We start from the raw sequence: 54,910 nt of genomic DNA, 5'->3' as shown, positions 1-54,910 counted from the left end.
GAGCTGCGCGCCGAGAGTCACGCCAGCATTCGCGAGGCGCAACAGTTGATGACAGGGATCCGCGCGCGTCACCAGGATGCGCGACCGGCGGAGAAGAAGCCCGTCAGTGACGCGTTCCGCGCGCGCTTCAAGTAGGTGAATTCCAGTGACGCCCCCTCGCGGGGCGTCATTGTCATTCCGGCGAAGAGGATTCGTCCATCTCGTCGTAGGCCCATCAAGCCCGCTCGGGCGGAACAAGCGTGTCCCTGTTCCACCCGAATTCTTGTCAGCCGCCAGCGGGTGAACGGCCCGGCAGGACCGGGCCGCCCGCCGCAGCCTTGGTGGCTCCACCCCCATGTCCGGCGTCAGGGTGTGCCGATGGCCTGAAGGTCGCGCAGCGCGGCCTAGGCCCGCGTGGCGTTCGCCTCCACGGCCTGCGGGCTGCCGTTCGTGTCGAGGGTCCGGGCGAGGTCGGCCAGGGCCGCTTGCGCCTCGCGGACCCCGCCCGGGTTGAGTTGACGCAGCAGCGTCGCCTCGTCCAGTTCCGCCTGCGCCTGCCGGGCGGCCGTCCGGGCCGCGCCCAGGCTGCCGGCGTTGCCCTGCTGAGCGCGGGCGTACTCCAGCGGCACGACCTCCAGCGCGCCGGAGACTTGGCGCACATGGGCCACGCTGGGAGCGACCAGGCTCGCCAGGGTCGGCTGGGGCGCGCGAGGAAGCCCAGCACGCCCTCCCACGCCCCCTTCCCCACGCCGACCGTGATTGCCGTCGGCGTTGCCAGCGCCAGTGCATCCGGGCACGCGATCACGATGGCTGACACCGCTGCCGTCAACGCGAACACCACACCTTCACCGCCCAGGGATCTTCGTCACGTCGGGTGCTCCGATTCACGCTTCACCGCGCCTCGCCGACTCACCTGGAGTGGCTCACCGACCCGTGAGCCGTTCACGCCCCATCGGCCTTCTCCCCGTAAACAGGGTCGCCGAGCAACTGCCCGGCGATCGCCCGTGCCCGGGAGAAGGCCTCGCGGTCCCGCCCCACCCCGGCCAGCAGGGCGGCCCCCTCCAGAACGAGGTGCAGTTCGGCCGCGAGCCGGTCAGGCTCCGGCCGTCCCGCCCGACGGGCCAGGACCGCGAGGTACTCCCGCACGCGCCGCTGGTGGTCCTCCAGCACTTGCCCCGCCGGGTGGTCGGGATCAGCCTGTTCCAGAACGAGGCGGGTCAGCACGCACCCCCGGAAGCCAGGGCGCGCCCACCCGCCCGCGAGCGCGTCGACCACGACCAGCAGTTGCCGGGCGGGGTGAGGCTCCAGACGCGCGACGTTGTCCTGAAACCCGTGCAGCCAGGCCTGGGACTCCCAGCGCATCACCGCGAGGAGGAGGTCGTCCTTGCTGCGGTAGTGCCGGTAGAGGGTGGCCTTGGTGCTTCCGGCCTCCCGCACGATGTCGTCGATGGAGACCCGATGAATGCTGCGGCCGGAGAACAGGGTGTGGGCGGCGTGCAGCAGGCGCTCTTGGGCAGGGGAAGTCATGGGGTCTGCGCCCTCACTGGTCTGGCGTGCCGATCGCCTGGAGTTCCCGCAACGCCGCCTGAGCGCGCGTCACGTCCTCCTGCACGGCGTCGGTGCCGCGGCGGGCGTCGAGGGCACCGGTGAGGGCCACCAACGCCGCCCGCGCCTCACGGAACCCACCCGGGTTCAGTTGGCGCAGCAGCGTCGCCTCGTCCAGTTCCGCCTGCGCCTGCCGGGCGGCCGTCCGGGCCGCGCCCAGGCTGCTGGTGTTGCCCTGCTGGGCGCGGGCGTACTCCAGCGGGACGATCTCCAACGCGCCGGAGGCCTGGCGCACATGGGCCACGCTGGGAGCGACCAGGCTCGTCAGGGTCGGCCGGGGCGCGGTGGCCCGCCCCGCGAGGAAGCCCAGCGCGAGGCCGAGCAGGGCCGCGACGGTCACGAGCAGGGGGGACAGGTTGCGTTGACGGCGGTACAGCATGATTCTCCTTGTGGGCTCACTGCTCGACGATGAGCGCGACCTGGCCCTCCAGGCGCAGGTTCTCGCCCAACTGGCGCAGTAGCAGCGCCGGGTCGTGCAGGTGCGCGTAGTCGCGCAGCCGGGAGGCGGTCAGGGCGGCGACGTGCGGGGCGACGGCCCGTCCCGCCAGCAGGGTCCGCAACCGGTCCAGCGCCTCGTGCGGGGGGCCGGTGAGGACCTGCGCGTCCTCGAAGCGCAGCAGCCGCACCCCGCGCCCGTCGAGGACGAGGGCCGCGTGCTGCTCGGCCCGGCGCAGCAGGCCGCGCCGCACGCGGGAGGCGACGAACAGGGTGTGGTGGGTCCCGCCGAACACCAGCCGGGCCTGGTCCCCCAGCACCTGCCGGGCCTGCTGCTGCACCTCGTCCGCGTCGAGCGGGCGGGTGCGCGCGCTCAGCGGGTGGGCGCCGGTCGCCACCGCCCGCAGCCGCCCTTCGCGGGCGCTGTACTCCGTCTCGACGCGCAGCGAGGCGGGGTCCGCCCCCAGCCGCACCGCCTCGTCGCCCACCTCGCGCTCGAGCAGGTCCGCGACCGTGGGGTCCTGCCGGGTGACGCTGCGCTCCCGCTCCACCCGGATGACGGCGAGCGCCGCCCCGATGGACGAGATCACGTCGCTGTGCGGGATGGGCACGAACGGCACCCTCAGCCGCCGGGCGACGACCGGGCCGAGCACGCTCGCCGCGCCGCCCCCGCCGTACAGCGGTGTGCCGCGCAGCCCGTACTCGCGCACCAGGCCCTGCACGGTCCGGGTGAGCTTCTCCGCGCTGGCCTCCAGCACCGCCTGCGCCGCCGCTTCCATGCTCGCCCCCAGGTGTTGCCCGAGCACACCCAGGGCGAGCCGGGCACTTTCCGGGTGCGCGTGCGCGTACCCCCCCTCGGGAATCGCGCCCAGCGCGTTCGCGGCGCAGGTCGGGGTGATGGCAAACCGCTGACCGTCCGGCGTGCGCAGGACCGCGTAATCGGCAGGGTCACCGGCGCTGGGGGCGATCAGCTCCAGCCCCGCGCCAGTCAGGGCGTCCGGTGCAGCAAAGCTGGAGTACGCGAGGCCCGCGATGTGCGCGCTTCTCGGGCCGACATCCTCGATGCGCCGCCCGCGCAGCCGTACCAGGCTGCCGCCCGCCACGCCCGCGATGCGGATGTCCGCGGCGCGCAGGCCGGTGGGCACGTCCATCACGGTCATGTACTTCAGGGCGGGTTGGCCGTCCTTGATCACGCCGATGTTCGTGCTGGTGCCGCCCACCTCGAAGAACACGCCGTCCATCACCCCGTGCGCGAGGATCGCCCCGCCGAGGCTGGCGGCCGGGCCGCTCACGACCGTGTGTAGCGGCGTCTCCTCGAAGGCGCGCAGGTCGGCCGCGCCGCCGTCCCCGCGGACGATCAGCAGCGGCGTGTCCGGCAGGAGTTCACCCACCGCGTCCCGCACGTGCCTGGCGGTGCGGAGCATGGTGGGCAGGATGCTCGCGTTCACCGCGGCGGACAGGGTGCGCATCTCCAGCCCGTACGCCCCGGAGAGGTCGCTCCCCAGGCTGACCGGGAAGCCCCCCTCCCGCGCGAGGTCCCCCACCCGCCGCTCGAAGTGCGCGTCGTCCACCCCGAACGCCTGCGACACGGCCACGGCGCCCACCCCCTCCGCGCGCCAGCGGTCCAGCACCGCCCGCACCCGGGCGTCGAAGTCCGGCCCGTCGGTGGCGACGAAGGCGTGCCGCGCCCGCAGGCCCGCCGGGGGCCGGGTGACCGACTGCACCCGCCGCTCGTCGCGGGCCTCCCCGAGCGCGAGGATGCCGACGAGCGCCGTGTCCCCCTCCAGCAGGGCGTTCGTGGCCTGGGTCGTGGAGTGGGCGACGAGGGCCGGGGCCGCGCCCGGCGGAAGATCACGCAGCAGGGCGCGCAGGGCGTCCAGCACCCCGGCCGCCACCCCCAGCGCGTGCCAGTGGGTGGTGGGCACGTGGGACACGGCCAGGAGGTGCCCGTCACGGCCGAGGGCGACACCCTTGGTGAAGGTGCCGCCCACGTCGATGCCGATCCGGACCGGCAGGGGGTGATCCGTCACACCGATGCCCCGCGCCGGGAGTGGCGCTGCCCACGCGCGCGGAACAGGACGAAGCCCACCACGTACACCAGGACCATCAGCCCCTGCGCCGCGAGCGTCTCGACGGTGGGGTGCAGGCCGGTGAGGGCCGCGACGTTGGGGTCGAGCGTCGGCACCCGCCCGTACAGGTTGGTGACGGGCAGCCAGCCCGCCTCCTGGAAGGCGCGCACGCCGTTGCCCACGAACGCGACCGCGAAGAGGGCGGTGACGGTGACCAGGGCCGGGAAGAGGCGCTGCGTGGGCACCCGGCGCCCCAGGCGGAAGATGACGGCGAACACGGCCACCAGCGCCAGCGCCGCGAGCGCGATCCCCAGGTACATGTACCCCAGGACCGGCCCGCTGGCGACCGCGAGCGCCTGGTAGAACAACACCGTCTCGAACCCCTCACGGTAGATGGTCGTGAAGGTCACGAGCGCGACGGCCCCCAGGCTGCCGCTCTGCACGGCCTGGGAAACCCGGGCCCGCATGAACTCGGCGCTACGCTTGCGGTCGCCCTGCTGGAGCATCCAGAACGACAGATAGAAGAGGATGACGACGGCGATGACGCTGGTGATCGCGCTGATCAGCTCGCGCGAGATGGGCGCGATGGAGAGCAGGTAGGTGGCGGCAAACCACGTGACGGCGGTGGCGACGAGGGCCGCCCCCGCCCCCCACCACACGCCGCCGCGCAGGCGGTCGTGGCGGGTGCTGGCGAGGTACGCGAGGATCGCCGCCATCAGCAGCGCGGCCTCCAGCCCCTCGCGGAAGAGGATGGTGAAGCCCCCGGTCGCGGCGAGCGTGGGCGCCAGGACGCCCGTGCCGTTCACGATGCTCTCGGCCTTCCGCAGGCTGTCGTCGATATCCCCCGCGACGGCGCGCAGCTCGCTCAGGCTCGCGCCGCTCTTCATGCCGTTGCGCAGATCCGCGAAGCGGTACTCCATCTCCAGGATGAGGTCGGGGTTCAGGACACGCAGCGGCGGCTCGGCGTACTCGAAGTGGTCGAGGTACGCCGCGCGGGCCGTCCGGAAGGCGTCCTCGCGCTGGCCCGCCGCATACTCGCGCAGGCTCCGCGCCACGAGGTCGTGCGCGGTGCGGAGTTCCGCGGTCACGTCCACCTGGCCCGGCGCGGCGAACGCGACGCCCAGCAGGGCCAGCAGCAGGATCAGGAACCGTCTCATGAGTTACTCCCCCAGCAGGGCACGGGCCTTGTTCAGGTCCGCGAGGGCGGCGTCCACGGCCGCGCTGAACTTTTGCGGACTGGGCTTGCTCTTCAGCAGGGCGCGCAGGTCCTCGCGCAGGGTCTTTTCGAGCTTGGTCTCCAGCGCTTGGTCCTTCTTCGCCAGCGGGCTTTCCAGGTACTCGAAGTTCTCCAGGTACGCGTTGATGAGGGCTTCCTCGGCGTCGTCACCCATCCCGCCCGCGTAGCGGCTCTTGGCCGCCGCGAGCAGCCGGTCGATGTTGGTGAAGTAGGTGGCGTTCCCGCTCGCCGCGGCCCGCCGCACCCCGCTGACCTCAGCGAGTTCCTCCTTCGCCTGGTCGACGGCCTGCTCCAGGGCCTTCACGTCGCCCTTCCGGGCAATGACGGCCGCGGCGGCCTTGAGCGCGGCGGCGGTCTCCTCGCGCTGGTGCTGGGGGAAGCGCGCCGCATTCCGGTCGAACCAACCCCGCGCCCGAGCCACGTAGAACATCGCGTCCTGGTATTCCGCAAGGTTCGTGACCTTGCCACCCTGGACGCCCTCCTCGTACTCGTGCTCGGCGTTCTCCAGGATTCCGGCGATGACCTGCGCCGCGAACTTCGGATCGGTCCGGGTGGAACCCAGGGTGGCGAGCGCCGCGTCGACGTCGGCGTAGAAGGTGTTCATGACCCGCTGGTACTCGGCGGAGGGCTTCTTCGCTGCGAGGGTCTGGTTGATGCGGGCGTAGTCCGCCAGGAACTTCTGCTGCAAGCCGGGGGTCAGGTCACCGCGGATCGCCGCGTACAGCTCGTTGGCCGGGTGCTTGGCGTGCTTGGTCGCCATCGCCAGGTCACCGTTGCGGTAGTTCAGCAGGCTGGCGTCGTAGTGGCCCCGCATCTGCTCCAGGGTCACGGCGAACTTGACGGGGTCTTTCGGAGCGGCAAGAGCTGCGCTCGTGAGGGCGAGGCCCAGGAGCGCGAGGGAGGCGCGGCGAATCATGGCCCGCACTCTATGAAACAGTCTTCCTTAAAGTCAACCAATCCAGTCGGATTTTCAGGGTATAACCGAAGCGGTCTGGGATTTCCGAGGTGGCGGCCCGCAGGAAGGTCGAGGCCCTGAGGAGTGCCGTTCGCCTCGCCTGTCGAGGTGGTGGCTGGTGCAGCTCCACCTCCAAGCGCTGGTTCAATGAACGGGGACGTCGAGAGCCGCCCTCGTCACCCCTGAGCGTTTGTGTTCGCGCCACTGCTGGTGTGACCCTTGGGGAGCGGTAGGCCGGAGAAGGGACCTAGCGTGGCGCTCGTGCAGAGCAACAAATTAATAGAAGTAAAGAGATTTCTCCCCCGCCCCACTCAAGCCCCCGTCAGGGCAAACCAGACACAGAGCCAGACAAAAGGGAAGTCGACCTACGCCTCTGCCCACGCGACCAGGGGAGGGGAGAACGCAGACCCGATCAACCGCGCGAGCTTGAGCAAGAGTGGAAGCGGGGGCAGGAAGGGGAGAGGTCGCTTCCTCCTTTGGGGTGCTCATGTTCAGTTCGTGAGGGTGCCTTCCCGCTCGGCAAGGACGCGCAGGGCGTGGGCGACGGCGGCCAGGAGGGTCCCGGTGGTGGCGCCCCCGTCCAGGCCGAGGTAAGCCGCCGCGTGCAGAGCGTGGTAAGCGACCTGCACGGGTTCGTCACGCTGCGCGGAAAGGTTGACGTACCAGTGGTGCCCAGCGGCCTGGACGTCCGTGTCCGGAAACCCGGCGAGCACAGCCAGCATCCCAGCGTGGCGCTCGGCCTGTACTGCAAAGGCGAGGATCATCTCCCGCGTGGGCCGGTCGCGTCCAAGGACGGGAGCGAATTCCAGGGTGGCAACGATCTGGAGGGTGAGCGCGATGCAAGTCTCGAAGGTTTGCTGGTTATGGGCATGCGGGGGAGGGGAAAGGGGTAAGACGGTCATGCTACACCTGGGCCTTTTCAGCCACCTGCTGCGCGTATTTCAGGGCGCGCTGGTGGGCCTGAGGATGACTGTAGCCTGTTCCTTCCCGTGTCGGCGGGTGGTCGCGCAGAGCCGCCTTGCGCAACTCGCTGGGGCTGATGCTGGCGAGGTTGGCGGCCTTGCAGAGGCGCCACATCTTCAGGCGGATGTCATCCGGGCTGGTGTAGGAGAAGACCCGCTCGGCCTGCTCCGGGGCATGCAGGGGACCCCCAGCTTGTTTGAGCAGTGGCTGGAGGGCCTGCATCGCTTCCGGAGAGAGGGAGGACACCGTTCGGGCCCGCAGCAACTCGCCGCGGCTGAAGTCCAGGGCACTCCAGCGCAAGGCGAGGAGTTCCTTGAGCTGGAAGGCGTGCCGGTACATCAGGGTGAGGGCGGCGAAAAGTTCGCGGTCCTGCTCACGGGCCTCGGCGAGGAGCCGCTGGATGTCAGAGGGTGTGGGGAGTGGGGCGTCCTTGTGCTCGGCGCTGGGGGCGGGGTAGCCGCGGGCGGGGTTCTCGGTCAGGACGCCCTCATCGATGAGGCGGTCGTAGAGGGCGATGAGGGTGCTCAGACGGGTGATGACGGTGTTGGGACGGACTGGACCGGCGCGACGGCGGGCCTGGAGGAGGGGAGTGCGCAGCCAGGTGTGGAAGTGTGCAGGGGGATGTAACAAGTCGATGCCGTCGTGTCGGGCGTGCTCGAAGATGGGGAGGAGGTTGCTGCGGGCCTGGTCGCGGGGGCGTTGGAGGGCGTCACCGATCAACCCCAAGATGGGTTCGAGGTCGTGGCGGCGGAAGGCCTGGGTGAGCTTGAGGGCGCGCTCGTCGTCGGGGTGCATGCTCCAACCTCCTGATTCTTTACTGTACTGTAAATGAGACAGGGAGAGACAGTACTCCGCACTCGTATGAATGTGCCTTACCTGAGCTCTAGGGCGCAAGCAGACACAGCCTGGACAACAACTCCTTGAGGCCTTGTCGGCCTCAAGGAGTTGTTGAATGGTGCACCAGGAGGGTTTTCAGCCCAAATTCGCCATGTCCACCGCCACGCGCCCACTCCTGACCACGATCAGGGCGTAAGGCTTTTGACGGCTCCCCGACCAGCCACGGTGGCCCGGCAGACTTGTCCATTGTTCCACCGCCTGCTCGGGCGCCGTCGGGAAGACGGCGTGGACGCTCGCGCACAGGCTCAGCATGTAGCTGTCATACTCCGCGAGGACAGCCTCGGTCATGATCGGCAGAGCAATTCGTTCACAGGTGAAATCGACCCGCGCCCGGTAAAAGATATTGGGACGAAGGGGTCTCAGGCTGAATTTCAGCCCTCCGTCATGCAAACGGTGTTCGTCTGGTAAACCTGCCTGGTAGAGGCCAGCATGGTCTATCATGCCGAACCTTCCACCATAACGGCTGCTCAACTCGCATGTCAGGACACGCTGTAACGCGGTACTGACCCACATACGGGGGTCAGCCACAACAGTGTTCATCCCGGCATCAAGTACCTGAGTAAGGACCGGTTCACCACCCAGCAATTCACATAACGCGTAATCGTGCTCGATAAGCATCTGCCTGGCGAATCTGCCAACGTCATCAGATGCTGCCGCAGGTAAATTATGTTTGTCGAGCAGCTCATCCAGAGCGTGCTGCGCGCGCTCCATATAGGTCCGGCCGTACCGCCTGAGGGGTAAGCAGGGCTCGTCACCCCTCAAGACTTCCGAACGGGCCTGACGGTGGTCCTGGTAACCAAGCAGAATAGCGGCCGCGTTGAGTGCGGTCACGCGCTTCACTTTCAGATCCGCCTGGATGGCCTGTCGACCATAGCGCTGTATAGCTCCCGCCAGGGCGCCCGTCATCTCGAGCATCAGCATGTCGATCTCTCCTTACACATGAAGTGAGCGTGGTGCGCCGGTATTCGTTCCACGCCCTGTGTGGCGAGACGACAGAACTCTCCTGATGCCGCTGGTGTTTGCCCCCTGTTTGGCCCCGGCGCGGGCGGTGGATGGTGGTTCCACCGGGAGGGTAGCACAGGCTTGGGCCGGGACTCGTTTTGCTACCTGCTCACTGGGTGACCGTTACATGGGTGGATGCAGAGCCAATGCTTCAGTTCATTTACAGTGTTGTAAAAACGCCTGACCTAGACCGCCGCCCTCCAGCCCTGTCCTCCGTCGCCACACTGCTCGCCCAGGAGGCCACGCCTCTCCACGTCATCAAGGCCGCCATGCCTTCCCGTGAGTTCAACCCACCGGCCCACGCCGCAGTGGACCCTCCCCGGGACGACCCGGGGCTCTCCCGGCCATGCCACCACCTGTTCCACTCGCCGTGCTGTACCAGGGCACCCCCTGGCAGGCCGTCACCCTCGTCGAACGTCCCCGCGACCCGGCCGACGCCTGGCAGCGCCTCTCCTCAAACCACGGAGAGCAGATCGTGCTCGCTGCCCAGCCACGACCGCCCGGCGAAGGCGACCACCTCACCCTCCACGGCCAAGTTCTGCGCTACCGGCAGGGCCTCCTCCAGCAGGTCGGTGCTCCTGGTTTGCTCGGGCTCACCCTGCACACCGAAGTTGCGGTCCGCGCCCCACCCGCTGCCTGGCCACAGGTCCAGGAGGCGCTCCGGACCTACCCCGGCGCCCAGGCGTTTCCCCACGGTGGGCAGGTGTTGCTGGTGCGCTGCTTCTCGCTGACCCTCGGCCCCGACCTGCACCTGGTCCTGACGGCCCTGCGCACCCGCCAGGAACGCCAGCTCGCCCGCCTGCTGGGCGGCCTGCAACTGCTGGACGTCCAGGGCGACCCAGGTCAGATCGAAAGCCAGCTCGACCTTGCGTCCCCCTGAGGGAGGTGGGCCGTGAACCAGACCCTCTTCGACCACCTCGAAACGGTCCGCCGTGGCGCCAAGACCACCGTCCGGCAGAAGCGCACCCCCAGCACCTACCAGCGGACCATCCTCGAAGACGTCGCCCAGGGTGTCCGCGCCGTCACCGTGGAGGCCGGGCCGGGCAGCGGCAAGACCGCCCTGCTGGAGATGATCGCCGCCCTGATCCTGGAACTGGGGTTGCTCCCGGCAGGGGAGAAGGCCGCCTTCCTCGCCTTCAACAAGGACATCGTGGGGACCCTCAAGAAGGTCATCCCACCCGAGTTCGACGTGCGCACCGTCAGCAGCCTGGGGCACCTGATCTGTACCCAGAACCTCAGCGGCCTGAAGTTCGAGCCGCGCAAGTACGACGACCTCATTCGCGAGATCGTCTGCGAAGCCCGGGTCGCCTCGCCCGCCGCCCGGCGAGAGCTCACCGAGCGGCTGGGCGCCTGCGTCGAACTGCATGTCGGGCACGCCCTGGGGTTGGAGCCCCAGCTGCAGGATTGGGCCGAGGCGATGGACGCCGTGGACGCCCCGATCCTCGGCGCGGAGACGGCGCTGCACACCCTGACCCTGAAGGTGCTGCGGCGAGGCCTGAAGCTGTTGCAGGACGGGCAGGTCTTGAGCTTTCTCGACCAGGTGCTCGCGCCAGGAGTGTTCGGCTGGCGCCTGAGCACGCCGTACCGCTTCCTGCTGGTCGACGAGCTTCAGGACCTCTCCCGTGCACAACTGGCCCTCCTGCAGGCGGCCACCGACGAGCACACCCGGGTGGTCGGCGTCGGGGACCCGTCGCAGAGCATCTACGGCTTCAACGGCGCCGATCAGGACAGCATGCGCCACTTCACCGAACTGTTCGGGGCCATGCGGCGGCCGCTGTCGATCACCTACCGCTGCCCCTGGCGGCACGTTGCACTCGCCCAACCCTTCGGCCAAGCCCTCGAAGCCGCCCCGGGCGCACCGGGGGGCACCCTCGATGATCTCAGCGGCGAGGAGTTCCTTGCGCTGGCGAGGCCCGGCGACCTGGTGCTCTGTCGCACGAACGCGCCGCTCGCCGACTGGTGTTACCGGCTGGTGGCCGCGGGCATCCCCGCCATCGTCCGGGGACGAGACCTCGCCCGCAGCCTGGTCGCCTTCGCCCGTGACGCGGCCACCTTCGACGGCGTGGAGCCCCAGCGCGACCAGGTTCAGGACCGCCTCCCGCTCACCGACATCACGGGGCGGCTCAATGGGTATGCCACCTTCCTCGCCGAGCAACTCACCCGGGAGGCCGAGCGCGAGGGCCGTGATCCGGGGTTGCGCCTGGCCGGACTGGCCGACCGGCTCTCGGCGATCACGCGGGTGCTCGATGCCGGGGGCGCCCAGACGCTGGGGCAACTCGTCGCCGACATCCGACTGCTGTTTCAAGGCGACCCGGAGCGCAGCGTCGTCCTGAGCACGGTCCACCGTGCCAAGGGACAGGAGGCCGAACGCGTGTTCATCCTGGAGCCCGCTCTGCTGCCTCACCCCAAGGCCAGGACGCCGCAGGCGCTCCAGGCCGAGCGGTGTCTCCAGTTCGTCGCCTTCACCCGCAGCAGGCGGGACCTGTTCTTCGTGGACGCCGAGCACAGCCCCATCCCGGCGGGAGTGCGGGCACGGGAGGGCGGGTGAGACCTGCGGGCAGGGAACACCCTCCTGGCCTGCCTCCGCTCGGCGCTCGTCAGGCTCCCGGCCGATCCGACTCGGCCTCGGCAGGAAGCAGAGTCGCCAGGAACGGAGGTCCCGCGCCACCACTTCCTGGGCTGGGACGGTCCTCTGCGCCGCGTGGACTACACCCGTACCTGCGTGATCCTGGCCGGAATCACTGCCGGAGCGCTCCCGGTGACGTCCCCGCCAGCCACCTGAGCACCTCCCGGATCGGCCTAACCCTCACCGCTGACGCGGTGGGGCGGGCGGCGGAGGTTTCCAACCATGACCCAGGGCAACACCGCTCCGCTGCTCCCCTTCGACGAACCCCGGCGCACCCTGCAAGACGTCCACGATGACCTCAAGCGGGAAATGGCCCGCCTCCACGGGCAGCACCCCGACCTGTACGAGGAAGCGGTCGGGCTCTTTAAGCAGAACCAGGACGCCAAAGAACACGTCCCGGCGGCCGAGCGGCTCCTCGCCGACGTGCAGGCCCTCTCCCACCCAGTCAACCTGCCCTTCGTCCCCGTCGCCAGTGCCGAGCAAGGGGCCGTGGACGAGGCGCTTGACCATCAGGAGATGACGCCTGAACCGGTCACCACCGACGACACGCTGGGCCTGGAGGACGGGGAGGAAAGCGAGGAGGGTGAAACTGAACTGGGCGAGACTGCCGAGGACGTGGACCCGGCAGCAGACGACGCTGGCGCAGAGGGACTGGACCCTGCTTCCAACGTCCCGGAGACCAGCCTACCCGTGACCTGGCCGGAAGGGACGCTGGGCGCCGGGCTGATCAGCCAGCTCGCGAGCACCCTCGGGGCAGGGGAGACCCTCAGCCTGATCCTTGCCCGTGTGGGGGATGCACTCCTCGTGACCGTCCAGCCCACCCCGATCAAGGACGAGCCGCACAGCACGGCAGTACCCTTGCAAGTCAAGGGAGCCCCGAGCGCACTCGACACCCAGCTTGGCGTGAAGCTCGAGGAGTACCGGCAGGGCCGCAGCGTCGCCCGGGAGACGGCGCACTACGCCGCGACTGTCCGGGCGGCTGCGGAGGCGCACCGCCAGGCGACCCAGAATACAGCCAAACTGAGGGCCGCCTCAAGTAAGCCCGCCACGCCAGCCAGCCAGGGAGGGCACCTCACCGTCGAGGTCTCACCCAGGGACACCACGCTCGTCCTCACCGACGGGGGAGGGAAGCCCCATCCCTTCCAGGCCGGGAAGAAGACGGCCCTGCCTGCCGGGGAGTACGCCCTCAGCCTCGACGCCCAGGGCTACGAGGCCCAGACCCAGAAGCTGAGCGTGAAGCCCGGCAAGGAAACCAAGACGGCCTTCGTCCTCAAAAAGGCCAGCGCTCCGGGCTTGTTCTGAACCGCTCCTCCACCCCCAGTCCACGGCCTGGGGGCCTGCCCTGCCAGGAGCCCTGAATGAACGCACCTGCCGCTGACCGCCTCACCACCTCCCTCCTACAACTCCGTCCCGCCTTCCGCCATCGCCTGAACGAGGACGGGCAGATCCTGGGTACCCTGCCCGCCGACCAGACCCTTCCGCTCTCTGATGTTGTCGGGATGGATGAGACCCACCGGGGCCTGCTCGTCACCACCCTCCACGGCCGCTTCCTGTTCACCAAGCAAACGCTTCACACCAACAGCGCACCGACGAGCGATCCCGCAGCGACGGCCGCCGACACCCACGAGGCCCTCGCGGTGCTGCTGATTCAGCACGGTGCCCCTCAGCAGAGCGCAATTCCCCTCGCCCACGAGGTTCTAGGCAGCGTCACCCGCCTGACCCACGCCTGCAACCACGCCGGTATCCGGGACCGTGCCGCGCTGGCCCTTGACCTCCTCGCGTTCTTCCAACCACGCCCTTGACCCTCCCCGGCTCCCGCCGGGGTGGGCTCCTCGAAAGGAAGGTTGCCCCATGACCCAGAGCAATGAAGTGACCGTGACCGAAGTCCAGCGCAAGATTGTCTACGAGGGTCGCGACCTCGCCGACGTCAACCCTGCGGCCAGCGTCGAGGACGTCGTGAAGATCCACGCCCTCACCACCCCCGAACTCGCCACGGCGGTCGTCGAAGGCCCCGAACTTCAGGAGGGGCGGCGTGTCTACACCGTCAAGAAGCGCCTCGGCACCAAAGGCTAAGACATGGTCCCCCGAGCAGGTGGCGGGCTGGGTGAGGGGGCAACCCCTCCTGCCCGCCCACATCGGCCGCTTCGACCCTGGGAAGGACGCCTCCAGCCACCAGCGGCTGTGCCAGATCTTCCTGAGACTCCGGCACGACTCGACCCCGCTCCCCCTCTCGCCTCCGGAGGTGCCCCTGCTGCCCTGAGCCCGCTCAGCCTGTCGCGGTTGACGTTGAGCGGCCTGCCCTTATCAGATGTCCCTGCTACCCGGGTGAACGCTGGTGCCCTGTCCCGGCTAGAGGGCGCTCTGCCCCTGCTGGCGACCCTGATCGAACTCGGGCTGCTCCCCGCTGTGCCGCCCAAGCGGCGGGAGACCATCCACGCTTACCTCCGGCGGGTGAACGGCACCCCCGGTGCCCTGGAGTGCGGCTGGCGGAACCTGCACCTCACCTGGTACGAGGAGACCGGGGAGGGCGGGCAGGCGGAGGAAGCCCGCGGCGTGCACGAACTCGTCCTGACCCTCGTGCACGCCCCGCAGTGCGCCGCATTCTCGTGTACCGGGGCCCGGCGAGCCCTGCACCAACTGCACCCGTACCTGCTCGGCAGCATCCTCGCCCATCTCAGCTTGTTCACCCGCAGCACCTGGAGCGTGTACACTGCCATCGACGCCCTGGAGGACGCGGAGATGTTCGAGCACGAGGGCAGCGCCAAGGGCTTCTGGCAGGACGTCCACGCTGAACTGCGCAAGGCATTGGGCCGTTCCCCCACCCGGGCGGAAGTGGTGACGGAGGCGCGGGGCCGCTGCGCGCCACCGGGGGATCTGCTGCGGCTGATCGGGATGACCGAGGCCCTGCCCGCCGTGAGCACGAAGTACCGTCTCTCACCCGGGGAGATGCGGGAAGTTGCCGGGAAACACACGGGGCTGTGGGCGGAGCGGGTAACAAGCATCGCCGGGGCCCTGATCGCCCTGCGGGAGATCGACCGGACAGTGTACGAATTGCTCAGCGACGAGGACCTCGCGGCGACCTGTGCGCGCGGGGAGTTTCGGCGTCACCCCACCGTGATCCTCTCCGGGCAGGGTGGGCGGACCGCCAGCGGGTACCTGAATGCTGTACAGGAACGGCTAGAGGAAACCTGGCAGTTCGCGGCCCAGACCGAGGGCTTCATGGACAACCTCCTGATCCGCATCCACACGCCCGAGGATGCCGAGCGCGCGGTGCAACTCGTGCGGCTGTACCGGGACGCGGAACGGCACCTGGAGACGGTCACGAACCTGATCATCGACACCGACGACTGACGGGACGGGGGAGGCCCTCCGTCCCGTTTTCGCTTTCGACCCTCCCCCGCAGGGGCGGGGACAAGGGGCCGTATGCAACTGGAATTGAACGCCCTGCCCGAGGTACACGCCCGGGTCGCCCTGATCGTGTACACCGACCATCGGCAGGAACAGGGCGTCGTCATGCAGCACGCCCTGGGAGAACGGGACGGAGCGTTGTACATGGCCGAGGGCGTCAACGTCACGAGGGACACCATCGAGATGTTGCTGAAACTCAACGCCCTGCAGACCCTGACCCTCGTGCCTGAGCACGTCGTCGCCCTGGGGGTCGGCTCCCTCGCCTGGGTCGTCGAGCGTCAGGAACGAAAATTGCTCTTCCAAGGCGCGACGGACAAGGCGGTGGCCGCCCTGGACGGGCAGGTGTTCCCCCAGCCACGTCTTCTCTTCGTGACCCGGGGCGCGCAGATGTTCGCCTACGCCCTGCGGGGCACGGAGCGACCCACCGGGAACACCCCGCTCTACCGCGCGCCGTACTTCAACATCTTCAGCAACCACGCCGTGTGCAACGGCAGCATGCAGTGCCCGGGGGCCATCACCCCGGAGAACGCCGACGCCTGGACGCAAGCCTTCTTCTACTCGAACTTCGTCAAGCCCGCTGACAGCCAGAAGCGTTGGGCGACAGGAGGGACTTACCGCGAGTTGTGGGACGCCGTGCGGGAAGCGGACGAGTTCAAGGACGAGTGGCTGGTCCCGGCAGGCCTGACCCTCGAACAGGCCGTGGGAGGGCGATGATGCCTCACAAGCTCCCCTCCAGCTTCCTGGGCCGGGAACGCCTGAAGATCGCCGTCGTCGGCGTGGGCGGTACGGGCAGCGAAGTGTTGACCGGGCTCACTCACCTGCACCTGGCGCTCCGGGCGTTGGACCACGCTGGCCTGCATATCACCGCCTTCGACCCGGACGAGGTGAGCCACGCCAACCTGGTCCGCCAGCGCTACCACCACAGCGACCTGGGACGCAACAAGGCGGAGGTGCTCGTCACGCGCGTGAACCTGGCGTGCAACCTCGATTGGGTCGCTGTCCCCCTCAAGTTCAGCGGCCATCGTGCCCGGGCGCCCTGGGACCTGGTCATCAGTTGCGTCGACTCCCGGGCGGCCCGCAGGAGTCTGCACCTCGCCGCGTACGGGAAGGGGATGTACACCTGGCGGTACTGGCTGGACTGCGGGAACGACCTCACGACCGGTCAGGTCGTCCTCGGGACGCCCCGGGAAGCGGGCAAGCGCCTCAAGCATCATTTGCCCTGTGCGACGGAGCTTCACCCCGAACTGATGGACACCGCTGTGCCCGAGGACGATGCGCCGAGTTGCAGCGCCATCGAGGCCTTGAGCCGTCAGGACCTCTTCGTGGGGCGGATGGTGGCGACGCACGCCCTGGACTTGCTGTGGCAACTCTTCCGGCACGGGGAACTCACGCACCATGCTCGGTACTTCGAGTTGCGCGGCGCGGCGCTGAGCAGCCGGGGGTGTTAAGAGGCAGCGATTTACAGGAGATGACGAGGCGGCTGCCGTACGCCGCTCGTCCCGAAGGCGCTGTTCCAGATGCTCCTGATCGTGTATGCTCAAAACACAGGTGTGACCCCTCGCAGGCGCCCCGGCGCTCACGGTCCACGACGAGCTGCGCTCCAACTCAGCCCTGAACGCGCGTCCCCGGGACGGCAAGCGAGGACCCGACCAACCCAGATGACGCGCGGACAGGACTGTTATGGACGATCGCGCTCTTCGGCATCAAGCCCTCAATCTGCACACTGCGTTCTCGCACCTGAACCTTGAGCTCGTGCCCAGCGTCGCGCAATGCGAGCAACTGATGGCCGCCGCCTTGGGCGCCGCGCACGGCCTCCACGACCTCCCGCACCTCATCGCGACCCGCGCCGGCAACTGGGCCTGGGACCTCGGGCGCGCTGCACACCGCGTCGAGGTTCGCCTGCAGACCCTGAAACGCCCGGATGGGGCACGAGGCTTTGACGTCTCTCGACCGCAGCTGACGAGCGCGCTCGCCAGCGCGTGGACACTCACGCATAACCAGATACGGGATGTCCTGGCCGATATGGTGCCTTCCGGGCAGCGGGCTGCCTTTCGCAACGCGCTTGGACAAGTAACTGGCGCGATCACGGTCCGCCTGCACCCCGATTATCTCAAAATCCAGCGGTACCAAGGAAAAGACGTGTTCTATGAGGACCTGACGCCTATCACCCATGACCACATCGAGGGGATCAAGCGGCGTATCTCAAAACTGGAAGTGAACTCACCAGACACGACGGGTGTTGCAGGAACACTGAGCCGCATCCAATACCAGGGGTACGGCATTCACACGAGTGTCTTCCTGGACGACCCTGTACGCTTGGATCCCAAAGCGCAGCATGGCTCCTGGAGCACGCTCATGATTGTTGGAGAAGAAGATGACCCTCGGCACAGCTACACCCGCGCGCTGATACGCGCCCATATCCAGCAGGGCTTACGGGTCGCCTTGCACGGGTTTGAACGCTGGATTGCCGGTTCCACACCGGGCGTTCCGGCCATCAGCCCGTACCTGCTCAGGTATGACGACGAGGGCTTCGATATGGAGCCTGGCACCCTGCAACGGTTGTTGCGAGACCGACCCGACGTGCTGTACTGGATCCAGCCTTCGACCCAGGGGCACGACCTGCCGCAGGTGGAGGCGCTTGTGCGGGCGGGCATCCGGGTCGTTCTGGATACCCGTGAATGGGAACCTGGCGCTTACCTTGGATACGCCGGATGGGCCGCTGATGTCACTATTCAGCGTTGAACACGGTCCGGTGAGGGCAGCCTGACATTGAGGCTGCCACAGAAGCGACGTTGAAATTTCCTTCTTTGTTCTCAGCAGGCGCCTGTTGCTGCTTTGACCACCCTCGACCCTGACCGAGGGTTCCAGGTGTCTGCCCTCACGCCGGGCGGCGTGGGGGGCGGGCATGGGCCAGCTCAAGCACACCCAGGATGTCCCGCACCATTACGCCCAGCGTGTCCGGACGTGTTACGGCCCCCACGCAACCTACGTCAGCATCACCCTGCGTCGCCGCACCGCCAGCCTGCGGGTCACCGACGAAGCTGGTGAACCCATCGAGCCGCGTGACGACGCTTCTTACGAGGACCTGTTGGGCCTGCTCGACGACGCCCTGGCTTGGGGGGGTCCGGGGCACTTCACCCTGATGGGCCGTCCAGCGCCCGCCCCCCTGTCCCCACCCGAGGTCAGCCACCCCTTGCTGCCGTGGTAGTCACAGCAGGTCACGGGCGGGGACCTTCCCGTGGTGTCGCCAGAGCACCTGCACCTGGAAGAGCAGCGGCGTGAGGATCACCCGCCCAGGCGCGAAGAGGAGTGGGGCGTTTAGCGTCGGGCGAGGCCGGACCAGCAACGTGAGCGGGCCGAGCACCCGTGCCCAGCGGTGCCGCCAGCGCAGCCGCACTTCCCGCCTGAACACCCGCAGCCGCGTCGGGCCCTCCACGTCCGAGAGCCACAGGATCACGTGCGGGACCGGCTTCCGAAGCATCACCCGCTGCCGGTCCAGCCAGAGCATGACCAGCACCAGCGGCCACAGGAAGACGGAGGCCAGCACCAGCAGGAGGAGGCGCTTGTTCTCCCGCCAGTCGACGCGCGCTCGGTGGAAACTCGCCGCCAGGGTCGCGGCGACCAGCGTACCCATCAGCAGGTACCACGGCGACCCGTCCATGCCGCCAGCGTGACGCCGGGGAAAGATGGACAACCAGGTTCCGCCTCACAATCTTAGCGTTCAACTTGACCTGCGGGCAAGATCAGCGAGGAGGTGGCGATCTCGACTCATGACGGGCATGGGGGGCGCCCACGCGCCCGCTTCACCTCCGCACCGAGCCAGCGCTTCGGCAACACGGCGGAGCCGCCGGGCAAAATCCTGGGGGAGAACCTGATCTTCGCTCTCCGCGGCACGTTCATGGAGCGGTTCGGCGTGAACCTGCGAAATGACTCGGCGCACGGCCTGGTGGGTGTTGGCCTGGCGCGTGGACAGGCTGCCCCTCCAGCCGTCCATGCTGCGAACGCAGGTGGAGTCCCAGTCCAGCGGTCAGGAGGGGGCTCCCGAGCCGGAAGCCCAGCTTTGACCCCCCAAGCTCTGGGGCTGGGCCACGCCACCTCCGAACGCGAGCCTCGCGGGTGGACCACCTTCAACGGAGTGCGCCTGAGAAATTGGGTCGCCCCGATCGCCACAGACAGCTGGGCTTCTCTTCCTCCATGCCCATCGTCAGGGTTGATCCCCACCTCCCCGAACGGCCGGGGACGGCCCGAAGAGCGGGGCAGAGCGTCAGGCGATCACGAGGTCGCCCCGCACGGCCCCACGCAGGTTGCGCGCCGTGACCTCGTATCTCAGGACGCTCGGCTCGCCCCAGGCGCGTTCCAGCGGCAGGTTCCCGGCCGTCCAGCTCCCCTGAGGGGGCAAGGTGCCCAGCATGACCTGCGCCGAGCCGGAGGGTCCGGGGCGAAGCTCCCGCGGGGACTGGCCGGGCAACACGCGGGCCAGCACCCCGAAGTTGAAGCGCAGGTTCCCGACCGGCACGAGTTGCAGGTGCCCCTCCACGAGCGCGCCCACCCCCTCGTTGCGCACCGCGAGGGTCACGCGGGGTCGCGCGGCGGACTGCTTCAGCCCCTCGACCTCCCGGGCATGCCCGTCCAGCAGCCGCACCAGGGCGGCGAAGGCCTCGTACCACGCCAGCCCCGGTCCGGTGGGCGCCCCCTGCCCGAGGGCCTGCCACGGCGACGGCCAGACGTGAGGCGTGGCGGCCCAGACCCCCCGCATCAGAAACGCCTCGGCCGGAACCTGCACGCCCCACCCCGCGAGCCGCGACCGGAACACCTTCACCTGCGCCGGGTCCAGCACGGCGGGCACCGCGGGCTGCGGGCCGGACAGGCCCAGCACCGTGTCGGGCACGTCCCCGGACGGAAGCGGGCGCGCCGCCAGGGCCCGCAGCTGGGCGACGGCCTCCTCCAGGCGGGGCGGCAGGGCGGCGCGCCCGTCCTGAATGGCCCGGTTCACCTGTGGGTCCACGACCGCGCGGTCGTCCCAGCCCCCGTCCGAAAACGTCCAGCCGACCAGTGGGGCGGGCTGGGGAGGACCGAACAGCACCTGGAGACCCTCGCGGCCCGCCAGGGTGTTGCGCGAGCCGCGGCGCCACCAGACCTGGCCCTCCACGAGGGCCTGCCCGAGCGAACGGGCCGGGACGTGCACCACGCCCGGCGCCGTGCGCAGCTCGAACACGCCCACGAAGGTGCCGTCCGCCCGCGGCCACTGCCAGTACTGCACCTGCAGGGGCGGATCGAAGCGGCCCTCCAGCCAGGTCTGCACGTCGGCGTCATCCAGCGGCCGCGCGGCGCCGACGACGTGCCGACCCTCGGGCCGGTCCTTGACCCCCCGCACCAGGTACCGCGTCCGGCGCGGCGCCGGGCTGTTGGCCAGGCACATCAGGTCCTTGAGCAGTTCGGCCTGGGCGTGGGCCCGGACCTCCTTGGGCAGGCCGGGCTGCTCGATGCCCGGGCCAAGCGCCGCCTTGTAATCCAGCCAGTCGGATTCCCCGTAGCCTAACAACGATTGAAAGTCCTGGAAGTGCATCTGCCGCCCACCAGTATGCCGCGCTCAGGCGATCAGGTCGTCCAGCGCGAACCGGGCCCGCTCACGACAGCGGCCCACGTCATCTTGCAGCAGGGACCGCACCGGCTCGGGGACGGGGTAGCCCGGAACGACTAGGGCGGCCAGCGAGGTGGTCCTGAACACGGCGTCCATCGCCAGGGCGGCGCTGCGCCGTTCCATCTCCACCGTGTCGTCCTGCGGGCCGGCGATGAAGGTGTCGCCCAGAAACGTTCCCCCGGTCGTCTGCTGCACCGGCCGGGTGCCGTGCCTGGCGGCGCAGGGCAGGCCGTCCCGCCCGTCATCCTCGTCGGGCGTCGGCTCGATCTGCGGCTCGGTCAGACCCGGGGCGGTGAGGCCGCCCTTCACGCGCTGCTTGATGGACGCTTTTCCCCTGCTCCAGGGTGCTGTGTTCCTCCCATGCCTGAGTTCATGGCTCGTCATCCCGCATGTCCAGCAGGCCGTCAACCAGCTCGACCATGGGGGCGGCCAGGGCCAGGCCACGGACACCCAGCGGCCACGTACCAACAGTTCCAGAGGAAGTCCGCCGCCTCAAGCCGGGCGCCCGGGCGTGAGCCAGCGCTGGCCGAGTTCGTTCAGGGCGGCGATCAGCTCCTCGAAATGTTGGGGTTTGAGGACGTACCCGTCGGCCCCCGCCGATCTCGCCCTCGTCCGGTCCCGCGCCTCGTCCGAGGTGGTGAACACCACCACGGGCACGTGCTGGAGTGTGGCGTCCCCCTTGACGGCCGCCAGCACCTCGTGCCCGCTGACGCGCGGCATGTTCAGGTCCAGCAGCACCAGGTCCGGCAGCACGCCCGCGCCCCGCAGCAGGTCCAGCGCCTCCTGCCCGTCGCGGGCCACGCTCAGGTCGCACTGCACCTCACTCGCCTCCAGCGCGAGGCGCGCCAGCTCCAGGTCCGCCGTGTTGTCTTCCACCAGCAGCAGATGCTTGGACACGCCGCTCCTTTCACGACACCGGGAACGTTGAGGCACGTCGGTGGAGAGCTGAAGAAGGAAGCCGCTTCAGGAAGCGCGAAGCTCCTCCCCGCGTTCCCGCTTCCCGAGCCCCTCACGTCACAAGGAATTCCATGATGTCCAGTGCCACGAAGAGCGCCGCATACAGCAGGGCCGTGACCACTGTGCACCGGCGAAGCCAGGGTCCCCGCGTCTTCACCCGAACCAACAGGTGGACGGCCGACACGCCGACCAGGGTGCCCGCGGCGAGCATCCCTTCCAACTGCTCCCCGGCCTGAGGCCCATGAAGGTCCCACAGCCGTGAGGGAGCCGTCCCCGCGACCAGCGTTACGGAGAGTGCCCAATAGGTCAGCAGGATGGCGTCCATGACCCAGACCCAAACCAGCAGTCCTTGAACCAGCACACCATCCAGGGTCTCCGAGAGGTTCAACATGCCGAGTTGCTCCTTGAGGGGGAAGCGAGCTTCCATTCCTGCCCCTCGGCCGCTCCCGGGATCCGCCGAGCCTCCCCCACCGATGGGATGCGGCGGGGGCGGAGAGCAGGGCGCCTGAACTGGCTTGACCTTGCCCTGCCGGGTGACGTGGGGGACACTGCGCATCCCGGTTTGCAACACCGGCCCCCACCGAACGGGGTGGGGACTGGTCGCCGGAGGAACCCCGACCAGGGGTGAGTCAGGAGGGCTCCGTGACCCGGACCTGGTCGCGGCGCGAGAACGTCAGGTAGGCGACCACCGCCAGGATCGAGCACAGGAAGATGGCGTTGAGGGCCGTGCTGCCCAGCCCCAGCCCGCCCACGTCCCGGCCCTGCGAGAGGTAGTCCCCGATGGACGCGCCCAGCGGCCGGGTCACGATGTAGGCGAGCCAGAAGGCCAGGATGCCGTTCAGCCCGCCGTACACGTGGGCGAGCGCCACGGCGGCGATCACGCCCGCAAAGATCAGGGCCGAGGGCAGGTAGCCGAGCTGCAACTGTTCGGCCATCAGGTCGCCCGCCGCCGTGCCCAGCGCGAAGGTGAAGAGGATCGCCAGCCAGTAGTACGCCTCCCGTCTCGGGGTGAAGATGCTGTGGATCGAGAGGGTGCCCTCACGGCGGTACCACAGGGCGAAGGTCGCAATCAGGGCCACGCTGAAGACCCCGGTGCTGGTCCACAGGCTGACCCCGAAGTTGTCCGTGAGGTTGTCGGTGATCAGGGTGCCCACCACGCTGATCAGCACGATGGCGAGCCAGTAGACACCGGGGACATAGCGTTTCGTGCGGAACTGGGCGACTAGGGCCAGCGCCAGCAGGACGCTCATCAGCAGGGTCGTGCCGGTGAGGCCCAGGTGCAGGTTGCGGTTCAGATAGTCCGCCGCGGTCTCGCCGACCGTCGTCGCCATCACCTTGACGATCCAGAAAAACGCCGTGACCTCGGGAACTTTGCTCCACAGGGTCCGGCCCGGGCTGAGGGGTGCGGTGGTCAGGGTCGAGTCCATGTCTGCCTCATGGGGTCGGTGGGTGGGCGGGATCGTGTTCACGTACGGAAGGGGAAGGGGCGCCGGAGGGCGTGGTCCTCCGGGCGCCCCCAGGGATTCAGAAGGTGAGGTTGGCCTTGTTGTCGTTCCACAGCTTGCGGCCGATGACCTCGATCTTCCGGGAGAAGTCGCCACTGTCCTTGAAGGGCCGGTTGGCGATGATGTCCTTGGCCGTGGTCGCGGACACGCCCTTGAGGCACTGGAGGTCTGCCTGGCTCGCTTTATTCAGGTTGACCTTGGCCTTAAGCACCTTGGCGCAGGAAGAACCCGTCATGGTCATGGCCGTCCCCCTGGCGGCCTGAGCGGTGGGTGCGGCGGCGTGGCCGGTCGCCTGGCTCTGGGCGCCAGCGAGACCCATCGAGGCGAGGGCAGCCAGCAGGGCGAAGCTCGTGGAACGGTTCATAGGGACCTCCGGGAGCGGTTCGGGTTTGTTCCTCGTGGGAACCGCTGGGGGGCACCTTAGGTCCGGGAAGTAAAGGGCTGGTATAGAGCGCCGGGCAGGGCGACCGAGGAGAGTCGGTCCCCGAAGCCTCGCCGGGGTGGCTGAGCTGGACGAACGGAAGGGGGCGGCGTATACGCCGTCTTTACCCGTGGGGCTCACCCTCCGGGCAGGTGGCCGCTCCTGGGAAGCAGGACCTGCGGCCGCCCAGGAGGACCCCATGAGACACGTCTTCATCCCCGCCGCCCTGATCCTGGCCGCCGTGGGGGCTGGGCAGGTCACCCTGCAGGCTCAGGGAATGGGAGGCGAAGGCGCCAACGTCATGCTCATCGACGGCACCGGACGTCCTGGAGCTGTGGACGTCTACGTGGACGGCGCGCTGGTGGAGCGTCAGATGCTCGCCGGGGACCGGCCAGGTCAGCTGCACCTGACGCCCGGCACGCATCAGGTCACGGTCAAGTCGAGCGACGCGGGAACCGTGCTGGCCTCGACCGCCGTCGACGTGCAGGCTGGCCGCCCCTACGCGCTGAGCTTCCAGAACGACTGGCGGGTGATAGACTACACGCTCAACGTGTCCAGTGGTGACCGCGCGGTCTGGCGGGCGATGAACACCAACTGAATGCGCCCGGACCGTCCACCTCGCCCGTCGCCACACCGGTCACGGGCATTTTCTCGGAAGAGCGGTCCTGGTTGGGTCTCACCTCGGGCGGAGGGAGGCCCGGACTGCTCCTGAACCCACCCGCGCGCCAGGCGGGCCGGGGGACGGCTCGCCGGCACAGCAGAACCCCCGCACGACGCCCCGGCTATACCCGGGCTTTACCCCGGGGCGCCAAGCTCCGGAACATGAAACCCGGTCAGCCCATCAATGTCGCCGCCGGTGTGCTGGGAACCCTCACGCTGCTTTCGGGGGCACGGGCCGCCGGGTGGACCGTCTCGCTCTCGGCGACGGACCCCGCCCTTGTCTGCGGTGCCCGGGTCACGCCGGACCTGCGCCTGGGCACGCCCCCGGCGGGGACGAGGAGCCTGGCGGTCATCTTCTGGGACGAGCGCCCGGGTGGCTTGAGCGGTCGCTGGAGCGTCTTCGACCTCCCGCTCGGCACGGCCCGGCTGGCCCCCGGGGCAGCGGCCCGGCCAGCACCGGGCGGCGGCCGGGTGGCCCGCAATGAGGCGGGGCAACTCGGCTACACCGCCCCGTGCGGCAAGGGCAAGCACGACCTGTACGTCGACCTGTACGCTCTCAACGTCCCCAGCCTGAACCTCCCCGCCGGGACCCCGCTGCAACAGGTCCACGCGGCGATCAAGAAGCACAAGCTGTTGGAGGCCAAGGCGCACGTCACGCGGGTGAACCCGTGAGGCTGACCCGCGCCGCCCTGTTCTTGGCCCTGGCGGCAGGGTCCGCACGGGCCACCGACATCTACGCCCATACCCACGCAGGCATGTTCAGCCCGGCAGTCCGGGGGGTTCCGGCCCGCGTCTACGTCCCCAACGGCAAGGACCACACCGTCAGCGAGATCGACCCCGCCACCTTCCGGGTGATGGGCACCTTCCCGGTCGACCGGGAGCCGCAGCATGTCGTGCCGTCGCACGACCTGAAGACGCTGTGGGTCGCCAGCGACGAGGGACGGCAGTCGCTGACGCCCATCAACCCCCGCACGGGTCTGCCGGGCAAACCCGTTCCGGTCGCCGACCCCTACAACCTGTACTTCACCCCCGACGGGCGCTACGCCCTGGTGGTGGCCGAGAACGAGGCGCGGCTGATCTTCCTGACGGCGGACAGCATGCGGCCCGCCTTCGAGATCGCGGTGCCCTGCCGGGGCGTGAACCACATGGACTTCAGCCCCGACGGGGAGCATCTGCTGGCCGCCTGCGAGTTCAGCGGGGACCTGGTCAAGGTGGACCTGCTGGCCCGCCGGGTGACCGGGGTGATGCACGCGGGCGGGATGCCGCAGGACGTGCGGATCGCCCCCGACGGCTCGGTGTACTACGTGGCGGACATGATGGCGAACGGGGTGCGGGTGATCGACGGCTCGGGCGACACCCCGCGCAAGGTGGGCTTCATCCCCACCGGCAAGGGGACCCACGGTTTGTACCCCAGCCGGGACGGCACGCGCCTGTTCATCTCCAACCGGGGGGAGGGCACCGTGTCCGTGCTGGACTTCGCCAGCCGCCACCTCATCGCCCGCTGGACCATCCCGGGGGGCGGCAGCCCCGACATGGGCAGCGTCTCGGCGGACGGCAAGCAACTGTGGCTCTCGGGGCGCTACAGCGACGTGGTGTACGTGTTCGACACCCGCACGGGGAAGGTCCTCCGGCAAATCCGGGTGGGGCGCGGCCCACATGGACTGACCTACTTCCCTCAGCCCGGGCGGTACTCGCTGGGCCACACGGGGAACTACCGCTGAACGGCGTGCACCTGCACCCACTGCCGGTTCCACCGGGGGGCACGGGGAGAGCTGAAGGATGACCTGAACCCTGCCGCCGCGGTATACCGGTCCTTTACCTTTGCCGGCTACCGTTCCCGGCATGACCTGTCCACTGCCGGCCACCCTCCCCCCTTCCTGCTCGGCGGTCCAGGCGTGAGTGCGCTGCTGAGCGCCGTGTTCCTGGGGGTGGTCGAGGGGCTGACTGAATTCCTGCCCATCTCCTCGACCGGCCACCTGATCGTCGCCGAGCGGCTCATCGGCTACCGCGACGCGGGGGAAACCTTTACCATCGTGATTCAGCTCGGGGCCATCCTGGCGGTGGTGTGGTTCTACCTGCGCGAGTTGCTGGACAAAGTCTCGATGCTGCTCCGGGGCAGTCCCCGCGCCCGCCGGTTCTGGCTCAACCTGGTGATCGCCTCGCTGCCCGCCGCGCTGGTGGGCCTGCTCTTCGAAAAGGCCATCAAGGCCGCGCTGTTCTCGCCCACCACTGTGGCGCTCAGCCTGATCGCGGGCGGCGTCATCCTGTGGGTGGTCGAGACGCGCCGTGCCCGGCCAGCCGAGGCGCCCGCGGCGGTGGACCCGCCGGTGACCCCGGAGCCCGACCTCTACGGCGTCACGCCCCGGCAGGCGCTGACCATCGGCCTGGCCCAGGCCGTGGCGGTCATCCCCGGCGTGTCGCGGAGTGGCGCGAGCATCGTGGGCGGGCTGCTGAGCGGCCTGGACCGGGTGACGGCGACCGCCTTCTCGTTCTTCATAGGCATCCCGGTGCTGGGCGCGGCGGGCCTGTACAGCCTGTACAAGGCCCGGCACTCGCTGGGGCAGATCGAGGGCGGCGCGCCGGCCCTGCTCGTCGGCACCGCCGTGTCGTTCGTGACGGCGCTGCTGGCGGTCTCTTGGCTGCTGCGGTACGTGTCCCGCCACGACTTCCGGGGCTTCGCCGTGTACCGCGTCGTCTTCGGGGCCGTCATCCTGGTCCTGGTGGTCGCGGGAGCGCTGCGGTAGGCACTGTGGGCGAGCTGGAGTGTCCTCGCGGCGCTGGCACGCCGTGTTCGGGAGATGGGCCACCTGTCCTGGCGGTTCAGCGCCCGGTGGAGGAGACCGCCACCGCCCGTGAAGAGTCCTGGGCCGGGTGCCTCCGCTTCAGGGCCAGGTGAAGGGTCACGCGCTGGCCTTCTGGGTTCGTGCAGCCACCCTTCCGCAGGGGTTCCACGTGCTGTCGCTCGGAACCTCGCCCAGGCGCCTCGAACCAGGCTGGCGCCGAGAGCCTCCTCGAGACCTGACCTCGGGTCAGACGGGTTCAAGCGGGAAAGGGAAAGCGTCCACGGCCATGACCCACGGTCCTGCTGATCCCTGGCAGCTCAACCGCCGACGGCCACGTGGGCAGGCTGTTCGGTCGCCGTGGTGCTCCCCGGCCAGGGCGACCGGGCCCTCAGCCAGGCCGCGTGTTCGGCGATCAGCAGTCCCCGCTCGTTGGCCCGCGGGTGGGGGTGAACACCACGGCGGCCCGTGAAGCCCAGGCTGTACAGGGCCGCCAGGATCTCCGGGCGGTGCGCGATGGGCACCCCTGCCCCTGCCCAGTGGTCTGCCGTGGCCCTCAGGCACGCGGCGACCAGCCGGGGGGCCGCGAGGGGGTCGAGCAGCCGCCGGAGCTGCGCCGGCAGGTCGGGCGGCACCTCCAGGTAGCCCAGCGCGCCGAGGCGGCGCAGGGTGCCCACCTTCATCTGGGCGCGGCCCAGGCTGAAGGTCTCGACGGGTCGGCCCGCCAGCCACCCGGCCAGCCGCCGGAGGGCCGCTGCCGGGCGCTCCGGCAGCGAGACGGTCAGGCGCAGCAGCCCGTGCTGGAGGTGATCGTACCCGTCGAGGCGCACCTGCTCGTCAGCCAGGACGGCGGCAATCAGGGCGGCATCGACGCCGTACCGGGCCGCCGCGTTCCGGATGGCCCGCTTGTCTGTCGGGGTGAACCGGACGTGACGCAGTCTGGCGGCGTGCGTACGGGGCCGTGCGGGTGGCTGTCCGCCTGGAAGGTCTCTCCGGGTGAGAAGTGACTCGGGCGTCAGGGTGACCATGCGGCCATGATCTGCCGGAGACGTAAAAGGGCCGTATAGGCCCCTGCGGTCGGGCAGGGGTCCGCCGGTGAAGCTGGCGAGACCACCCGGCAGCGGGGGCACGGCCGCCACCAGAGGCGGAACCGTCGCGCGCCACGCTCCTCGGGCGGCGGTCACCGGCGTTCCCACCGGGTCACCTCCTCATCCTGGAACCGCCACGCCCCGGAACACCCCGCACCCTTCTTGATCCGCGCGCCAGCGTTATACGCGGACTTTACCGTCTTATACGGCCTTTTTACCGGCCGCTCCTACGCTCCGGGCACGCAGAAGGAATCTGCGGACAAGGAGAACACCATGAATACGAACGCCAGACGGTTCCTGCTCACCCTCAGCGCCCTGACGGCCGTGGGCCTCTCCCTGGCTGGGCACGCCTTCGCCCAGGCGGAAGCTCCGGGGGCACCCTCCGCACCGCCGATTCAGGCGCAGGTCAACCCGTCCGCCCGGGACACCGATGCCCACGACCGGGCGATGTTCGGCAGCATTCAGCTTCACACCAGCCTGCCGGACTTCGAGGTGCCCGCCGCGCAGGAGCAGGCCCTGTACCGCTCGCTCGCGCGGATCACGCCCGCCCAGGCCGAGCAGGCAGCCCAGGCGGCCGTCCTCGGCCCGGCCACCAGCGTGACCCTCGGGGACCAGGACGGCAGCCTGGTGTACGCCGTGGTCATCGGGCAGACCGAGGTGACGGTGGACGCCGGGAACGGTCAAATCCTCCAGCAGGAGATCGCCGGGCTGGAACAGGGTGAGAGCGGCGGCAGTTGAGCCCGCCCGTACTGAGCGTTCCCAGCCCCGTCCCGGACTTCCCCAGCGCTCGCCGGGCACCCTGAAAAGGTGCCCGGCGTCTTCTCGCCGTCCGGTATACCGCGTCTTTACCTTCCTCGGGCACGCTGGGCGACATGAGCACCCTGCTGTCCCATCGCCACCGAATTCGTCCGGTGGCCCTGCTGCGCCTGTTTCTCGGCATCCTGCTGCCCCTGCTGGTCGTGGGGCTCGTGGCCGAGGACCTCCTCGAAGGGCAGAGCTTCGCCTGGGAGACCCCCTTCCTGCTGGCCCTGCACAGCCACGCCACCCCGCTGCTCAATCAGGTGGCGCTCTTCTTCACCACTGTCGGCGGCGTGACCGTGATCGCCCCCGTCAGCGCCGTGATCCTGGTCGTGCTGTGGCTCAGGGGGCACCGGCTGGCCGCCTTCTGGGGGCTGGGCGTGGCGGGCGCAGCGGGCCTGAACGTGGCGATGAAGCTGCTGATGCACCGCACCCGCCCGGAGTTGTGGCCCCGCCTGGTGCAGGAACACGACGCCAGCTTTCCCAGCGGGCACAGCATGTACAGCGCCGCCTTCGTCACGGCGCTGATCCTGCTCGCCTGGCGCACGCCCTACCGCTGGCCCGCGCTGGGGCTTGGGGTGGCCTTCAGCGGGCTGGTGGGCTTCTCGCGGCTGTACCTGGGCGTGCATTATCCCACCGACGTGCTGTGCGGCTGGCTGACCGGCGCCGCCTGGGTGCTGGGCGTGTACGGTGTGCTGCGGCCTTTCGCGCCGGGGCACGGGAAGGAGAGCGCGGCATGAGACTCCTGATCGTCGAGGACGACCCCCATATCGCCGAACTGCTGCAAGACGGCCTGACCGAGGAGGGCTACGAGTGCGACCGGGCCGCGAGCGCCGCCGAGGGCGGGGAGCTCGCCCGGCTGTTTCCCTACGGCCTGCTGATCCTGGACGTGATGCTGCCCGAGGGCATCGACGCGGGGTACCGGCTGGGACGCTCGCTGCGGGAGGGCGGCCTGAACACCCCCATCCTGTACCTCACCGCCCGGGGTACGGTGGAGGACCGGGTCGAGGGGCTGGAGGCGGGCGGGGACGACTACCTGGTCAAGCCGTTCGCCTTCAAGGAACTGCGGGCGCGGGTGCGGGCCCTGCTGCGGCGGGCGAGCGGGAACGCGCAGAACACGGTGACCCTGCCGGGGGGCTGGGTGATGGATCTGGGGGGCCGGGAACTCTACGCTACGGGCGTCCGTGCCGAGCTGACCCGCCGGGAGTTCGCGCTACTGGAACTGCTCGTCCTGAACCCGGGCCGGGCCTTTTCCCGCGACGAGATCATCGAGCGCCTGTGGGGGGGTGAAGGGGGGGCCGTGGAGCCCAAGGTGATCGACGTGTACGTCAGCACCATCCGCCGCAAGACCACCGACGTCCTGATCGACACCATCCGGGGCACCGGGTACCGGCTGGGCCGGGGTGAGGCGATGTGACCGGGGGGGGCGGCCGGCGGATGGGCTGGAGACCCCGGGACTGGAGCCTGCGGGTCAAGCTCACGCTGGGCTACGCGCTGGTCTTCGCGGTGACCATCCTGCTCGGGGCCGTGCTGGTGTACGCCCTGGCCCGGGACAGCCTAACGGGGTCGCTCGACACCACCTTGCGGGAGACCGCCAGCGTGGCGCAGGGCAGCATCGAGGACCAGAACGGGCGCTGGACCTTCTCCTCGGAGCTGAGACCGACCGGCGACCTGGCCATCGAACTGCTCTCGCCCACGGGGAGGACGCTGGCCCGCGCGGGCCAGGAGGAGCATGACCAGGCCATTCCCCTGCGCGTGGGCTTCGTGTCGACGGCAGAACACCGGGTGCTGACCCTACCCGTCGAGGGCGGGCTGTTCCTGCGGGTCTCGCGGCCCAGCAACACCCTGGTGGAGCTGCTGGAAACCCTGGCCCGCATCCTCAGCGCCGGCAGCGTGCTGATGGTCATGGTGGCCTGCGGGGCCGGGTACGTCCTGGCCGACCGGGCCCTGCGCCCGGTGGACGCGGTGGCCCGCACCGCCGAGGGCATCGCCCGGCGCGGCACCTACCAGGAGCGGGTGCCCGCCGCGCCCGGCCAGGACGAGATGGCCCGGCTGACTTCCACCGTGAACGCGATGCTCGACCAGCTCGAGGGCACCATCGAGCGCGAGAAGAGCTTCGCCCGCATCGCCGCCCACGAGCTGCGCACGCCGCTGACCGTGCTCAAGGGCCGCCTCGACCTCACCCTGGAGCGCCCGCGTGAGGCCGCCGACTACCAGCGTGCCCTGAGCGGGATGCAGGGCCGGGTGGACGCGCTGGTCACCCTCTCGGAGAGCCTGCTCGCCCTGGCCCGCACCGACGCCCCGGTGCGTCTGGAACGGGTGGAACTGGCGGGCAGCGCCGCGGCGGTGGTGGACGCGCTCGACGAGGTGGCGCGCCGGGCGGGGAGGCAGGTGCAGCTCGACCTCAACGAGAGCTGGGTGCAGGCCGAGGCGGAGGGGGTGGGACGCGCCCTCGCCAACCTGATCGAGAACGCGCTCAAGTACGGCACGGGTGGCGTCCTGGTGCGGGTCCGGGAACGTGAGGTCACGGTACGCAGCGTGGGTCCCGGGCCGGATCAGGCCCAGTGGACCCGGCTGCTGGAACCTTTCGAGCGCGGCGCTGGTACCCAGGGGACCGCCGGAAGCGGGTTGGGCCTGCCGCTGGTGGCGGCCCTCGCCCGGCGCTGGAACGCCGACCTTCTGCCCCGCTGGGAGGAAGGCGCCTTCGAGGTCAGCCTGCGTTTTCCTGCCTGACCCGCCCTCAACCCCGCCGCCCTCGACGCCCCATCCCAGGAGACCCCATGCTCAGGTATTCCCCTTGCCCCGCAGAGGCCCGGCCTTCAGAACACTCCACGTCCGGTCGAGGAAGGGCCCACCTCCTGACCCCACCGGGAAGCGTCCGGGCACGCGGCGTGGTTCCGCTCGCCGGGCCGGTCCTGCGGGTGGCCCGCCACTTGCTGTGGCTCTCCCCGGTCCTGCTGGGGACCGTGGTGGCCCAGCCCAGAACCCTGCCGCCCTTCTCACACGTGTTCGTGCTGGTGCTGGAGAACACCAGTGCCGGTGGAGTGCTGGGCAACCCCAACCTGCCGACGCTGAACGCGCTCGCGCGGGAGTACGGTCTTGCCACGAACTACACCGGGGTCGCCCACCCCAGCCTGCCCAACTACGTGGCCCTGCTGTTCGGCAGCACCTTCGGCAGCCGCAGCGACGACTCCGGCCAGCGTTTCCCCGGAGACAACCTCGCCCTGCAACTGGAGCGCGCGGGGAAGACCTGGAAGGGTTACTTCCAGGGACTGCCCGGCCCTGGCTGGGACGGTCCCTCCACCGGCGTGTACGCCAAGAAACACAACCCCCTGATGCTCGCGGCGGACATCGCCCGCGACCCAGTCCGCGCCCGCAAGGTGGTCCCCCTGGGGGAGCTGGACGCCGACCTGCGCGCCGGGACCGTTCCCACCTTCGCGCTGATCGTGCCGGACCTGTGTCACGACCTGCACGGGGCGCTGACCTGCTGGCGTGGTTCGCGGCTGGAGCGGGCAGGGGACGCCTTCGTGCGCGAGTGGGCCGGGAAGATCATGGCCTCGGGTGCCTGGAAGGACCACGCCGCCCTGGTGATCACCTTCGACGAGGGTGGCGGCGGGGACCGGGCGGGGGGCGGGGGCACCGTGGCGACCATCGTGGTGACGAGCGACGGCCCGCGCGGGGTGCGGTCGAACCGGCCCTACAACCACTCCAGCCTGCTGCGGACCCTGGAGGACGCCTGGGGGCTGCCCCCGCTGCGCGAGGCCGCGCGGGCGACGCCCATGACGGACCTGTTCACGCGCTGAGGTTCCTATACCGCGTTTATACCGGACGGGCCTACGGTCGGGGCATGAACAAGAACAAAGGTCTGGTGCGGCCCGCAACGACGTTCGCCCTTCTCGCCCTGGTCTCCGGCGCCCTCGCGCAGACGCAGGTGGCGCCCGAGACTCACCCGGTCGGCGACATCCCCGACTCACAGGCCTTCGTGCGTTACACGAACGCGCCGGGAGGCTACAGCCTGGAAATCCCGGAAGGCTGGGCCCGCCGCGAGCAGGGCGGCACGGTGAGCTTCACCTCCAAGTACGGCACCGTCGAGCTGACGGCCCGCAGGGCGGCAGGGACCCCGGGGGTCGCGGCGGTCCGGGCGGGTGACCTCGCCGCGCTGGCCCGGACGGACCCCAGCCTGAAGGTCACCCTGGTCAAGGCGGCGCCGTTGCCCGCCGGGAACGCCGTCCTGGCGCGCTTCATCTCCACCTCCGCCCCGAACGCGGTGACGGGACGGCGCGCGGTGCTGGACAACGACCTGTACGTGCTCACCAGAAACGGGCGCGAGGTCGTGCTGCGGATGAGTGCCCCCAGGGGGGCGGACAACGTGGACGCCTGGAACCGGGTCGCGCGTTCGTTCGTGTGGCGGTGAGGGCCATGTCCATCCTGGAGGCCGTGGACCTGTACCGCTTCTACCACGTGGCGGACGAGGAGGTGCGCGCCCTGCGCGGGGTCAGCCTGGACGTGGCGCCGGGAGAACTCGTCGTCCTGCTGGGCGCCTCCGGCAGCGGCAAGAGCACCCTGCTCTCTTGCCTGGCGGGCCTGGACGACCCGGACGGCGGCGCGGTGACGGTGGCGGGCGAGCGGCTGACCCGGCGGCCCGAGGCCCAGCGGGCGGGGGTGCGGGCCCGGCACCTGGGCGTGATGTTGCAGGGCGGGAACCTGCTCGCGCACCTGAACGTGCTCGACAACGTGACCCTGACCGGGCGGCTGCTCGGTCAGCCGGGCGGGGCCCGCGCGCTGGACCTGCTGGGGCAGCTCGGGTTGGACCACCGGCGGCACGCCTTCCCGGCGCAGCTCTCCGGAGGGGAAATCGCGCGCGCCTCGCTCGCGGCGGCGCTGGCCCACCGCCCCGCCGCGCTGCTGGCCGACGAGCCGACCGCCGAGGTGGACGCGCGGACCGAGGAGCGGGTCATCGGGGTGATCGAGGCGTTCGTGCGGGGGGAGGGGCGCGGCGGACGTTGCGCCGTGATCGCCACCCACAGCTCCCGGCTGGCCGCCCGGGCGACGCGCGTGTTGCGGCTGAAAGACGGGAGGTGGCAGGATGCCTGAACCCAGGATGGTGGACGTCTCACCGGGACGGCTGACCCCCGGGCCCGTTTCCTCAGGCGCGGCATCGCCCCGGCAGGTGGACGCGGCGACCACCCCGCTGGCCGAGGCGCGCGGGGTGGGCCGGACCTTCACCGTAGGCGGGCAGGAGGTCACCGCCCTGCGGGAGACGACGCTCCAGGTGCGCCCCGGCGACCGGATCGCGCTGCTGGGCCCCTCCGGCAGCGGCAAGAGCACCCTGCTGCACCTGCTCGGCGGGCTCGACACGCCGACCACGGGGACGGTGAGCTGGCCCGCGCTGGGTGAGGCGAACACGCTCCGGCCCGGCAAGGTCGCCTTCGTCTTCCAGGCCCAGAGCCTGATGCCGCCCCTGACCGCGCTGGAGAACGTGGCGCTCCCGCTGCTGCTGACGGGGGCCACGCCGAAAGCGGCCACCGGGGAAGCCCGGCGGGCCCTGGATACCCTGGAACTGCTGCCGCTCGCCGAACAGCTTCCCGAGGAACTCTCCGGCGGGCAGGCGCAGCGGGTGGCGGTCGCGCGGGCGCTCGTCACCCGGCCCCGGCTGATCCTGGCCGACGAGCCGACCGGGCAGCTCGATTCCGTCACCGCCGGGCACCTGATGGACGTGCTGCTCTCGGCCCTCGAACCCAGCTCGGCTCTGGTGATGGCGACCCACGACGAGGCCGTCGCCCGGCGCCTCGACACCCTCTGGCGCATGGAGGGCGGCGGGCTCCTGAGCCGGGCCACCAAGGAGGGACCCTCATGACCAGCCTGTGGTTGCGCGGTTTGATGGCACGCCGTCCCCTGCGTCTGTGGGGCAGCGCGCTGGGAGTCGGTCTGACCGTCGCCTTCCTGACCTTCCTGCTGTCGTTCATCGCGGCGGGCACGGCCAACATGACCCGCCGGGCCATCGGGTCGGTCCCGGTGGACTGGCAGGTGCTGCTGGGGCAGAACACCAGCCGCGCCCAGGCCGAGGCCGCCATCCGCGCCGCCACTCCGGTCCGGACCCTCGCGGCGGTCGGGTACGCGGACGTGCCCGGCTTCACGGCCAACACGGGCGGCACCGTCCAGACCACCGGGGCGGGCAAGGTGCTGGGGCTGCCGCCGGGCTACCGCGCCGCCTTCCCCGCCGAGCTGCGTCCCCTGATCGGGTCGCCGGACGGCGTGGTGCTGTCGCAGCAGACGGCGGCGAACCTGCACGCCGCCGTGGGGGACACGGTGAACATCGGACGCTACGGGGCCGCCCCGGTGGGGCTGCGGGTCGCCGGGGTCGTCGACCTTCCGCAGGCCGACTCGCTGTTCCAGGCGGTCGGGGCGCCGAAGGGCCTCGCCCCCCAGGCGCCGCCGGACAACGTGGTGCTGCTTCCCCGCGCCCAGTGGGACGCCCTGTTCGCCCCGCAGAAGCTGGCGCGGCCCGACACGGTACGCGAGCAGCTCCACGTGCGGCTGGGCACCCCGCTCCCCAGCAACCCGGGCCGGGCCTTCGCGCTGGCCGGGACGCTCGCCAACAACGTCGAGGCGCGGCTCTCGGGCGGGGCCGTGGTCGGCAACAACCTGGCGGCCAAGCTCGACGGGGCGCGGGAGGACGCCCTCTACGCCCAGGCGCTGTTCCTGTTCCTGGGGCTGCCGGGGGCCCTGCTCGCCGGGGCGCTGACCCTGAGCGTCGCGGGGGCGAGCGCCGGGCAGCGCCGGACCGAGGCGGCCCTGCTGCGCGTCCGGGGAGCGGGTGACCGCACCATCCTGCGGCTGGGAGCGGCGGAGGCGGGGCTGGTGGCGGGCGTCGGCACCGTGCTGGGCCTCCTGGCCTACGTGCTGCTCTCGCCCCTGGTCACGCCGGGCACGGCCGTGGGCGTCCCCCTGCTTGCGCTGCCGGTCCTGGCGGGGCTGCTCCTCTCGCTGCTGGCCGTCCTGCTGCCCACCCTGGGCGCGATCCGGTCGTCCACGGTCGCCGCCCAGCGGCAGGTCGTGGGCCGGGCCGGGACGCCGCTGTGGCAGCGCCTCTCCCTCGACCTGCTGCTGCTCGTCCTGGCCGGGGTGATGTTCTGGCGCAGCGCCGCCGGGGGCTACCAGCTCGTGCTCGCGCCGGAAGGCGTCCCCCAGGCGAGCATCCAGATCGAGGCCTTCGTCGCGCCGCTGGCCCTGTGGCTGGGCGGCACCCTGCTGGCGATGCGGCTGCTGGGCCTGCTGCTGCGGCGGGGCGCGCTGACCCGGCTGCTGCGGCCCCTGGCCGGGACCCTGGCGGGGACCGTCGCGGCCGCGCTGGGGCGGCAACGGCCCCTCCTGACGCGCGGGGCGGCGCTCGTCGCCCTCGCCACCGCCTTCGCGGTCTCCACCTCGATCTTCAACGCGACCTACAACGACCAGGCGCGGGTGGACGCCGTGCTCACCAACGGGGCGGACGTGACCGTCACGGGCACCGCGAACGGCCCCGCCGGGCCACGGCTGGCCACCCTGGGGGCCCTGCCGGGCGTGGTGGGCACCCAGCCGCTGATCCACCGCTTCGCCTACGTGGGCGCGGACCTCCAGGACATCTACGGCATCGACGCCGCGCACTTCACCCAGGTCAGCCGCCTGTCGAACACCTATTTCAAGGGGACGACGGCGCAGGGGGCGCTGGCGAAGCTCCGGGCCCGCCCGGACGCCCTGTTCGTCTCGCAGGAGACGGTCAACGACTACCAGCTCTCGCTCGGCGACCGGCTGAACCTGCGGCTGCTGAACGCCCGCACCCACGGGTACGGGATCGTCCCCTTCACCTTCGTCGGCGTGGTGCGCGAGTTCCCCACCGCCCCCAAGGACTCCTTCCTGGTCGCCAACGCGAGCTACCTCGCCAAGGCGACCGGCAACCCGGTGGCCGAGGTGGCGCTCCTCAAGGTGAGCGGGTCCCCGCAGGCGGTCGTGGACGCCGCCCGGCGGGCGACCCGCGATCTCCCCGGCGTGACGGTCACCGACCTCGCCACGGTGCGCAGCCGGATCGCGTCGGGCCTCACGGCGGTGAACCTCGCGGGCCTGTCGCGCATCGAGCTGGCCTTCGCGGCCCTGCTGCTCGCCGGGGCGACCGGGCTGGTGCTGGCCCTGGGGCTGGCCGAGCGCCGCCGCACCTTCACCGTGCTGGGAGCCCTGGGCGCGACGCAGAAGCAACTCGGCGCCTTCCTGTCGGGTGAGGCGCTGGTCGTCGTGGGCCTCGGCGGGGTGCTCGGGGGCGTGATCGGCCTGGGGGTCGCGCAGACCCTCATCAAGCTGCTCCAGGGCGTCTTCGACCCGCCGCCCGAGGTGATGGTGCTGCCCTGGCCCTACCTGGTGGGCCTGCTGGCCGCCGCCGCCCTCAGCACCCTGGCCGCCCTGCGGCTGGCGCAGGCCGCCTCCAACCGGCGGGTGACCGAGGTGCTGCGGGCGGGCTGAGGGGCGGCTTCCCGGGGGGAGTGGCCTGAGCCGCTCCCCCTCTCGGTATACGCGTTCTTTACCTCGGCTCTCTAGGGTGGGGGCATGGTCGACCTTCCCCAGCTCCTGCTCAGCGTCTCCTACCTGGGCATCTTCGCCATCGTCTTCGCCGAGAGCGGGCTGCTGATCGGCTTTTTCCTGCCGGGCGACAGCCTGCTGATCACGGCGGGCATCCTCGCCCAGCAGGGCAGCCTGCACCTGGCGGGCGTGATGCTCGCGGTGGCCCTGGGCGCGGTCATCGGGGACAGCACCGGGTACTTCATCGGGCGCCGCTTCGGCCCGGCGGTGTTCAGCCGCCCGGACAGCCGCCTGTTTCGCCCCGAGTACGTGGAGCGCACCCAGGCGTTCTTCGAGCGCTACGGGGCCCTCTCGCTGATCCTGGCCCGCTTCGTGCCGGTGGTGCGCACGGTGGCGCCGACGCTCGCCGGGGTCGGCAAGATGCCCTACGCCCGGTTCCTGACCTACAACGTCGTGGGCGGGCTGCTGTGGGCGATCAGCGTGCCCCTGCTCGGCTTCTGGCTGGGCGGCCTGATCCCGCACCTCGACCGCTACATCCTGCTGGTGGTGGGCGTGGCCGTCGTCCTGAGCCTGATCCCGGTGGGGCTGGAGCTGCGCAAGCTGCGCGCGGGGCGGCGGTGAGCCCAAGTGGGGACGGTGTTGTGCGGGGTTCGGCGGCGGGAGACGCTCCCCGACGCTGACGCGACGCCCTCCCCGCATCGGGAGCGTGGTGGCCGGTGGGTAGGCCGAGGGAAGGGGGCGCCCCCGGCGTCGGGACCCCGCGCGGAGCAGGTGATCTCGTCGGGCCGAACCGAGCAGGGCTTCCCGCGTCACGGGTCCTGGACGGCGTTCTCGATCCGTGGCCGCCCGGGCCCGAACGCTGCGCGAGCCCAGGTCGAGGAGGTGCCGTCCCAGGGGGCGAACATCGGCATTCGCCGTCCTCCTCACCCCGTTGAGAGACCTTTCCCCCGAGTCACGCGGGGAGGCTGGCGGAGTCCCTCCTCCCCGCGCCACAGGTCTTCACAGGGCGAGCAGGAGGACACGAAAAGAGCTGTGTAAGAGTCCTCCTCCTACGTTGGGCGTGAAGAGTTCCCTGCCTTTCGACAGACACGGAACCCGAAAGGACACCGCAGATGCCCATGACCCGCACATCACGCCTCCCGGGGACCGTCCTCCTGGCCCTGGCGCTCGCCGCCTGCGGGCAGCAACCTGCCAGCGAGGCCGCGACGCCCGTTCCCGATCCGGCCCCCGTGACGACGGCCACGCCCATCGCCGTACCGACGGCGCGGGCGCCCTACGCCCTGATGGTCAGCGCGGACAAGTCGGACAGCGTCCAGGGCCTTGAGCGCGAGTTCGGGGGCAGGGTGGTCGCGTTCAGCGCGCAGGCAGGCTACGCCCTGCTCGCCGTCGATTCCGCGCAACTCCCCGTTGTCACTCAGGGTGCCGGGGGGAAGGCGCGGTCGCGGCGCGTCGTCGAACCCAACCAGGCCGCCTTCGATGGTGGGGGCGTGACCGCCATGCAGGGGCGGCGCACCCTGTGGGCGGGGGGCGAGTTCCGGGCCTGGACGGGTGGGCGGCGCACCCTGTGGGCCGGGGGCAGCTACGCGCCGGTGCCCGAGAACAGCGTGACCTGGGGACAGGTCCGGCTCCAGCAGGCGCAGCGGCTCGCCCCGCATCTCGGCGCGGGCGTCAAGGTCGCGGTCATCGACACGGGCCTCGACCTCACCCATCCCGCCTTCGAGGGGGCGCTCGCGCCGCAGGGCGAGTGGTGGGACTTCTACGGCAACGACGCGCTGCCGCAGGACGAGGGGGCCCTCGGCATCGGCGGGTACGGGCACGGCACGAGCGTGGCGGGCATCGTGCTGCAGGTGGCGCCGAACGCGACCATCCTGCCGTTGCGCGTCCTCGGCCCGGACGGCTCCGGCGACATCCTCGGCGTGGCCAAGGCCATCGACTGGGCCGTCAAGCACGGCGCGCGCGTGATCAACCTCAGCCTGGGCAGCGACGAGCGCTCTCAGATCGTGCAGGACGCCATCGAGCGAGCGACCAGGAGCGGCGTGTTCGTGGTCGCGTCCGCCGGGAACGAGAACACGGATCCCATCACCTATCCCGCGCGCGACGCGGCCGGCAAGGGCAACGAGCGCGAGCTCAGCGTCGGCAGCGTCGACGCGCGCGACGTCAAGTCCAGCTTCTCGAACTACGGCAGCGCCCTGGAGGTGGTCGCGCCCGGCGAGGACGTGTTCGGCCCCGCGCCGCGCGACGCGAACGGCGTGCCGCAGCTCGCGGCGTGGAGCGGCACGTCGATGGCGGCCCCCATGGCGGCGGGCGGGCTCGCGCTGGCCCTCGGGGAGTCGGACAAGAAGGTGCGTGGGGATCTCGCGCAAAAGATGAGTGCGCGCGCCCACAACGTGTACGGCCTGCCCGGCAACCGCGCGTACAGGACCAAACTCGGCGTGCAGGGTCGGCTCGACCTCGAGGCTTTTTTGCGCGACGTGTTGGGGCTGGGCGACGAGAATGACGACCATAACGAGTGAGACGAGGGCCCTGGCGGTCGGGACGGCAGGCGGGTGAGATGGACGGCGGTGTGCGCGGGGACCGGCGGGCGACGCGGCTTGAATTGAGCGGCGCAGCGGGAGGTGACGCCCAGACGGTCGTGGACGCGCTCGTCGGGGCCGCCGAACAGTTGGTCGGCGCGGACGCGCCTCGCGCGGCCGAAGTGGCGCGCGAGGCACGGTCGGCCGCGCGAGGCGCGGTGTACCCGGCGGGAGAGGTGCGCGCCCTGCTCGTCCTGGGTGCCGCGCTGGCGGAACGCGGGATGCGCGATGAAGCCCGTGACGCGTTCGGGCGCGCCCGGAACGTCGCCAGGCGGGCAGGCGACCTGCCGGGCGTCATGGAGGCGCTGGGCGCGGACGGCAAGCTGATGCTGGATTATGGGGACATCGCCGCCGCCGAGGCGCAGTTTCTCGAAGCGCTCGGCCTCGCCCGCGCGCACGGGCACCTGGCCGTGCAGGCGCGGATGCTCAACCGGCTGTCGGGCGCGCGGCACACCCGCGGCGCGTATGCCGAGGCCCTCGCGGCCCTCGAGGAGGCGCTGGCCGCGCACCGCGCGCTGGGGGACCACGCCGGAGAGTCGAGCTGCCTGTGCAACATCGGGAACCTGTACGTCAGCCTGGGCCGCTACCCGGAGGCGCTGGGGGCCCTCACCGAGGCGCACGCCCTGCTGCGCGGCCGGGGGGACGACGCCCGGACCCTCAACCGCACGGTCCTCAACCTGGGCACGCTCTACCTCGACATGGGCGATGTGGACAGGGCGGTCGAGCACTTCGGGCAGGCCCTCGCCCTGGCGAGGAGCGGCGGCGACACGCTCGTCGAGGTCGTGGCCCTGCTCAACATCGGCGCGGCGCGGCAGGAGGCGGGCCAGGACGACGAGGCGCGCGCCCAGCTGCTGGGCGCGCGGGAACGCGCGCGCGCCATCGGGTACGCGCCCGGGGAGGTGTCCGCCCTCGACGGGCTGGGTCGCCTGCACGAGCGCGCGGGAGAGCTCGGGGAGGCCGTCGCGTCTCACGCGCGGGCCCTGGAGCTGGCCCGCCGGGGCGAGGACGTGGAGGGGCAACTCGACGCCCTGCACCACCTCGGCCGCCTCGCCGCGCGCCGGGACGAGCTGCCGCTGGCCCTCGCGCGCCTGGGCGAGGCGCTGAGGCTGGCCCGCGAGGTGAAGCGCAAGAAGAGCGAGTGCGAGGTGCTGCTCGCGCTCGCGGACGTCCTCGAACGTCAGGGCGACGCGGCGCAGGCCCTCGCCCTCTACCGGGAGCACCACCGCGTCGAGCGTGAACTCTTCACGGAGGAGGGCGACCGCAAGACGCGCGAGCTGACCGCCCGCTTCGACATCGAGCGCGCCCGCCAGGAGGCGGAGGCGCAGCGCGAGCGCACCGAGATCGAGCGGCGCGCCCGCGAGGGGGCCGAGCGCACCGTGCTCGAACGCACCGCCGCCCTCGAGCGCGCGCAGCTCGAGGTGGCCGCGCGGCTGGCGACCGCCGCCGAGTACCGCGACGACGCGACCGGCGAACACACTTGGCGCGTGGGGCACGGCACCGCGCGCCTGGCCGCGCACCTCGGGCTGCCCGCCGCGCAGGTGGAACTGGCGCGGGTCGCCGCGCGCCTGCACGACGTCGGCAAGATCGGGATCCCGGACGCGATCTTGCTCAAGGCGGGGCCGCTCACGCCGGGGGAGTACGACGAGATGCGCGCGCACGCCGCGCTGGGCGCGCGCCTGCTCGCGAGCGGCGAGTCGGCGCTGCTGCAGATGGCCGAGGACATCGCGTGGTCGCACCACGAGCGCTGGGACGGGCGCGGGTACCCGCGCGGCCTCGCGGGCGAGGCCATTCCGCTGATGGGGCGCATCGTGGCGGTCGCGGACGTGTTCGATGCCCTCACGCACGCGCGGCCCTACAAGGCGGCGTGGACCCGGGAGCAGGCGCTCGCGGAACTCCACCGCGGCCGCGACACACAGTTCGACCCCCGGGTGGTGGACGCCGCCCTGTGCGTGTTCGGGGCGGCGACGTACGAGGAGGACATGCGGCGTGAGCTGCGCGCGCAGCGGGAGGCGGGCGCACAGTTCCACCTCCCGGCGCTCCAAGGCCCGGGGCAGGACGTGGCGGCGCTGCGCGCGCACTACGAGCACCTGCTGGCGGAACAGACGCGCGACCTCGAGCGGGCGCGGCGGGAGGCCGAATCGACGGCGCGGCGCCTCGAACTCGCCGCCCGCACGGACGTGCTCACGAACCTTCCCAACCGCCGGGCCTTTGAGGAGGACCTGGAGCGCGCGCTCCGGGAGGCGGCCCACGGTGACAGTGTTCTGGTGCTGTCCATGGACCTCGACGGCCTCAAGGCCGTGAACGACCACCAGGGCCACGAGCGCGGCGACGACCTGCTGCGCGCCTTCGCGCGGACCCTGCAGGCGGCGCTTGGGGACCGCGGCGAGGTGTACCGCATCGGGGGCGACGAGTACGCGGCGATCCTGTCAGGCGCGGCGGACACGGGCGTGGCGATCCTGGAGGACATCGAAGCGGTGGCGGCCCGCGTGCGCGAGCAGGGTTTTCCAACGTCGGGTGTCAGCGCGGGCATCGCCGCTTTTCCGCGCGAAGCGGTGACGGCGGGCGAGCTGCTGCGCCTCAGCGACCAGCGCATGTACCGCGCCAAGGGAGGTCGCCGGGGGCAGCCCAACCTCCGGGCCCCGGCGTCGGCCCCTGAGCTGACATAGGGCATAGGGCCGCCTCACTCGGCCCGGCGCCAGGGGAGTATGTCCAGGAGGAACGACGAGCCGGGCCGCGGAGAGCGCCACCTGTCACCCTCCCAGAGCTGTCCAGCCTGCGCACCCCCATTCCGCTGACCTGACCCGGGAGGTGGCCCCTGGTGGCCCCGCGGAGGTTTCTCGTGCCGGGCCTGATGTCGGCGCCAGTGAGCTGTACACCGACCAGCACCAGGTTCACGGGCCAGGGTCCATAACGCTGGGGGAACCCCTGCACCTGCCTGTCGCCTCCGCCCCGACGCTCTACTTGCCGAGCTTCCTGACCGCCTCCTCCGCCTCCTTGAGGCTGCCGAACTCGCCCGCGAGGTAGGCCCACTCCGCGCCACCTTCTGGTTTGGAAAGCTGGGCGTTCAGCTTCCAGAACTTGGGGTCGGTGTGCTTCTCCAGGTGAATCCGGTGGCTGGCCGCAGCTTTCACGTAACTGCCGTTCTCCAGTTTGATGAACTTCGCCATGCCCCAGCTTAAGCGGCTTCCCCCGTGACGTTAGGAGGTGAACAGGCTGAGCCCCAGCGAACAGCAGAGATGCGAAACCACTTCCTCCGCCTCCGGGAGCCAGGAGAAAACACCCTCTCCCGAACAGCGAGGGGGTGACACCCGCCGGGCATTGACCCTGTGCCCGGTTTTGGCTATGATGGCGCTGTCAGGGTATGCGCTGAACACGGGATGACCGTGTGCTCTGGCACCGCCCGAGAGGGTCCCTACCCGAGAGTGGGATAACCAAGAGGATCAGTTCTAGTTCAACTTCAAAAGCGACGGCACACCCCAGGTGTGCCGTCGCTTTTACCTTTGCACCTTGACCGGCCTGTTCATCTGGGTGTTGTAGAGCAGGAACTCGAACTTGACCGGCTTCGTCTTGGGCCGGTTTTCCAGCTTGTCGGCGTCCCGCGGAAAAGCACTCTCCACGATCAGCCTGAGCTGCCTGCTGCCCTGCTCCTTGTAGGGTTTGAAGTACACCTCGTACTCCACCTGCTCACCCTCCCGCGACGTCACCTCGATGGTGAAGGAGTTGCCGTGTCCGGTGTGAAAGCATTTCCTGCCCATCAGGTCCCGGACCAGGGCGGGCAGTTGCCGCGACAGCTCGTAGCGCAGGGCGTCGAAGCTGCGGTAGTCGCGGTTGGTGACGTGCCGGTATTCGAGCGCGGGGTCGTCTCCAGGCTTTTTCTTCTCCGTGAAGCAGTGGTGGCCGAAATGCACGAACACCCGGTACGTGACGGCGGGTTTGCCGTCCTGAGCGGGCTTGAGGTACTCGCAGGTGAAGCCGTCGAGGTGGCTGAGGTCATAGACCTGCTCCTGGTAGAGAAAGGGCGGCCATTTCGTCATTCCGGGGCAGGAGAGTGTGCCTCTCAGGGGGCAGCGGGCAGGAATCCGAAGGGAGCGCCCAGCGGCGTGAGCCGCCGCCCAACCTCCTGGCGACGCGCCGGGGTGCCGACGTCCCGGATCAGGAGGCGTTCGACCCAGCCCGGATGCTCCTGGACGAACTGGGCGTAGGTCTCCGGGTCGCGCTCCCCGCTGTCCCCGATCAACGTGAACCGGGCGGTGGTGGTCCGCGCCAGAGTGTCGAGGACGCGGCTCTTGTGCTCTGCGGCGCCCTCGCGGAAGAACAGCGGCCCCTCGGGAAGCCCGTGGACGCGCAGCAGGGTCCGCGGGGAGACCGTCAGCCCGTCGGGACTGTTGCTGAGGGAGATGACCGGCCCGCGCGCCGCCTGCCCGCGCAGGAGGGCAGGGACGTCCGGGAAGAGGGGCCGGGTCGTGCCGTTGGCCATCAGGACGTTTTGCACTGCCCGGCCCTGGACGACGCCCGTGACGATCACCGTGTCGACGAGGTCGGTCACCGTGAGGTGCGCCGCGCCCGGGAAGGCGGGCGCGGGAACCTTGCACGGGCGCGGCCCCCTGGATACGGACGGTGGTCGCCCCCATCGTCCCGGCGGGCAACGGGCAGGTGGCGTACCCCAGCAGGTCCGTGACCACCCGCACCGCCGGACCCCGTTCGGGCGGACAGGTCACCGGGACGCCCGGGGGCGAGTCCGGCAGCAGGCGGGCGAGGGTGCGCAGCACGTTGAGCGCCACGGGTTTGCCCGGCGTGTCGGCACGCCCGGCAAACCCGTCGTCCTCGCTGACCCGGACGCGGAGCTGCGCGGGGTCGGGGAAGTCCAGGACCGTGAGGTGCGCCGCCTGGGCGGAACACAGGAGCAGGGCGGCCAGCAGGGGCCGGAACGTGAGGTGGTCGGGCACGGCTCGTCGTGAGCGGAGCAGGCCCGGGAAAGCGGGGCGCGTCGACCCGGGGGCCAGGGGTGGCGAAGAGGGCCGGGTCTCGACCGGGGCGGCAGAAGCACCCGCCGGTATACCGCCCCTTTACCCGGCGGCCCTAGGGTCGCGGCATGGACTGCCCAGCCACCTCGCTGCCCCAGGGGAAGCTCCCGTGAACCGGACCGCACCCCGCCCCCGGACGGTTTCCTGGCGGCGCCTGCTCGGGCCCGGCCTGATCACCGGGGCGTCGGACGACGATCCCAGCGGCATCGCCACCTACTCGCAGGTCGGGGCGCAGTTCGGCTTCGGCCTGCTGTGGACGATGCTGTTCACCTTCCCCCTGATGGCCGCCACCCAGGAGATCAGCGCGCGCATCGGGCGGGTCACCGGGCGGGGGCTGGCGAGCAACCTGCGCGAGTTCGCCCCGGCTCCGCTGCTGTACGGGGTCACGGCCCTGCTGGTGGGGGCGAACGTCATCAACCTGGGGGCCGACCTGGGCGCGATGGGAGCGGCCCTGCACCTCCTGATCGGCGGGCACGCGCACCTCTACACCGCGCTCCTCGCGCTGCTGTCGGTCGCGCTGCTGGTGTTCGTGCCGTACTCCCGGTACGTGCGGGGGCTGCGGTGGCTCACCCTGGCCCTGTTCACCTACGTCGCCACGGTGTTCGTGGTGCGGGTGCCGTGGAGTGAGGCGCTGCGGGCCACCCTCCTGCCCCACCTGAGCTGGAACGCGGCCAGCCTCCAGGCCCTGGTCGCGGTGCTCGGCACCACCATCAGCCCGTACCTCTTCTTCTGGCAGGCCTCGCAGGAGGTCGAGGACTCACGGGCCGAGCCCGGGGAGACGCGGCTGCGCCACCGCCCCGACCTCGCCCCCGCGCAGTTCCGGCGCATCCGGCTCGACACCCTGGTCGGCATGGGCTTCTCGAACCTGGTGGCCTACTTCATCATCCTGACGGCCGCCGTGACGCTCCACGCCTCGGGGCAGACCCACATCGCGACGGCGGCGCAGGCGGCACAGGCCCTGCGGCCCGTGGCGGGCCGCCTCGCCTTCGCCCTCTTCGCGCTCGGGATCGTCGGGACGGGCCTGCTCGCGGTGCCGGTGCTCACGGGCTCGGCCGCCTTCGCGGTGGGCGAGGCGCTGCGCTGGCCCGTCGGCCTGGCCCGGAGGCCCCTGGAGGCCCGGGGCTTCTACCTCGTCCTGGGCGCCTCGGCCCTGCTCGGGGTGGGGCTGAACTTCACGCCGGTCGACCCCATCCGCGCGCTGGTTCTCGCGGCGGTCGTCAACGGGGTGGCGAGCGCCCCGGTGATGGCGGCGATGCTGCTGCTGGCATCGAGCCGCCGGGTGATGGGCGAGTTCGTCCTGCCGCACGGCCTGAAGGTCCTCGGCTGGATCGCCGCCCTGGTGATGCTCACGGCGAGCGTCCTGATGCTGGCGACCCTGGGCCGGTGACGCGGGGAGGACCGGTCGCCCGTGCACCCGCCCCAGTTCCCCCGTATACCGCCGCTATACCGTTCCTATACCGCCCCGCTCCATGCTGCCGCCATGACGGATTCCCTGACTGACCTGGTGAGGCGCGCGCAGCCGGCCACCCTGCTGCGCCTGTTTCTCGGCATCCTGCTGCCCCTCATCGTGCTGGGCTTGATCGGCGAGGACGTGCTCGAAAAGGAGCGTTTCGCCTTCGAGACGCCCGCCATGCTCTGGCTGCACGGGCACGCGGGCGGGGCGCTGACCGCCTTCAGCGTCTTCATGAACTACTTCGGGGGCCCGGTCGTGATGGGCGTGGTGATCGTGCTGCTCCCCACCATCTTCTGGTTCACCCGCCACCGGCCCCAGGCGCTGTTCGCCCTGCTGGCCCTGGGCGGCGCGGCGGGCGTGCAGGCCATCATGAAGCGCATCTTCCAGCGGCCCCGCCCCGAGCTGTGGCCGCGCCTGGTGGCGGAGACGGGCGCCTCGTTCCCGAGCGGGCACAGCACCGTCGCGGCGGCGCTCGCCGTCCTGGTGGTGCTCCTGCTGTGGCACACCCGCCTGCGCTGGCCGGCCCTGGTGCTTGGCGCGGGCTACTACGCCCTGATGGCCCTCTCGCGGGTCGTGCTGGGCGTGCACTACCCCACCGACGTGCTGGCCGGCGGCCTGACCTCGCTGGTGTGGGTTCTGGGCACGTACCAGATTCTGCGCGGGCGGCTCCTGCCGCGGAATGCGGGGCGAGCATGAAGCCTCCGGAGATCGAGGACGAGGCCCGGATCGGCGGCGCGTTCCCGGACAGGTCGGCCACCGGCCACGGGCTGGACCTGTGGCCGCAGGGGGGCCACACGCCCTCCTTCCCGGCACGCGACACGGCTGAGCCCTGGAACGGCGCCCCGGCCATGGGGGGACGTTCCAGTCCGGTCCAGTCTTCCGTCTTCCAGGAACGGCCCTCCCCGCCGCCCCCGGCGGACCGGCGGTCGCAGACGTGGCGGCTGCCGGGTGGGTTCGTGCTTGACCCAGGGAGCAGAGCGCTGTCCCGTGACGGCGTCCGGGCGGCGCTGACCCGCCGGGAATTCGCCCTGCTCGAACTGCTGGCGATTCAACCCGGTCGCGTCTTCACGCGGGCCGAGATCATCACGGGTGTCTGGCCCGGGAAGGCCCGGGTTCAGCCCAGGGTGATCGACGTGCACGTCCGCGCCATCCGCCGCAAGACCGGGCCGCAGGTCATCGAGACGTCCCGCTGCGCCGGGTACCGGCTGGGAGCGGCCACGTGAGGTTCGGGCGGTCGCGTCCGGGAGCCTGGGGCCGACTCCGGCGGGTGCGCGAACGGACTGGGGCCGCCCGGGGTGCCGGGCGGGCAGCGGGGGCCTTCACAGTTCGCCGGGGCTGGCCTGTGGAGCGCGCGTGACCGCCACGCCTGCCCCCGAGTCGCTGTGGCCGGCCCGGGTCGCCATCCTGACCGTCCTGGGGCTGAACCTGCTGCTGGGCGAACACCTCACGCCCGGCCCGAACTGGCTGCTCCCGGCGGTCGAGACCATGTTGTTGCTGCCGCTGAGCGTGCTGCGGGGCCGCCAGCGCCGCCACCTGCGGCTACACGGACAGGCGAACCTGGCGCTGAGCCGGGTGACCCACCCGCTCGCGCTGGGGCTGACGGGGCTGTTGCACCTCGCCAACCTCACGTCGCTGGGCCTGCTGGTGGGGGACCTGCTCGGGGGCAGCGGCGCGACGGGCCGGGCACTGCTGGCGGACGCGCTGAATCTCTGGGTCACGAACGTGCTCGTCTTCTCGCTGTGGTACTGGGAACTCGACCGGGGCGGCGCCCTGCGCAGAACCCGCCCGGGGACCTTCCCGGACTTCCTCTTTCCCCAGGCGGGGGCGGCGGGCCTGGCCCCCGAGGGGTGGCGGCCCGAGTACGTCGACTACCTGTTCGTGGCGTTCACGAACGCCGCCGCCTTCAGCCCGACCGACACCCTCCCGCTCACCCGGCGCGCCAAGCTGCTGATGACGTTCCAGGCCGTCACGTCGATGCTGACCGTGGTCCTGGTCGCCAGCCGCGCCGTGAACATCCTGAGGTGACCCCATGCGCAGACGGCACGTCCTGATCACCACGGCAGTTCTCGGCGCGGCTGGCCTCGCGGCCTGGATCAACCTGCCCGCCGTGGGGCGGGTGTTCGACGCGGGGGCGGACCGGGTCGCGGCCCTGCCGCCCACGGCCCCCTTCCGCCCCGGCCAGCGGGTGCTGGTCCTCGCGCCGCACCCGGACGACGAGACGCTGTGCTGCGCGGGGCTGATCCAGCAGGCCCAGGCGGCCGGGGCGCGGGTGTTCGTGGCCTGGGCGACCGCCGGGGACGGCTTCGAGTTCGACGCGGTGCTGACCCGGCGGGTGCTGGACCCCGGCCCTGCGGACATGCGCGCCCTGGGGGACACCCGGGCGGCCGAGGCGCGGCGGGCCGTGGCGCTGCTGGGCGTGCCCCCGGAACGGACCTTCATGCTCGGGTACCCGGACGGCGGGCTCTTCCGGCTCTTCACCACCCAGTACGCGGAGCCCTACACCGCGCCACACACCGCGTCGGGCGCCGTGTACGTGCGGGGCGCCCTGACACCCGGCGCGCCGTACACCGGGCGGGCGCTGGAGGCCGATCTGTCGCGGGTGCTGGGCCGGGTCCGGCCGGACCTGGTGCTCGCCCCCGCCCCGCAGGACTTCCACGCCGACCACCGCACCCTCTCCTACCTCGCCATGCGGCTCATGAGCGCGCGGGGCCAGGAGGCGAGGGTGCGCTACTGGGTGGTGCACGGCGGCCTGGAGTGGCCGCTGCCCAAGGGCCTGCACGCGGGGCTGCCGCTGACCCTGCCGCCCCTGGCGAAGACCTTGCCGTGGGCCCGGGCGGACCTGACCCCCGCCCAGGTCGCGCGCAAGCGGGCGGCGGTGGACGCCTACCGCACCCAGACACGGGTGATGGGGCGTTTCATGCACGCCTTCGTGCGGCAGAACGAACTGCTCAGCGCGGAGCCCCTGCCGGAGGAGAGGGGGGCAGATGGTCTGAAGGTGAGTCCGACTTCAAGGTAGGGAAAGCGCAGAGCAGAGACAGCCGACTTTTCTCCCCGGCATGCGGGAACAAGCCAATCAAGAGGGCAGGAGGCGTGGCGATGACCAGTGAAACGCGGGACAGCATCAACGACATCTGGGGGGAACGCACCCCGCACGGGGCCGGGCAGGCGTGGCCTGCGCGGGTGGACGAGCGGGTCTCGGAAACGCCCGAGCGCTGGGTCCGGGGGGCGTGCGTGCTGTGCTCCAACGGCTGCGGCCTCGACATCGGCGTGAAGGACGGCCGGATCGTGGGCGTCCGCGGCCTCGCTTCTGACATGACCAACAAGGGGCGCCTGGGGCCCAAGGGCCTGCACGGCTGGGAGGCGAACAACAGCGGGGACCGGCTGGTCAGGCCCCTGGTCCGCAGGGATGGGCAGTTGCGGGAGGCGAGCTGGGACGAGGCGATGAGCCTCATCGTGCGGAAGTCGCAGGAGCTCGTCGAGGAACACACGAGTGGCGCCGTCGGCTTCTACACCTCCGGGCAGCTCTTCCTGGAGGAGTACTACACCCTGGCCGTGATCGGCAAGGCCGGCCTGGGCACCCCCCACATGGACGGCAACACCCGGCTGTGTACCGCGACCGCCGCCGCCGCCCTCAAGGAGTCGTTCGGGTCGGACGGCCAGCCGGGCTCGTACGAGGACCTCGACGTGACGGACTGCGTGATGCACGTCGGGCACAACGTCGCCTCGCAGCAGACGGTCCTGTGGACGCGCATCCTCGACCGTCTCGCCGGGCCGAATCCGCCGAAAATCATCGTCATTGACCCCCGCAGGACCTTCACGGCGGAGCAAGCGACCGTGCATCTCGCGCCGAAGGTCGGCACGAACGTCGCCGTGCTCAACGGGCTGCTGCACCTGATCATCCAGGCGGGCAAGACCGACCCGGCCTTTCTGCAAGCACACACGGTCGGGTACGAGAACCTGAACAGGGTCGTCGAGAAGTACACGCCGGAGTACGTCGAGGAACTGTCGGGTGTGCCTGCCGCCGACCTGCGCGCCGCCGGGGAGATTCTGGCGAACACGAAAACGCTCGTCTCCACCGTCCTCCAGGGCGTGTACCAGTCCATGCAGGCGACCGCCGCCGCCGTGCAGGTGAACAACATCCACCTGATCCGGGGCCTGATCGGCAAGCCCGGCAGCGGCATCCTCCAGATGAATGGGCAACCCACCGCGCAAAACACGCGGGAGACCGGCGCGGACGGCGACCTGCCGGGCTTCCGCAACTGGGGCAACCCTGAGCACATTGGGCAACTGGCGAAGCTCTGGAACGTCCCCTTCAACAAGATTCCGCACTGGAGTCCCCCGACCCACGCCATGCAGATCTGGCGCTACTGCGAGCAGGGCTCGATCAAGATGCTGTGGATCAGCGCGACGAACCCGGCCGTGTCCCTGCCGGACCTCGGGCGCATCCGCCGCATCCTCCAGAAAGAAGACCTGTTCGTGATCGTGCAGGACGCCTTTCTCACCGAGACCGCCCGGTACGCCGATGTGGTGTTGCCGGCCGCTATCTGGGGCGAGAAGACCGGCACCTTCACCAACGTCAGCCGTACGGTCCACATCTCGTGCAAGGCGGTCGAGCCGCCCGGCGAGGCCAGGAGCGACCTCGACATCTTCCTCGACTACGCGCGGCGCATGGACTTCCGAGATCAGGACGGGCAGCCCCTGGTCAAGTGGCACGACCCCGAGAGCGCCTTCGAGGCCTGGAAGGAATGCACCCGCGGGCGGCCCTGCGACTACACCGGCCTCACCTACGAAAAGCTTTTGGCGGGCAGCGGCATTCCCTGGCCGGTCAACGAGGGGCACCCGGACGGCACTGTGCGGCTGTACACCGACTTCGTGTTTCCCACCCATGCGGACGACGCCGAAACCTATGGGCAGGACTTCGACACGGGCGCGAGCGTCACCCCCGAGGAATACAAGGCGAACGATCCTCAGGGCCGGGCGCTGATCAAGGCGACCGACTACCGTGAGCCGCACGAGGTGCCCGACGAGGACTATCCGCTGTGGCTCACGACCGGGCGGCAGGTGTACCACTTCCACACGAGGACGAAGACCGGGCGGTCCAGCGCCTTGAATGCTGCGGCTCCCGACGCCTTCGTGCAGCTTTCCCCCGAGGACGCCGCGAGGTACGGCATCAAGGAAGGCGACTGGGTGCTGGTGGAGTCCCGGCGGGGCCTGGTGATCGAGCGCGCCCGACTCGGCAACACCGAACCCGGTCTGGTGTTCATTCCCTGGCACTACGGCTCCTGGGACGACCCCAGCCGCCCGCGCGCCGCCAACGAACTGACCCTCACGGAGTGGGACCCGGTGAGCAAGCAGCCGCACTTCAAGTACGCCGCCGTGCGGATCAGCCGGTACGCCGCAGACGCGCTCCCGACCCCCGGACTGTTGGGGCGCGCGGTGGAGGTGGCGCGGCACCTGGTCTCGGGGGAGAAGGAGCGCACCTCTTTCGCCTCCGAGTCCGGGGTCCCGCAGCCCAAGACCACGCAAAGGGTGGATGGTTGACATGCACGTCGGAAACTACCTGGGCCTGGTCCACGGGAGCGAGCAGCACCTGGTGGACGCTCTGAAAAAAGTCGCCGAACACCACGGGGACGAGCCGGACATTGAGGAGACGTGCCGGCTCCTCGCCTCGTGGTCCGAAAAGCATCTCGAACACCTGGGACTCCTGGTGCAGAAGTACGGGGAGAGCAAGAACCTTGAACCCGCCAACATGGAAAAGGCGCTGTTCCACGGGCCACAGAAGGGCAGCCTGGCGCTGCTGCGCGACCTGCACGATCTGTGGCTGCTGGCGAACGAGGTGCAGCTCTGCTGGACCGTGCTGGAACAGGCCGCCCAGGCGCTGCGCGACGATGAACTGGAGCGGGTCTGCCAGGAGTGCGGCCGGGAAACCAAGCGCCAGATCGCCTTCTTTCTGACGCGCATCAAGCAGGCCGCGCCGCAAGCCCTGGTGGTCGCCTGACCATGCCAGACCCGAATTCAGGAGGGCGAAGACTCTTCAGCCGAGGGTCCATCCCGGATGAGGCAGCGCTGGTCGTGGAAGAAAGAACCCGCCCAGATCGAGGAACGTTCCGTCACCGTGATGGCCGGGGTGCTGCTGATCGCGCTCCTCGGGGAAGTTCTGCGGCGTCTTCTCCTCAGACAGCAGGTGGGAGGTCCACCTTGATCTATTTCATGTTCGCGACCGGTATCGAGAACTCGTACCCCACCATCCAGGGCGGCCGGGTCCGGATGGACGAGATGGAGAAGTGCCGCCACTACGAGTTCTGGAAGAAGGACTTCGACCTCGTGCGCGAACTCGGGATCGAGTACCTGCGCTACGGCCCGCCGCTGCACCGGACCTGGCTGGGCCCCGACCGCTACGACTGGAGCTTCGCGGACGAGACCTACGCCGAGCTGCGGCGCCGGGACATCGTTCCCATCACCGACCTGTGCCACTTCGGGGTGCCCGACTGGATCGGGAACTTCCAGAACCCGGACTTCCCGGGGCAGTTCGCCCGCTACGCCCGCGCCTTCGCCCTGCGTTATCCCTGGGTGCAGCTCTACACCCCGGTGAACGAGATGTACATCTGCGCCCTCTTCTCGGCCAAGTACGGCTGGTGGAACGAGCAGATGACCACGGACACGGCCTTCGTGACGGCCCTGAAGCACATCGTGAGGGCGAACGTACTCGCCATGCAGGCCATCCTGGAGGTGCGCGCGGACGCCATCTTCATCCAGAGCGAGTCCACGGAATACTTCCACGCCGAGAACCCGTCCGCCATCCGCCCCGCCGAGATCATGAACGAGGTCCGCTTCCTGTCGCTCGATCTCAACTACGGTCACCGGGTCGGCTCGGAGATGTACGAGTACCTCATGGATCACGGCATGACGCGGGGGGAGTACCACTTCTTCCTGAACGAGACCCGCAAGCACCACTGCATCATGGGCAACGACTACTACGTGACGAACGAGCATCTGGTACATCCGGACGGAAGGACCGAGTGGGCGGGCGAGGTCTACGGCTACTCGGTGATCACCAACCAGTACTACGCCCGCTACGGCCTGCCGGTGATGCACACCGAGACGAACCTGGGCCAGGGGCCGAACGGCGACGAGGCCGTGAAATGGCTGCGCAAGGAGTGGGCGAACGTGCTGCGGGTGCGCAACGACGGGCTGCCCATCGTGGGCTTCACCTGGTACTCGCTGACCGACCAGGTGGACTGGGACACGGCGCTGCGCGAGAACAACGGGCGGGTCAATCCCCTCGGGCTCTACGACCTGGACCGCAACATCCGCCCGGTGGGGCAGGCGTACCGGGACCTGATCGCCCAGTGGCGCGACGTGCTCCCCACCCAGAGCGTCGTCCTCGCCCTGCCGATCTTCCCGCCCAGCCAGCAGCAGGAACCCGTGCTGCGCCGGGTGGAGAGCGGCGCCCGGGAGCGCGAGCGCCGTTCCCGCGCGGCGTCGGCCAAACTGATCGACCCCAACCTCGAAGGAGACGGAACATGAGCCGGTTCGAGAACAAGACCGTGATCGTCACGGGCGCCGCCAGCGGCATCGGCCTGGCCACCGCCACCCGCTTCGGGCAGGAGGGGGCGCGTGTCGTGATCGCCGACCTGCACGGCGACCAGGCGCAGAAGGCCGCCGAGGAGGTCAGGGCGACGGGGGCACTGGACGCCCTGGGGGTGGCCTGTGACGTTTCGAAGGCCGACCAGGTGCAGGGCTGCGTGGGGCAGGCGCTGGGGAGGTTCGGCACCCTCGACGTGATCGTGAACAACGCGGGCCTGATGACCTTCAAGCCGCTCACCGACCTGACCGTGGAGGACTGGACGCGAGTGCTGGCGGTCGATCTGCTGGGTGCGTTCCTGTTCATCCAGCAGGGGTTCCTGCACATGAGGCCGGGGGGCGCCGTCGTGAACGTCTCCAGCATCCACGCCCGTGAGACCGAGCCGCTGGTCGCGCCATACGCGGCGGCGAAAGCGGCCCTGCTGTCCCTGACGCGTTCGGCGGCCATCGAGGGTAAGCCGCGCGGCATCCGGGTGAACGCCGTGCTCCCGGGCGCGGTGGACACCCCGATGCTGTGGGACAACCCCAACGTGAAAAGTGGCGTGGAGAAGATCAACCCCGCCGACGTCGGCAAACCTCAGGACCTCGCGGCGGCCATCGCCTTCCTGGCCTCCGAGGACGCGGCCTTCATCCAGGGCACCGGGCTCGTCGTGGACGGCGGGCGGCTCGACCACCTCTGAGGGAGGACGGCGGGGCTGGAAGG

At 70.4% G+C, this 54,910-nt stretch carries 58 protein-coding genes and 1 pseudogene (1 of these 59 only partly in view); 39 read left to right on the top strand and 20 right to left on the bottom strand.

The features are described 5' to 3' along the window. On the top strand, positions 1 to 135 hold the 3' portion of the coding sequence (locus E5F05_RS21260) for a hypothetical protein (RefSeq protein ID WP_164973326.1). Its footprint begins 39 nt before the window's first position; 135 of the gene's 174 nt are visible here — the last part of the coding sequence; its start codon lies beyond the left edge, outside the window; the stop codon is at positions 133 to 135. 248 nt (positions 136 to 383) lie between these two features. Here the strand turns inward: E5F05_RS21260 and E5F05_RS05740 are convergent, their stop codons facing one another. The 9 genes from E5F05_RS05740 to E5F05_RS05695 all read right to left on the bottom strand — a co-directional run bounded on the left by E5F05_RS05740 (position 384) and on the right by E5F05_RS05695 (position 9,061). Further along, entirely contained in the window at positions 384 to 638 is a 255-nt protein-coding gene (locus E5F05_RS05740) for a hypothetical protein (RefSeq protein ID WP_129117506.1), read from the bottom strand. Positions 639 to 921: 283 nt separating this feature from the next. Beyond that, entirely contained in the window at positions 922 to 1,506 is a 585-nt protein-coding gene (locus tag E5F05_RS05730) for a TetR/AcrR family transcriptional regulator (protein WP_103128079.1), read from the bottom strand. A 13-nt stretch (positions 1,507 to 1,519) separates the two neighbouring features. Continuing rightward, positions 1,520 to 1,963 (bottom strand): hypothetical protein, encoded by a 444-nt coding sequence (locus E5F05_RS05725; RefSeq protein WP_103128078.1) that lies wholly within the window; start codon positions 1,961 to 1,963, stop codon positions 1,520 to 1,522. A 16-nt stretch (positions 1,964 to 1,979) separates the two neighbouring features. Continuing rightward, positions 1,980 to 4,049, bottom strand: a complete 2,070-nt coding sequence (locus E5F05_RS05720) for a hydantoinase/oxoprolinase family protein (protein WP_241687044.1) — start codon at positions 4,047 to 4,049, stop codon at positions 1,980 to 1,982. Then, on the bottom strand, positions 4,046 to 5,245 hold the full coding sequence (locus E5F05_RS05715) for an FTR1 family iron permease (RefSeq protein ID WP_129117504.1): 1,200 nt from the start codon (positions 5,243 to 5,245) through the stop codon (positions 4,046 to 4,048). Before E5F05_RS05715 ends, E5F05_RS05720 begins: the two co-directional genes overlap by 4 nt. A gap of 3 nt (positions 5,246 to 5,248) precedes the next feature. Beyond that, on the bottom strand, positions 5,249 to 6,241 hold the full coding sequence (locus E5F05_RS05710) for a hypothetical protein (RefSeq protein WP_103128075.1): 993 nt from the start codon (positions 6,239 to 6,241) through the stop codon (positions 5,249 to 5,251). A gap of 530 nt (positions 6,242 to 6,771) precedes the next feature. Then, positions 6,772 to 7,182, bottom strand: coding sequence for a hypothetical protein (locus E5F05_RS05705; protein WP_103128074.1), 411 nt, complete (start codon positions 7,180 to 7,182; stop codon positions 6,772 to 6,774). Position 7,183: 1 nt separating this feature from the next. Continuing rightward, positions 7,184 to 8,038, bottom strand: coding sequence for a site-specific integrase (locus E5F05_RS05700; RefSeq protein ID WP_103128073.1), 855 nt, complete (start codon positions 8,036 to 8,038; stop codon positions 7,184 to 7,186). Positions 8,039 to 8,215: 177 nt separating this feature from the next. Further along, positions 8,216 to 9,061: a hypothetical protein gene (locus E5F05_RS05695; protein WP_129117503.1), complete on the bottom strand. Its 846-nt coding sequence runs from the start codon at positions 9,059 to 9,061 to the stop codon at positions 8,216 to 8,218. Between the two features lie 427 nt (positions 9,062 to 9,488). Here E5F05_RS05695 and E5F05_RS05690 point away from each other — a divergent pair, with 427 nt between their 5' ends. The 11 genes from E5F05_RS05690 (at position 9,489) to E5F05_RS05645 (ending at position 18,384) form a co-directional block, all read left to right on the top strand. Continuing rightward, positions 9,489 to 10,022 (top strand): hypothetical protein, encoded by a 534-nt coding sequence (locus E5F05_RS05690; protein ID WP_129117502.1) that lies wholly within the window; start codon positions 9,489 to 9,491, stop codon positions 10,020 to 10,022. 12 nt (positions 10,023 to 10,034) lie between these two features. Continuing rightward, positions 10,035 to 11,690, top strand: coding sequence for a UvrD-helicase domain-containing protein (locus tag E5F05_RS05685; RefSeq protein WP_129117501.1), 1,656 nt, complete (start codon positions 10,035 to 10,037; stop codon positions 11,688 to 11,690). 300 nt (positions 11,691 to 11,990) lie between these two features. Then, positions 11,991 to 13,070 carry a hypothetical protein gene (locus E5F05_RS05680; protein WP_129117500.1) on the top strand — a complete coding sequence of 360 codons (1,080 nt, stop codon included), beginning with the start codon at positions 11,991 to 11,993 and terminating at the stop codon, positions 13,068 to 13,070. A 56-nt stretch (positions 13,071 to 13,126) separates the two neighbouring features. After that, a complete protein-coding gene (locus tag E5F05_RS05675; RefSeq protein WP_103128068.1) occupies positions 13,127 to 13,570 on the top strand; it encodes a hypothetical protein in 444 nt (147 codons plus the stop codon). A 49-nt stretch (positions 13,571 to 13,619) separates the two neighbouring features. Next, a complete protein-coding gene (locus E5F05_RS05670; protein ID WP_103128067.1) occupies positions 13,620 to 13,841 on the top strand; it encodes a PRTRC system protein C in 222 nt (73 codons plus the stop codon). Positions 13,842 to 13,872: 31 nt separating this feature from the next. Then, positions 13,873 to 14,028 (top strand): hypothetical protein, encoded by a 156-nt coding sequence (locus E5F05_RS21255; RefSeq protein ID WP_164973325.1) that lies wholly within the window; start codon positions 13,873 to 13,875, stop codon positions 14,026 to 14,028. Positions 14,029 to 14,093: 65 nt separating this feature from the next. Then, positions 14,094 to 15,119 carry a hypothetical protein gene (locus tag E5F05_RS05665; RefSeq protein ID WP_103128066.1) on the top strand — a complete coding sequence of 342 codons (1,026 nt, stop codon included), beginning with the start codon at positions 14,094 to 14,096 and terminating at the stop codon, positions 15,117 to 15,119. Between the two features lie 72 nt (positions 15,120 to 15,191). Next, positions 15,192 to 15,890, top strand: coding sequence for a PRTRC system protein B (locus E5F05_RS05660; protein WP_103128065.1), 699 nt, complete (start codon positions 15,192 to 15,194; stop codon positions 15,888 to 15,890). Next, positions 15,887 to 16,624 (top strand): PRTRC system ThiF family protein, encoded by a 738-nt coding sequence (locus E5F05_RS05655; RefSeq protein WP_241687043.1) that lies wholly within the window; start codon positions 15,887 to 15,889, stop codon positions 16,622 to 16,624. Before E5F05_RS05660 ends, E5F05_RS05655 begins: the two co-directional genes overlap by 4 nt. 232 nt (positions 16,625 to 16,856) lie before the next feature. Beyond that, a complete protein-coding gene (locus tag E5F05_RS05650; protein ID WP_103128063.1) occupies positions 16,857 to 17,918 on the top strand; it encodes a hypothetical protein in 1,062 nt (353 codons plus the stop codon). A 163-nt stretch (positions 17,919 to 18,081) separates the two neighbouring features. Next, entirely contained in the window at positions 18,082 to 18,384 is a 303-nt protein-coding gene (locus E5F05_RS05645; protein WP_103128062.1) for a hypothetical protein, read from the top strand. Here E5F05_RS05645 and E5F05_RS05640 read toward each other — a convergent pair whose 3' ends face one another. After that, complete coding sequence (locus E5F05_RS05640; RefSeq protein ID WP_129117499.1) at positions 18,385 to 18,837, bottom strand: hypothetical protein; 453 nt, start codon at positions 18,835 to 18,837, stop codon at positions 18,385 to 18,387. It lies immediately after the preceding gene. 93 nt (positions 18,838 to 18,930) lie between these two features. Here E5F05_RS05640 and E5F05_RS22085 point away from each other — a divergent pair. Beyond that, positions 18,931 to 19,119: pseudogene (locus tag E5F05_RS22085) on the top strand (DUF4209 domain-containing protein); the annotation flags it as partial. 321 nt (positions 19,120 to 19,440) lie between these two features. On the opposite strand, the gene E5F05_RS05635 reads toward E5F05_RS22085, so the two are convergent. From E5F05_RS05635 to E5F05_RS21250, 6 genes are all read right to left on the bottom strand, one after another. Continuing rightward, positions 19,441 to 20,742: an AlbA family DNA-binding domain-containing protein gene (locus tag E5F05_RS05635; protein ID WP_103128060.1), complete on the bottom strand. Its 1,302-nt coding sequence runs from the start codon at positions 20,740 to 20,742 to the stop codon at positions 19,441 to 19,443. Positions 20,743 to 20,766: 24 nt separating this feature from the next. Then, complete coding sequence (locus tag E5F05_RS05630; RefSeq protein ID WP_103128059.1) at positions 20,767 to 21,126, bottom strand: hypothetical protein; 360 nt, start codon at positions 21,124 to 21,126, stop codon at positions 20,767 to 20,769. A 183-nt stretch (positions 21,127 to 21,309) separates the two neighbouring features. After that, entirely contained in the window at positions 21,310 to 21,714 is a 405-nt protein-coding gene (locus E5F05_RS05625; protein WP_103128058.1) for a response regulator, read from the bottom strand. A 112-nt stretch (positions 21,715 to 21,826) separates the two neighbouring features. Next, positions 21,827 to 22,201 (bottom strand): hypothetical protein, encoded by a 375-nt coding sequence (locus tag E5F05_RS05620; protein WP_103128057.1) that lies wholly within the window; start codon positions 22,199 to 22,201, stop codon positions 21,827 to 21,829. A 202-nt stretch (positions 22,202 to 22,403) separates the two neighbouring features. Then, positions 22,404 to 23,201 carry a COG4705 family protein gene (locus E5F05_RS05615; RefSeq protein ID WP_103128056.1) on the bottom strand — a complete coding sequence of 266 codons (798 nt, stop codon included), beginning with the start codon at positions 23,199 to 23,201 and terminating at the stop codon, positions 22,404 to 22,406. Positions 23,202 to 23,298: 97 nt separating this feature from the next. Continuing rightward, positions 23,299 to 23,643 carry a ComEA family DNA-binding protein gene (locus tag E5F05_RS21250; protein ID WP_164973324.1) on the bottom strand — a complete coding sequence of 115 codons (345 nt, stop codon included), beginning with the start codon at positions 23,641 to 23,643 and terminating at the stop codon, positions 23,299 to 23,301. A 256-nt stretch (positions 23,644 to 23,899) separates the two neighbouring features. Here E5F05_RS21250 and E5F05_RS05605 point away from each other — a divergent pair, with 256 nt between their 5' ends. The 4 genes from E5F05_RS05605 (at position 23,900) to E5F05_RS05590 (ending at position 27,104) form a co-directional block, all read left to right on the top strand. Then, a complete protein-coding gene (locus tag E5F05_RS05605; protein WP_103128055.1) occupies positions 23,900 to 24,298 on the top strand; it encodes a DUF4397 domain-containing protein in 399 nt (132 codons plus the stop codon). A 224-nt stretch (positions 24,299 to 24,522) separates the two neighbouring features. Then, positions 24,523 to 25,032, top strand: coding sequence for a hypothetical protein (locus E5F05_RS05600; protein WP_102125933.1), 510 nt, complete (start codon positions 24,523 to 24,525; stop codon positions 25,030 to 25,032). Then, entirely contained in the window at positions 25,029 to 26,081 is a 1,053-nt protein-coding gene (locus E5F05_RS05595) for a YncE family protein (RefSeq protein ID WP_102125934.1), read from the top strand. Before E5F05_RS05600 ends, E5F05_RS05595 begins: the two co-directional genes overlap by 4 nt. Before the next feature lie 174 nt (positions 26,082 to 26,255). Beyond that, positions 26,256 to 27,104, top strand: coding sequence for an undecaprenyl-diphosphate phosphatase (locus tag E5F05_RS05590; RefSeq protein WP_102125935.1), 849 nt, complete (start codon positions 26,256 to 26,258; stop codon positions 27,102 to 27,104). A 356-nt stretch (positions 27,105 to 27,460) separates the two neighbouring features. Here the strand turns inward: E5F05_RS05590 and E5F05_RS05585 are convergent, their stop codons facing one another. After that, positions 27,461 to 28,168, bottom strand: coding sequence for a hypothetical protein (locus E5F05_RS05585; protein ID WP_102125936.1), 708 nt, complete (start codon positions 28,166 to 28,168; stop codon positions 27,461 to 27,463). Between the two features lie 333 nt (positions 28,169 to 28,501). On the opposite strand from E5F05_RS05585, the gene E5F05_RS05580 reads away from it, so the two are divergent. The 12 genes from E5F05_RS05580 to E5F05_RS05525 all read left to right on the top strand — a co-directional run bounded on the left by E5F05_RS05580 (position 28,502) and on the right by E5F05_RS05525 (position 42,812). Then, a complete protein-coding gene (locus E5F05_RS05580; RefSeq protein ID WP_102125937.1) occupies positions 28,502 to 28,966 on the top strand; it encodes a PepSY domain-containing protein in 465 nt (154 codons plus the stop codon). Between the two features lie 134 nt (positions 28,967 to 29,100). After that, positions 29,101 to 29,766 carry a phosphatase PAP2 family protein gene (locus E5F05_RS05575; RefSeq protein WP_235610236.1) on the top strand — a complete coding sequence of 222 codons (666 nt, stop codon included), beginning with the start codon at positions 29,101 to 29,103 and terminating at the stop codon, positions 29,764 to 29,766. After that, positions 29,763 to 30,443 carry a response regulator transcription factor gene (locus E5F05_RS05570; RefSeq protein ID WP_102125938.1) on the top strand — a complete coding sequence of 227 codons (681 nt, stop codon included), beginning with the start codon at positions 29,763 to 29,765 and terminating at the stop codon, positions 30,441 to 30,443. Before E5F05_RS05575 ends, E5F05_RS05570 begins: the two co-directional genes overlap by 4 nt. A 20-nt stretch (positions 30,444 to 30,463) precedes the next feature. After that, entirely contained in the window at positions 30,464 to 31,759 is a 1,296-nt protein-coding gene (locus tag E5F05_RS05565) for a sensor histidine kinase (protein ID WP_102126018.1), read from the top strand. A 158-nt stretch (positions 31,760 to 31,917) separates the two neighbouring features. Continuing rightward, positions 31,918 to 32,829 (top strand): alkaline phosphatase family protein, encoded by a 912-nt coding sequence (locus E5F05_RS05560; protein WP_164973323.1) that lies wholly within the window; start codon positions 31,918 to 31,920, stop codon positions 32,827 to 32,829. A gap of 44 nt (positions 32,830 to 32,873) precedes the next feature. Then, on the top strand, positions 32,874 to 33,440 hold the full coding sequence (locus E5F05_RS05555; RefSeq protein ID WP_102125940.1) for a hypothetical protein: 567 nt from the start codon (positions 32,874 to 32,876) through the stop codon (positions 33,438 to 33,440). A 5-nt stretch (positions 33,441 to 33,445) separates the two neighbouring features. Continuing rightward, positions 33,446 to 34,120 carry an ABC transporter ATP-binding protein gene (locus E5F05_RS05550; RefSeq protein WP_102125941.1) on the top strand — a complete coding sequence of 225 codons (675 nt, stop codon included), beginning with the start codon at positions 33,446 to 33,448 and terminating at the stop codon, positions 34,118 to 34,120. Continuing rightward, positions 34,113 to 34,883: an ABC transporter ATP-binding protein gene (locus E5F05_RS05545; protein ID WP_235610235.1), complete on the top strand. Its 771-nt coding sequence runs from the start codon at positions 34,113 to 34,115 to the stop codon at positions 34,881 to 34,883. Before E5F05_RS05550 ends, E5F05_RS05545 begins: the two co-directional genes overlap by 8 nt. After that, complete coding sequence (locus E5F05_RS05540) at positions 34,880 to 37,516, top strand: FtsX-like permease family protein (protein ID WP_129117497.1); 2,637 nt, start codon at positions 34,880 to 34,882, stop codon at positions 37,514 to 37,516. Before E5F05_RS05545 ends, E5F05_RS05540 begins: the two co-directional genes overlap by 4 nt. Before the next feature lie 84 nt (positions 37,517 to 37,600). Then, a complete protein-coding gene (locus E5F05_RS05535; protein WP_102125944.1) occupies positions 37,601 to 38,194 on the top strand; it encodes a DedA family protein in 594 nt (197 codons plus the stop codon). Between the two features lie 497 nt (positions 38,195 to 38,691). After that, the gene (locus E5F05_RS05530) at positions 38,692 to 40,086 is read left to right on the top strand and encodes a S8 family serine peptidase (RefSeq protein ID WP_241687042.1); all 1,395 of its coding nucleotides are present in this window, start codon (positions 38,692 to 38,694) and stop codon (positions 40,084 to 40,086) included. 38 nt (positions 40,087 to 40,124) lie between these two features. Next, on the top strand, positions 40,125 to 42,812 hold the full coding sequence (locus tag E5F05_RS05525; RefSeq protein ID WP_103128053.1) for a tetratricopeptide repeat protein: 2,688 nt from the start codon (positions 40,125 to 40,127) through the stop codon (positions 42,810 to 42,812). Positions 42,813 to 43,103: 291 nt separating this feature from the next. Here the strand turns inward: E5F05_RS05525 and E5F05_RS05520 are convergent, their stop codons facing one another. The 3 genes from E5F05_RS05520 to E5F05_RS05510 form a co-directional block, all read right to left on the bottom strand. Continuing rightward, a complete protein-coding gene (locus E5F05_RS05520) occupies positions 43,104 to 43,313 on the bottom strand; it encodes a hypothetical protein (protein ID WP_129117613.1) in 210 nt (69 codons plus the stop codon). Positions 43,314 to 43,640: 327 nt separating this feature from the next. Continuing rightward, entirely contained in the window at positions 43,641 to 44,180 is a 540-nt protein-coding gene (locus E5F05_RS05515) for a hypothetical protein (protein WP_129117612.1), read from the bottom strand. Between the two features lie 23 nt (positions 44,181 to 44,203). Beyond that, positions 44,204 to 44,692 carry a phosphatidate phosphatase App1 family protein gene (locus tag E5F05_RS05510; protein WP_164973359.1) on the bottom strand — a complete coding sequence of 163 codons (489 nt, stop codon included), beginning with the start codon at positions 44,690 to 44,692 and terminating at the stop codon, positions 44,204 to 44,206. Between E5F05_RS05510 and E5F05_RS05505 the strand changes: the two genes are divergently transcribed. From E5F05_RS05505 to E5F05_RS05460, 10 genes are all read left to right on the top strand, one after another. Continuing rightward, positions 44,661 to 45,104, top strand: a complete 444-nt coding sequence (locus E5F05_RS05505) for a hypothetical protein (RefSeq protein WP_146719920.1) — start codon at positions 44,661 to 44,663, stop codon at positions 45,102 to 45,104. The two genes, E5F05_RS05510 and E5F05_RS05505, sit on opposite strands and share 32 nt — an antisense overlap. A gap of 175 nt (positions 45,105 to 45,279) precedes the next feature. Next, a complete protein-coding gene (locus E5F05_RS05500) occupies positions 45,280 to 46,557 on the top strand; it encodes an NRAMP family divalent metal transporter (protein WP_129117610.1) in 1,278 nt (425 codons plus the stop codon). A gap of 93 nt (positions 46,558 to 46,650) precedes the next feature. Beyond that, positions 46,651 to 47,319: a phosphatase PAP2 family protein gene (locus E5F05_RS05495; protein ID WP_102125950.1), complete on the top strand. Its 669-nt coding sequence runs from the start codon at positions 46,651 to 46,653 to the stop codon at positions 47,317 to 47,319. Further along, entirely contained in the window at positions 47,316 to 47,846 is a 531-nt protein-coding gene (locus tag E5F05_RS05490) for a winged helix-turn-helix domain-containing protein (RefSeq protein WP_129117609.1), read from the top strand. The genes E5F05_RS05495 and E5F05_RS05490 overlap by 4 nt, the downstream gene beginning before the upstream one ends. Positions 47,847 to 47,976: 130 nt before the next feature. Next, positions 47,977 to 48,648: a hypothetical protein gene (locus E5F05_RS05485; RefSeq protein ID WP_129117608.1), complete on the top strand. Its 672-nt coding sequence runs from the start codon at positions 47,977 to 47,979 to the stop codon at positions 48,646 to 48,648. A 4-nt stretch (positions 48,649 to 48,652) separates the two neighbouring features. Then, positions 48,653 to 49,639, top strand: coding sequence for a PIG-L deacetylase family protein (locus E5F05_RS05480; protein ID WP_102125953.1), 987 nt, complete (start codon positions 48,653 to 48,655; stop codon positions 49,637 to 49,639). An 80-nt stretch (positions 49,640 to 49,719) separates the two neighbouring features. Continuing rightward, positions 49,720 to 52,164 (top strand): molybdopterin oxidoreductase family protein, encoded by a 2,445-nt coding sequence (locus E5F05_RS05475; RefSeq protein ID WP_102125954.1) that lies wholly within the window; start codon positions 49,720 to 49,722, stop codon positions 52,162 to 52,164. A 1-nt stretch (position 52,165) separates the two neighbouring features. Further along, positions 52,166 to 52,621 carry a molybdopterin oxidoreductase gene (locus E5F05_RS05470; RefSeq protein WP_102125955.1) on the top strand — a complete coding sequence of 152 codons (456 nt, stop codon included), beginning with the start codon at positions 52,166 to 52,168 and terminating at the stop codon, positions 52,619 to 52,621. Positions 52,622 to 52,821: 200 nt separating this feature from the next. After that, positions 52,822 to 54,150, top strand: coding sequence for a family 1 glycosylhydrolase (locus E5F05_RS05465; protein ID WP_201262712.1), 1,329 nt, complete (start codon positions 52,822 to 52,824; stop codon positions 54,148 to 54,150). After that, the gene (locus E5F05_RS05460; RefSeq protein WP_102125956.1) at positions 54,147 to 54,887 is read left to right on the top strand and encodes an SDR family NAD(P)-dependent oxidoreductase; all 741 of its coding nucleotides are present in this window, start codon (positions 54,147 to 54,149) and stop codon (positions 54,885 to 54,887) included. Before E5F05_RS05465 ends, E5F05_RS05460 begins: the two co-directional genes overlap by 4 nt. Positions 54,888 to 54,910: the final 23 nt, after the last annotated feature.

This window comes from Deinococcus metallilatus (assembly GCF_004758605.1).
Lineage (GTDB): Bacteria > Deinococcota > Deinococci > Deinococcales > Deinococcaceae > Deinococcus > Deinococcus metallilatus.
Note: the sequence above shows the minus strand (reverse complement) of the source record. Positions and strands in the feature narration are given on the sequence as shown.

What these genes read in the sequence shown, in the direction of transcription:
- E5F05_RS05635 (WP_103128060.1), bottom strand. Translation starts at nt 20,742, where the DNA reads ATGCACTTCCAGGACTTTCAATCGTTGTTAGGCTACGGGGAATCCGAC.
- E5F05_RS05585 (WP_102125936.1), bottom strand. Translation starts at nt 28,168, where the DNA reads ATGGTCACCCTGACGCCCGAGTCACTTCTCACCCGGAGAGACCTTCCA.
- E5F05_RS05690 (WP_129117502.1), top strand. Translation starts at nt 9,489, where the DNA reads ATGCCACCACCTGTTCCACTCGCCGTGCTGTACCAGGGCACCCCCTGG.
- E5F05_RS05680 (WP_129117500.1), top strand. Translation starts at nt 11,991, where the DNA reads ATGACCCAGGGCAACACCGCTCCGCTGCTCCCCTTCGACGAACCCCGG.
- E5F05_RS05515 (WP_129117612.1), bottom strand. Translation starts at nt 44,180, where the DNA reads ATGACGAAATGGCCGCCCTTTCTCTACCAGGAGCAGGTCTATGACCTC.
- E5F05_RS05570 (WP_102125938.1), top strand. Translation starts at nt 29,763, where the DNA reads ATGAGACTCCTGATCGTCGAGGACGACCCCCATATCGCCGAACTGCTG.
- E5F05_RS05675 (WP_103128068.1), top strand. Translation starts at nt 13,127, where the DNA reads ATGAACGCACCTGCCGCTGACCGCCTCACCACCTCCCTCCTACAACTC.
- E5F05_RS05650 (WP_103128063.1), top strand. Translation starts at nt 16,857, where the DNA reads ATGGACGATCGCGCTCTTCGGCATCAAGCCCTCAATCTGCACACTGCG.
- E5F05_RS05715 (WP_129117504.1), bottom strand. Translation starts at nt 5,245, where the DNA reads ATGAGACGGTTCCTGATCCTGCTGCTGGCCCTGCTGGGCGTCGCGTTC.
- E5F05_RS05710 (WP_103128075.1), bottom strand. Translation starts at nt 6,241, where the DNA reads ATGATTCGCCGCGCCTCCCTCGCGCTCCTGGGCCTCGCCCTCACGAGC.
- E5F05_RS05655 (WP_241687043.1), top strand. Translation starts at nt 15,887, where the DNA reads ATGATGCCTCACAAGCTCCCCTCCAGCTTCCTGGGCCGGGAACGCCTG.
- E5F05_RS05530 (WP_241687042.1), top strand. Translation starts at nt 38,692, where the DNA reads ATGACCCGCACATCACGCCTCCCGGGGACCGTCCTCCTGGCCCTGGCG.
- E5F05_RS05480 (WP_102125953.1), top strand. Translation starts at nt 48,653, where the DNA reads ATGCGCAGACGGCACGTCCTGATCACCACGGCAGTTCTCGGCGCGGCT.
- E5F05_RS05730 (WP_103128079.1), bottom strand. Translation starts at nt 1,506, where the DNA reads ATGACTTCCCCTGCCCAAGAGCGCCTGCTGCACGCCGCCCACACCCTG.
- E5F05_RS05495 (WP_102125950.1), top strand. Translation starts at nt 46,651, where the DNA reads ATGACGGATTCCCTGACTGACCTGGTGAGGCGCGCGCAGCCGGCCACC.
- E5F05_RS05600 (WP_102125933.1), top strand. Translation starts at nt 24,523, where the DNA reads ATGAAACCCGGTCAGCCCATCAATGTCGCCGCCGGTGTGCTGGGAACC.
- E5F05_RS05615 (WP_103128056.1), bottom strand. Translation starts at nt 23,201, where the DNA reads ATGGACTCGACCCTGACCACCGCACCCCTCAGCCCGGGCCGGACCCTG.
- E5F05_RS05555 (WP_102125940.1), top strand. Translation starts at nt 32,874, where the DNA reads ATGAACAAGAACAAAGGTCTGGTGCGGCCCGCAACGACGTTCGCCCTT.
- E5F05_RS05475 (WP_102125954.1), top strand. Translation starts at nt 49,720, where the DNA reads ATGACCAGTGAAACGCGGGACAGCATCAACGACATCTGGGGGGAACGC.
- E5F05_RS05620 (WP_103128057.1), bottom strand. Translation starts at nt 22,201, where the DNA reads ATGGAAGCTCGCTTCCCCCTCAAGGAGCAACTCGGCATGTTGAACCTC.
- E5F05_RS05535 (WP_102125944.1), top strand. Translation starts at nt 37,601, where the DNA reads ATGGTCGACCTTCCCCAGCTCCTGCTCAGCGTCTCCTACCTGGGCATC.
- E5F05_RS05660 (WP_103128065.1), top strand. Translation starts at nt 15,192, where the DNA reads ATGCAACTGGAATTGAACGCCCTGCCCGAGGTACACGCCCGGGTCGCC.
- E5F05_RS05605 (WP_103128055.1), top strand. Translation starts at nt 23,900, where the DNA reads ATGAGACACGTCTTCATCCCCGCCGCCCTGATCCTGGCCGCCGTGGGG.
- E5F05_RS05545 (WP_235610235.1), top strand. Translation starts at nt 34,113, where the DNA reads ATGCCTGAACCCAGGATGGTGGACGTCTCACCGGGACGGCTGACCCCC.
- E5F05_RS05460 (WP_102125956.1), top strand. Translation starts at nt 54,147, where the DNA reads ATGAGCCGGTTCGAGAACAAGACCGTGATCGTCACGGGCGCCGCCAGC.
- E5F05_RS05725 (WP_103128078.1), bottom strand. Translation starts at nt 1,963, where the DNA reads ATGCTGTACCGCCGTCAACGCAACCTGTCCCCCCTGCTCGTGACCGTC.
- E5F05_RS21250 (WP_164973324.1), bottom strand. Translation starts at nt 23,643, where the DNA reads ATGAACCGTTCCACGAGCTTCGCCCTGCTGGCTGCCCTCGCCTCGATG.
- E5F05_RS05525 (WP_103128053.1), top strand. Translation starts at nt 40,125, where the DNA reads ATGGACGGCGGTGTGCGCGGGGACCGGCGGGCGACGCGGCTTGAATTG.
- E5F05_RS05575 (WP_235610236.1), top strand. Translation starts at nt 29,101, where the DNA reads ATGAGCACCCTGCTGTCCCATCGCCACCGAATTCGTCCGGTGGCCCTG.
- E5F05_RS05580 (WP_102125937.1), top strand. Translation starts at nt 28,502, where the DNA reads ATGAATACGAACGCCAGACGGTTCCTGCTCACCCTCAGCGCCCTGACG.
- E5F05_RS05470 (WP_102125955.1), top strand. Translation starts at nt 52,166, where the DNA reads ATGCACGTCGGAAACTACCTGGGCCTGGTCCACGGGAGCGAGCAGCAC.
- E5F05_RS05645 (WP_103128062.1), top strand. Translation starts at nt 18,082, where the DNA reads ATGGGCCAGCTCAAGCACACCCAGGATGTCCCGCACCATTACGCCCAG.
- E5F05_RS05490 (WP_129117609.1), top strand. Translation starts at nt 47,316, where the DNA reads ATGAAGCCTCCGGAGATCGAGGACGAGGCCCGGATCGGCGGCGCGTTC.
- E5F05_RS05640 (WP_129117499.1), bottom strand. Translation starts at nt 18,837, where the DNA reads ATGGACGGGTCGCCGTGGTACCTGCTGATGGGTACGCTGGTCGCCGCG.
- E5F05_RS05695 (WP_129117503.1), bottom strand. Translation starts at nt 9,061, where the DNA reads ATGCTGATGCTCGAGATGACGGGCGCCCTGGCGGGAGCTATACAGCGC.
- E5F05_RS05550 (WP_102125941.1), top strand. Translation starts at nt 33,446, where the DNA reads ATGTCCATCCTGGAGGCCGTGGACCTGTACCGCTTCTACCACGTGGCG.
- E5F05_RS05670 (WP_103128067.1), top strand. Translation starts at nt 13,620, where the DNA reads ATGACCCAGAGCAATGAAGTGACCGTGACCGAAGTCCAGCGCAAGATT.
- E5F05_RS05520 (WP_129117613.1), bottom strand. Translation starts at nt 43,313, where the DNA reads ATGGCGAAGTTCATCAAACTGGAGAACGGCAGTTACGTGAAAGCTGCG.
- E5F05_RS05705 (WP_103128074.1), bottom strand. Translation starts at nt 7,182, where the DNA reads ATGACCGTCTTACCCCTTTCCCCTCCCCCGCATGCCCATAACCAGCAA.
- E5F05_RS05540 (WP_129117497.1), top strand. Translation starts at nt 34,880, where the DNA reads ATGACCAGCCTGTGGTTGCGCGGTTTGATGGCACGCCGTCCCCTGCGT.
- E5F05_RS05565 (WP_102126018.1), top strand. Translation starts at nt 30,464, where the DNA reads ATGGGCTGGAGACCCCGGGACTGGAGCCTGCGGGTCAAGCTCACGCTG.
- E5F05_RS05700 (WP_103128073.1), bottom strand. Translation starts at nt 8,038, where the DNA reads ATGCACCCCGACGACGAGCGCGCCCTCAAGCTCACCCAGGCCTTCCGC.